This is a genomic window from Streptomyces sp. NPDC017993, from assembly GCF_044328065.1.
Lineage (GTDB): Bacteria > Actinomycetota > Actinomycetes > Streptomycetales > Streptomycetaceae > Streptomyces.
In genome coordinates, this window is sequence record NZ_JBIRGO010000018.1 from 1 (window position 1) to 55,340 (window position 55,340).

55 protein-coding genes and 1 pseudogene (1 of these 56 running past the window's edge) are annotated in these 55,340 nt (G+C 69.6%); 25 read left to right on the forward strand and 31 right to left on the reverse strand.

Annotated elements, in window-relative coordinates; all coding sequences use genetic code 11:
* Positions 1–354: IS200/IS605 family transposase (gene tnpA / locus ACH4FH_RS28585; RefSeq protein WP_398558810.1), on the forward strand; the 354-nt coding region annotated here is incomplete at its 5' end.
* Positions 355–629: 275 nt separating this feature from the next.
* On the opposite strand, the gene ACH4FH_RS28590 is transcribed toward tnpA, so the two are convergent.
* Both ACH4FH_RS28590 and ACH4FH_RS28595 read right to left on the reverse strand, forming a co-directional pair.
* Complete coding sequence (locus tag ACH4FH_RS28590; RefSeq protein WP_398558811.1) at positions 630–1,019, reverse strand: cupin domain-containing protein; 390 nt, start codon at positions 1,017–1,019, stop codon at positions 630–632.
* The gene (locus ACH4FH_RS28595; RefSeq protein WP_398558812.1) at positions 1,016–2,458 is read right to left on the reverse strand and encodes an MFS transporter; all 1,443 of its coding nucleotides are present in this window, start codon (positions 2,456–2,458) and stop codon (positions 1,016–1,018) included. Before ACH4FH_RS28595 ends, ACH4FH_RS28590 begins: the two co-directional genes overlap by 4 nt.
* Positions 2,459–2,515: 57 nt before the next feature.
* Here ACH4FH_RS28595 and ACH4FH_RS28600 point away from each other — a divergent pair, with 57 nt between their 5' ends.
* On the forward strand, positions 2,516–3,196 hold the full coding sequence (locus ACH4FH_RS28600; RefSeq protein WP_398558813.1) for a TetR/AcrR family transcriptional regulator: 681 nt from the start codon (positions 2,516–2,518) through the stop codon (positions 3,194–3,196).
* Between the two features lie 103 nt (positions 3,197–3,299).
* Here the strand turns inward: ACH4FH_RS28600 and rox are convergent, their stop codons facing one another.
* The 3 genes from rox to ACH4FH_RS28615 form a co-directional block, all read right to left on the reverse strand.
* The gene (gene rox / locus ACH4FH_RS28605) at positions 3,300–4,772 is read right to left on the reverse strand and encodes a rifampin monooxygenase (RefSeq protein WP_398558814.1); all 1,473 of its coding nucleotides are present in this window, start codon (positions 4,770–4,772) and stop codon (positions 3,300–3,302) included.
* 409 nt (positions 4,773–5,181) lie between these two features.
* Positions 5,182–5,943: a glyoxalase gene (locus tag ACH4FH_RS28610; protein ID WP_398558815.1), complete on the reverse strand. Its 762-nt coding sequence runs from the start codon at positions 5,941–5,943 to the stop codon at positions 5,182–5,184.
* A 212-nt stretch (positions 5,944–6,155) separates the two neighbouring features.
* Positions 6,156–6,440, reverse strand: a complete 285-nt coding sequence (locus ACH4FH_RS28615; protein WP_398558816.1) for a hypothetical protein — start codon at positions 6,438–6,440, stop codon at positions 6,156–6,158.
* Between the two features lie 177 nt (positions 6,441–6,617).
* Here ACH4FH_RS28615 and ACH4FH_RS28620 point away from each other — a divergent pair, with 177 nt between their 5' ends.
* Positions 6,618–6,782 (forward strand): hypothetical protein, encoded by a 165-nt coding sequence (locus tag ACH4FH_RS28620; RefSeq protein WP_398558817.1) that lies wholly within the window; start codon positions 6,618–6,620, stop codon positions 6,780–6,782.
* Between the two features lie 19 nt (positions 6,783–6,801).
* On the opposite strand, the pseudogene ACH4FH_RS28625 reads toward ACH4FH_RS28620, so the two are convergent.
* A pseudogene (locus ACH4FH_RS28625) lies at positions 6,802–6,915 on the reverse strand (transposase); the annotation flags it as partial.
* Between the two features lie 203 nt (positions 6,916–7,118).
* Complete coding sequence (locus ACH4FH_RS28630; protein WP_398558818.1) at positions 7,119–7,694, reverse strand: CGNR zinc finger domain-containing protein; 576 nt, start codon at positions 7,692–7,694, stop codon at positions 7,119–7,121.
* Positions 7,695–7,797: 103 nt separating this feature from the next.
* Here ACH4FH_RS28630 and ACH4FH_RS28635 point away from each other — a divergent pair, with 103 nt between their 5' ends.
* Complete coding sequence (locus ACH4FH_RS28635) at positions 7,798–8,970, forward strand: epoxide hydrolase family protein (RefSeq protein WP_398558819.1); 1,173 nt, start codon at positions 7,798–7,800, stop codon at positions 8,968–8,970.
* 96 nt (positions 8,971–9,066) lie between these two features.
* On the opposite strand, the gene ACH4FH_RS28640 is transcribed toward ACH4FH_RS28635, so the two are convergent.
* Both ACH4FH_RS28640 and ACH4FH_RS28645 read right to left on the reverse strand, forming a co-directional pair.
* Positions 9,067–9,474 (reverse strand): zeta toxin family protein, encoded by a 408-nt coding sequence (locus ACH4FH_RS28640; RefSeq protein ID WP_398558820.1) that lies wholly within the window; start codon positions 9,472–9,474, stop codon positions 9,067–9,069.
* Between the two features lie 557 nt (positions 9,475–10,031).
* Positions 10,032–11,018 (reverse strand): NADP-dependent oxidoreductase, encoded by a 987-nt coding sequence (locus ACH4FH_RS28645; RefSeq protein WP_398558821.1) that lies wholly within the window; start codon positions 11,016–11,018, stop codon positions 10,032–10,034.
* A 179-nt stretch (positions 11,019–11,197) separates the two neighbouring features.
* On the opposite strand from ACH4FH_RS28645, the gene ACH4FH_RS28650 reads away from it, so the two are divergent.
* Positions 11,198–11,572 carry a winged helix-turn-helix transcriptional regulator gene (locus ACH4FH_RS28650; protein ID WP_398558822.1) on the forward strand — a complete coding sequence of 125 codons (375 nt, stop codon included), beginning with the start codon at positions 11,198–11,200 and terminating at the stop codon, positions 11,570–11,572.
* A gap of 270 nt (positions 11,573–11,842) precedes the next feature.
* Complete coding sequence (locus ACH4FH_RS28655) at positions 11,843–12,736, forward strand: alpha/beta fold hydrolase (protein ID WP_398558823.1); 894 nt, start codon at positions 11,843–11,845, stop codon at positions 12,734–12,736.
* A gap of 54 nt (positions 12,737–12,790) precedes the next feature.
* Here the strand turns inward: ACH4FH_RS28655 and ACH4FH_RS28660 are convergent, their stop codons facing one another.
* Positions 12,791–13,207 (reverse strand): DUF4345 domain-containing protein, encoded by a 417-nt coding sequence (locus ACH4FH_RS28660; protein ID WP_398558824.1) that lies wholly within the window; start codon positions 13,205–13,207, stop codon positions 12,791–12,793.
* An 86-nt stretch (positions 13,208–13,293) separates the two neighbouring features.
* Here ACH4FH_RS28660 and ACH4FH_RS28665 point away from each other — a divergent pair, with 86 nt between their 5' ends.
* Positions 13,294–13,902 carry a TetR/AcrR family transcriptional regulator gene (locus tag ACH4FH_RS28665; RefSeq protein WP_398558825.1) on the forward strand — a complete coding sequence of 203 codons (609 nt, stop codon included), beginning with the start codon at positions 13,294–13,296 and terminating at the stop codon, positions 13,900–13,902.
* Between the two features lie 39 nt (positions 13,903–13,941).
* Here the strand turns inward: ACH4FH_RS28665 and ACH4FH_RS28670 are convergent, their stop codons facing one another.
* Positions 13,942–14,451 carry a hypothetical protein gene (locus ACH4FH_RS28670; RefSeq protein ID WP_398558826.1) on the reverse strand — a complete coding sequence of 170 codons (510 nt, stop codon included), beginning with the start codon at positions 14,449–14,451 and terminating at the stop codon, positions 13,942–13,944.
* A gap of 464 nt (positions 14,452–14,915) precedes the next feature.
* On the opposite strand from ACH4FH_RS28670, the gene ACH4FH_RS28675 reads away from it, so the two are divergent.
* A complete protein-coding gene (locus tag ACH4FH_RS28675; RefSeq protein ID WP_398558827.1) occupies positions 14,916–15,521 on the forward strand; it encodes a hypothetical protein in 606 nt (201 codons plus the stop codon).
* Between the two features lie 314 nt (positions 15,522–15,835).
* Positions 15,836–17,254 (forward strand): ArnT family glycosyltransferase, encoded by a 1,419-nt coding sequence (locus ACH4FH_RS28680; RefSeq protein WP_398558828.1) that lies wholly within the window; start codon positions 15,836–15,838, stop codon positions 17,252–17,254.
* Positions 17,255–17,553: 299 nt separating this feature from the next.
* Here the strand turns inward: ACH4FH_RS28680 and ACH4FH_RS28685 are convergent, their stop codons facing one another.
* The gene (locus ACH4FH_RS28685; protein ID WP_398558829.1) at positions 17,554–18,129 is read right to left on the reverse strand and encodes a TetR/AcrR family transcriptional regulator; all 576 of its coding nucleotides are present in this window, start codon (positions 18,127–18,129) and stop codon (positions 17,554–17,556) included.
* Between the two features lie 68 nt (positions 18,130–18,197).
* Between ACH4FH_RS28685 and ACH4FH_RS28690 the strand changes: the two genes are divergently transcribed.
* The 3 genes from ACH4FH_RS28690 (at position 18,198) to ACH4FH_RS28700 (ending at position 21,612) form a co-directional block, all read left to right on the forward strand.
* Positions 18,198–18,785 carry a dihydrofolate reductase family protein gene (locus tag ACH4FH_RS28690; RefSeq protein WP_398558830.1) on the forward strand — a complete coding sequence of 196 codons (588 nt, stop codon included), beginning with the start codon at positions 18,198–18,200 and terminating at the stop codon, positions 18,783–18,785.
* A 307-nt stretch (positions 18,786–19,092) separates the two neighbouring features.
* Positions 19,093–19,980, forward strand: a complete 888-nt coding sequence (locus ACH4FH_RS28695) for a LysR family transcriptional regulator (protein WP_398558831.1) — start codon at positions 19,093–19,095, stop codon at positions 19,978–19,980.
* 87 nt (positions 19,981–20,067) lie between these two features.
* Positions 20,068–21,612, forward strand: a complete 1,545-nt coding sequence (locus ACH4FH_RS28700) for an AMP-binding protein (RefSeq protein WP_398558832.1) — start codon at positions 20,068–20,070, stop codon at positions 21,610–21,612.
* A gap of 108 nt (positions 21,613–21,720) precedes the next feature.
* Here ACH4FH_RS28700 and ACH4FH_RS28705 read toward each other — a convergent pair whose 3' ends face one another.
* Both ACH4FH_RS28705 and ACH4FH_RS28710 read right to left on the reverse strand, forming a co-directional pair.
* On the reverse strand, positions 21,721–22,458 hold the full coding sequence (locus ACH4FH_RS28705; protein WP_398558833.1) for a VOC family protein: 738 nt from the start codon (positions 22,456–22,458) through the stop codon (positions 21,721–21,723).
* Positions 22,459–22,529: 71 nt separating this feature from the next.
* Entirely contained in the window at positions 22,530–22,781 is a 252-nt protein-coding gene (locus ACH4FH_RS28710) for a hypothetical protein (protein ID WP_398558834.1), read from the reverse strand.
* A 67-nt stretch (positions 22,782–22,848) separates the two neighbouring features.
* Between ACH4FH_RS28710 and ACH4FH_RS28715 the strand changes: the two genes are divergently transcribed.
* Positions 22,849–23,892 (forward strand): TerC family protein, encoded by a 1,044-nt coding sequence (locus ACH4FH_RS28715; RefSeq protein WP_398558835.1) that lies wholly within the window; start codon positions 22,849–22,851, stop codon positions 23,890–23,892.
* 554 nt (positions 23,893–24,446) lie between these two features.
* On the opposite strand, the gene ACH4FH_RS28720 is transcribed toward ACH4FH_RS28715, so the two are convergent.
* Positions 24,447–25,334 carry a SigB/SigF/SigG family RNA polymerase sigma factor gene (locus tag ACH4FH_RS28720; protein ID WP_398558836.1) on the reverse strand — a complete coding sequence of 296 codons (888 nt, stop codon included), beginning with the start codon at positions 25,332–25,334 and terminating at the stop codon, positions 24,447–24,449.
* A gap of 225 nt (positions 25,335–25,559) precedes the next feature.
* The gene (locus tag ACH4FH_RS28725) at positions 25,560–26,168 is read right to left on the reverse strand and encodes a hypothetical protein (protein ID WP_398558837.1); all 609 of its coding nucleotides are present in this window, start codon (positions 26,166–26,168) and stop codon (positions 25,560–25,562) included.
* 329 nt (positions 26,169–26,497) lie between these two features.
* Here ACH4FH_RS28725 and ACH4FH_RS28730 point away from each other — a divergent pair, with 329 nt between their 5' ends.
* A complete protein-coding gene (locus ACH4FH_RS28730; RefSeq protein ID WP_398558838.1) occupies positions 26,498–27,904 on the forward strand; it encodes a WD40 repeat domain-containing protein in 1,407 nt (468 codons plus the stop codon).
* A 36-nt stretch (positions 27,905–27,940) separates the two neighbouring features.
* Here ACH4FH_RS28730 and ACH4FH_RS28735 read toward each other — a convergent pair whose 3' ends face one another.
* Together ACH4FH_RS28735 and ACH4FH_RS28740 are read right to left on the reverse strand one after the other, a co-directional pair.
* On the reverse strand, positions 27,941–28,594 hold the full coding sequence (locus ACH4FH_RS28735) for a response regulator (RefSeq protein ID WP_398558839.1): 654 nt from the start codon (positions 28,592–28,594) through the stop codon (positions 27,941–27,943).
* On the reverse strand, positions 28,591–29,544 hold the full coding sequence (locus ACH4FH_RS28740) for a histidine kinase (RefSeq protein WP_398558840.1): 954 nt from the start codon (positions 29,542–29,544) through the stop codon (positions 28,591–28,593). The genes ACH4FH_RS28735 and ACH4FH_RS28740 overlap by 4 nt, the downstream gene beginning before the upstream one ends.
* A 262-nt stretch (positions 29,545–29,806) precedes the next feature.
* Here ACH4FH_RS28740 and ACH4FH_RS28745 point away from each other — a divergent pair, with 262 nt between their 5' ends.
* The 3 genes from ACH4FH_RS28745 to ACH4FH_RS28755 all read left to right on the forward strand — a co-directional run bounded on the left by ACH4FH_RS28745 (position 29,807) and on the right by ACH4FH_RS28755 (position 32,282).
* On the forward strand, positions 29,807–30,292 hold the full coding sequence (locus tag ACH4FH_RS28745) for a cation:proton antiporter regulatory subunit (RefSeq protein WP_398558841.1): 486 nt from the start codon (positions 29,807–29,809) through the stop codon (positions 30,290–30,292).
* Positions 30,293–30,298: 6 nt separating this feature from the next.
* Positions 30,299–31,543 carry a cation:proton antiporter gene (locus ACH4FH_RS28750; RefSeq protein WP_398558842.1) on the forward strand — a complete coding sequence of 415 codons (1,245 nt, stop codon included), beginning with the start codon at positions 30,299–30,301 and terminating at the stop codon, positions 31,541–31,543.
* Between the two features lie 166 nt (positions 31,544–31,709).
* Positions 31,710–32,282 carry a hypothetical protein gene (locus tag ACH4FH_RS28755; protein WP_398558843.1) on the forward strand — a complete coding sequence of 191 codons (573 nt, stop codon included), beginning with the start codon at positions 31,710–31,712 and terminating at the stop codon, positions 32,280–32,282.
* Positions 32,283–32,312: 30 nt separating this feature from the next.
* Here ACH4FH_RS28755 and ACH4FH_RS28760 read toward each other — a convergent pair whose 3' ends face one another.
* The 10 genes from ACH4FH_RS28760 to ACH4FH_RS28805 form a co-directional block, all read right to left on the reverse strand.
* On the reverse strand, positions 32,313–33,767 hold the full coding sequence (locus ACH4FH_RS28760; RefSeq protein ID WP_398558844.1) for a S41 family peptidase: 1,455 nt from the start codon (positions 33,765–33,767) through the stop codon (positions 32,313–32,315).
* 185 nt (positions 33,768–33,952) lie between these two features.
* Positions 33,953–34,600 (reverse strand): TMEM175 family protein, encoded by a 648-nt coding sequence (locus ACH4FH_RS28765; protein WP_398558845.1) that lies wholly within the window; start codon positions 34,598–34,600, stop codon positions 33,953–33,955.
* Positions 34,601–34,651: 51 nt separating this feature from the next.
* A complete protein-coding gene (locus tag ACH4FH_RS28770) occupies positions 34,652–35,263 on the reverse strand; it encodes a TetR/AcrR family transcriptional regulator (protein WP_398558846.1) in 612 nt (203 codons plus the stop codon).
* A gap of 102 nt (positions 35,264–35,365) precedes the next feature.
* Positions 35,366–36,232, reverse strand: coding sequence for a 3-hydroxybutyryl-CoA dehydrogenase (locus tag ACH4FH_RS28775; RefSeq protein ID WP_398558847.1), 867 nt, complete (start codon positions 36,230–36,232; stop codon positions 35,366–35,368).
* Positions 36,233–36,359: 127 nt separating this feature from the next.
* Entirely contained in the window at positions 36,360–37,532 is a 1,173-nt protein-coding gene (locus ACH4FH_RS28780; protein ID WP_398558848.1) for an acyl-CoA dehydrogenase family protein, read from the reverse strand.
* A 60-nt stretch (positions 37,533–37,592) separates the two neighbouring features.
* Complete coding sequence (locus ACH4FH_RS28785; RefSeq protein WP_398558849.1) at positions 37,593–38,765, reverse strand: acyl-CoA dehydrogenase family protein; 1,173 nt, start codon at positions 38,763–38,765, stop codon at positions 37,593–37,595.
* Between the two features lie 33 nt (positions 38,766–38,798).
* Complete coding sequence (locus tag ACH4FH_RS28790; RefSeq protein WP_398558850.1) at positions 38,799–40,886, reverse strand: acetate--CoA ligase family protein; 2,088 nt, start codon at positions 40,884–40,886, stop codon at positions 38,799–38,801.
* A gap of 2 nt (positions 40,887–40,888) precedes the next feature.
* Complete coding sequence (locus ACH4FH_RS28795) at positions 40,889–41,080, reverse strand: ferredoxin (RefSeq protein ID WP_398558851.1); 192 nt, start codon at positions 41,078–41,080, stop codon at positions 40,889–40,891.
* A gap of 10 nt (positions 41,081–41,090) precedes the next feature.
* The gene (locus tag ACH4FH_RS28800) at positions 41,091–42,377 is read right to left on the reverse strand and encodes an NADH-ubiquinone oxidoreductase-F iron-sulfur binding region domain-containing protein (protein WP_398558852.1); all 1,287 of its coding nucleotides are present in this window, start codon (positions 42,375–42,377) and stop codon (positions 41,091–41,093) included.
* Positions 42,374–42,784 carry a hypothetical protein gene (locus ACH4FH_RS28805; protein ID WP_398558853.1) on the reverse strand — a complete coding sequence of 137 codons (411 nt, stop codon included), beginning with the start codon at positions 42,782–42,784 and terminating at the stop codon, positions 42,374–42,376. The genes ACH4FH_RS28800 and ACH4FH_RS28805 overlap by 4 nt, the downstream gene beginning before the upstream one ends.
* 354 nt (positions 42,785–43,138) lie before the next feature.
* On the opposite strand from ACH4FH_RS28805, the gene ACH4FH_RS28810 reads away from it, so the two are divergent.
* The 7 genes from ACH4FH_RS28810 (at position 43,139) to ACH4FH_RS28840 (ending at position 51,229) form a co-directional block, all read left to right on the forward strand.
* Positions 43,139–44,290 carry an aromatic ring-hydroxylating dioxygenase subunit alpha gene (locus ACH4FH_RS28810; protein WP_398558854.1) on the forward strand — a complete coding sequence of 384 codons (1,152 nt, stop codon included), beginning with the start codon at positions 43,139–43,141 and terminating at the stop codon, positions 44,288–44,290.
* Between the two features lie 146 nt (positions 44,291–44,436).
* Positions 44,437–45,570: a spermidine/putrescine ABC transporter substrate-binding protein gene (locus ACH4FH_RS28815; protein WP_398558855.1), complete on the forward strand. Its 1,134-nt coding sequence runs from the start codon at positions 44,437–44,439 to the stop codon at positions 45,568–45,570.
* Between the two features lie 82 nt (positions 45,571–45,652).
* Positions 45,653–46,474: an ABC transporter permease gene (locus ACH4FH_RS28820; RefSeq protein WP_398558856.1), complete on the forward strand. Its 822-nt coding sequence runs from the start codon at positions 45,653–45,655 to the stop codon at positions 46,472–46,474.
* On the forward strand, positions 46,471–47,316 hold the full coding sequence (locus tag ACH4FH_RS28825) for an ABC transporter permease (protein ID WP_398558857.1): 846 nt from the start codon (positions 46,471–46,473) through the stop codon (positions 47,314–47,316). Before ACH4FH_RS28820 ends, ACH4FH_RS28825 begins: the two co-directional genes overlap by 4 nt.
* 4 nt (positions 47,317–47,320) lie before the next feature.
* On the forward strand, positions 47,321–48,445 hold the full coding sequence (locus ACH4FH_RS28830; protein WP_398558858.1) for an ABC transporter ATP-binding protein: 1,125 nt from the start codon (positions 47,321–47,323) through the stop codon (positions 48,443–48,445).
* A 47-nt stretch (positions 48,446–48,492) separates the two neighbouring features.
* Complete coding sequence (locus ACH4FH_RS28835) at positions 48,493–49,806, forward strand: flavin monoamine oxidase family protein (protein WP_398558859.1); 1,314 nt, start codon at positions 48,493–48,495, stop codon at positions 49,804–49,806.
* Positions 49,799–51,229, forward strand: coding sequence for an aminobutyraldehyde dehydrogenase (locus tag ACH4FH_RS28840; protein WP_398558860.1), 1,431 nt, complete (start codon positions 49,799–49,801; stop codon positions 51,227–51,229). The genes ACH4FH_RS28835 and ACH4FH_RS28840 overlap by 8 nt, the downstream gene beginning before the upstream one ends.
* A 32-nt stretch (positions 51,230–51,261) precedes the next feature.
* On the opposite strand, the gene ACH4FH_RS28845 is transcribed toward ACH4FH_RS28840, so the two are convergent.
* From ACH4FH_RS28845 to ACH4FH_RS28855, 3 genes are all read right to left on the reverse strand, one after another.
* Positions 51,262–51,717 carry a GNAT family N-acetyltransferase gene (locus tag ACH4FH_RS28845; protein WP_398558969.1) on the reverse strand — a complete coding sequence of 152 codons (456 nt, stop codon included), beginning with the start codon at positions 51,715–51,717 and terminating at the stop codon, positions 51,262–51,264.
* 205 nt (positions 51,718–51,922) lie between these two features.
* Entirely contained in the window at positions 51,923–52,900 is a 978-nt protein-coding gene (locus tag ACH4FH_RS28850) for an aldo/keto reductase (RefSeq protein WP_398558861.1), read from the reverse strand.
* Positions 52,901–52,991: 91 nt separating this feature from the next.
* A complete protein-coding gene (locus ACH4FH_RS28855; protein WP_398558862.1) occupies positions 52,992–54,386 on the reverse strand; it encodes an MFS transporter in 1,395 nt (464 codons plus the stop codon).
* 162 nt (positions 54,387–54,548) lie between these two features.
* Between ACH4FH_RS28855 and ACH4FH_RS28860 the strand changes: the two genes are divergently transcribed.
* Positions 54,549–55,340, forward strand: partial view of a helix-turn-helix transcriptional regulator gene (locus ACH4FH_RS28860; RefSeq protein WP_398558863.1) — the 5' portion only. The gene runs 99 nt beyond the window's last position; only the first 792 of its 891 coding nucleotides appear in the window; the start codon lies at positions 54,549–54,551; its stop codon lies off the right edge, out of view.

The window sequence follows — 55,340 nt, forward strand, 5'->3', positions numbered from 1 at the left end:
GTCTTCACGCCCAAGTACCGGCGCGGGCCGTTCACGGACGAGATCCTGCGACGCTGTGAGGAGGTCATGCAGGACGTCTGCGCCGACTTCGAAGCCGAGCTGGTCGAGTTCAACGGTGAACGCGATCACATCCACCTGCTCGTGCACTATCCGCCGAAGGTCGCCCTGTCCAGGCTGGTCGGCTCCCTCAAGGGCGTATCCGCCCGCAGGCTCCGGCAGGAGTTCCCCGCCCATATCCGCAAGCACCTGTGGGGCGATCACTTCTGGTCGCCGTCCTACTTCGCCGCGTCCTGCGGCGGCGCACCGCTCAGCATCATCAAGGAGTACATCGAGAACCAGAAACGCCCCGGCTGAGGTCAACAGTGCAGGCCCGTGCGCCCATGCAGGTCAGAGCAATCCAGCGAAGCGCTTCCTCCCAGGCGTGAACGCCTGGGGTTCCGCGCTAGATCACGCTGAAACGGCATCGTCGGGGTCGCGCGATCGGCGCGAGTCGGCCTGTTGGTCGCCGACTCGCGCGGGCAGCGAGGGCGCTTCCCGCATAGGCGGGCACCGTGTCTTTATCGGAAACGCCGTGAAGGCTGGGCGAACCTTGTGGTGGCCCGGCAGCGAATCTGTCGGGCCACCTCCGGTCAGTCGGTGCGCTTTTCGAGGCGGGTGCCGTGGCGAAGGGTGATCGACATGAGGTCGCTCGGGGCGTTCAGCTCCAGTCGGTGCCAGCGGCCTCGCGGGACGATGACGGCGGTGCCTGCCTGCAGCTGCACTTCGCCCTCGGCTCCGCCGGGCGTGGTGGGACGGAGGTAGAGGCGGACGCCGCCGCTCAGGCAGCACACCGCCTCTTCGGCCTCCGGATGCATCTCCCAGTGGTCGGAGTGGACGTCGGCGTCGGTCTCCACGTGGAAGGTCGTGACTTGCCAGGCGCCGGAGTCACTGCTCGTCATCTGCCGTTCGGTTGCTCGGACATCGCCGTCGGGGCGGAACTGCAGCGCGGAGGCGAACAGGTCGATGGGGGTCGTCGTCATGATGGCGTTCCTTCCAGTCGGTTCTTGGTAGGGGCGGCGGGTTGCGGGTCAGGGGTGACGGCCCGGTGGGGCAACACCCCGATCGCCACGACTGCCGCGAGTACGAAGAGGCCGGCGGCGACGGCAAGGCTCAGGGCATAACCGTCGTTGAGCGCGGCGGGGTCGGTGGCGGTGCCGGTGCGGAGTGCGGCGACCGTGGCCAGGGCGGCCAGGCCGACGCAGCCGCCGAGTTGGCGGGAGCTGTTGAAAAGGCCGGAGGCCATGCCGGTCTCGCGGGAGGCGACGCCGGTGGTCGCGGCGGCTGCGACCGGGGCAATGACCAGTCCGACGCCCACGCCGCTGATGACGCAGGGGCCGAGCACGTCGGTGAGGAAGCCGCCGCCGGGGCTGATGAAGGCGAACCAGGCCAGGCCCGCGGCGGCCAGCATCGCGCCGGGCACCAGGGCAGTTCGGGGGGTGCGTGCCGCGGTGACGCGGGTCGCGATGACGGTGCCCGCGACCAGGCTCACGGAGAAGGGCAGGAACGCGAGCCCGGTTGCCGCGGCACCCATGCCCAGGACCTGCTGCATGTACAGGGACACGAAGTAGAACGCCGCGAACTGCCCCGCCGCGGCCAGGAACACCAGCACGTTGGCGCCGGCCACCCAGCGACTGCGCAGCAGGCCGAGGCGCAGCAGCGGCGCGGGGGTCCTGGATTCGGCGAAGGTAAAGGCGGCCAGGAGCGCGGCCCCTGCGGCGAGGGTTGCCACGGTGTCCAGGGGTCCCCACCCTCGGGCGTCGGCGCGGACGACGCCGAACACCAGCAGCCCGACGCCGCCGGTCGCCAGGACAGCGCCGAGAACGTCCAGCCTCTCGCGTCGGCCGGGCTGCGCTCCGGGCACGCTTGCCGGCACCAGCGCGAGAGCCGCCGCCGCGATGGGCAGGTTGATCAGCATCACCCAGCGCCAACCCGCGTACTCGGTCAGCAGGCCACCTGCCAGTACCCCCAGTGCTCCCCCTGCGGCGTTCACCGCGCTCCACACCCCGAGCGCCCGGACGCGCCGAGGGCCCTCGGGGAAGGTGGTGGTGAGCATCCCCAGCGCGGCCGGGGCGGCCGCGGCAGCACCGAGTCCCTGACCGGCGCGGGCGGCGATCAGTTGCCAGGGCGCCTGGGCCAGCCCGCCTGCCAGCGAGCACAGCCCGAAGACGGCCAGGCCCACCAGGAACAGCCGACGGTGACCGTACAGGTCACAAGCGCGGCCCCCCAGTAGCAGCAGTCCGCCGAAGGTGAGCGCGTAGACATGCACGATCCACGACAGGTCAAGGGGGGCGAATCCCAGCGCGGTGCGGATTGCGGGCAGCGCGACGTTGACCACCGACATGTCCAGGGCGAAGACGAACTGGGCGACGGCCGCCGCCGCCAGCACCATTCCAGGCCGCCCCGTTGTTTTTTTATACATGTATAGAAATTAGCCTCAGGGATCGCCGTTGTCGACACCTGAGGAATGATGGGGGGCATGCCCCAGCCGTCCGCACCGCGCAAATCCCCAGGCCGATCCCCCGGCCGTCCTCCCCGCATCTCCCGCGAGGAGGTCCTCGCGACGGCCCGGCGGATCGTGACCGAGGAAGGCGTGGGTCGGCTGACCATGCGGCGGCTGGCCGCAGAGATCGGCAGCACGCCGATGGCGCTCTACCACCACGTCCGCAACAAGGAAGAACTGCTCGTTCTGCTGCTGGACGACTACGCCGCGCGGGAGCTGCGCCGACCCGAACTCCCCGCTGACCCTAGCGAGCGGGTCGTCGTCGCCGCCGCCGCGATCCACGACGCGCTCGCCGCCTGTCCCTGGATCGTGGAGGTGCTGACCGCCGACGACCTGATGTCCACATCCGCGCTGTGGTTTGTCGAGCAGATCGTCGACGGCCTGGTCGAAAGCGGACTGTCCCCCGAGCGGGCCGTACACGGGTACCGCGCGATCTGGTACTACACCGCTGGAGAGATCGTGGTCCGGGCCACGGCGGCCCGCCGGCGCGCAGACGACGACCGTGTGACCTACCGGGAGCAAGTCTTCGACGATCTCGACCCCGGCGAGCTGCCCCGGTTGGCACAGGTCGCGGACCGCTGGGCACCGCTGACCGGCGAGGACACCTACCTGGACGGGCTCCGAGCCCTGGTGGGTGGCCTCCTCGCCGACCGTTGACGGTCCGCCAACGCCGATGAGGCGCCGGACCGGAGACCCCTCGCCTGGATCTCCCGCGTCGCTGAGCGTCGGCCCTGAATCCTCTCGGGCCTCAAATGATCGCTCAGTTGCCGGCAGCGCCGAACCACTCGGGCAGCCGGCTGACCAGATCCTGCTGCTCCGCACCGACCCACGCCACGTGGCCGTCCGGCCGCAACAGCACCGCGGGCACGTCCAGTTCGTCGCTGACGTCGACGACGTGGTCGACCCGATCCGCCCAGCCCTCCACCGAGAGCCGGCCGGTCCGGTCGAGCAGCAGGCCGCGGCCGCCGCGCATCAGCTCGTAGAGGCGCCCCTGCTTCAGCTTCACGTCCCGCATCCGCCGGCCGAGCAGTTCATGGCCCTCACCGAAGTCGTAGCGGACCCCGACCGCGGTGATCATTTCGGTCACGTACCGGTTCACCTCCTCGAAGTCCATCAGCGTGGAGAACAGCTCCCGCAGCGCCGTCGCACCCGGATCGGCCCCCAGCAGCGTGATCTGCGCGCGGGTGTTGTCCAGCACGCGGGCGCCCACCGGGTGCCGTTCGGCGTGGTAGCTGTCCAACAGTCCTTCCGGCGCCCAGCCGTTGACCGCGGCGGCCAGCTTCCAGCCCAGGTTGAACGCGTCCTGCACACCGAGGTTGAGCCCCTGCCCGCCGGTCGGCGGGTGGATGTGCGCCGCGTCGCCGGCAAGGAACGCCCGGCCGACCCGGTAGCGCTCGGCCTGCCGGGTGGCATCGCCGAAGCGGGAGAGCCAGCGTGGCGAGTGCACACCGAAGTCGGTACCCGCGTGGGCCCGCAGCTGCTGCTTGAAGTCGTCGAGGGTCGGCTCGGTCGCACGGTCCTCGGCCACCCCGTCGGCGGGTACGACAACGCGGCACACCCCGTCCACGGCGGGGGCGACGCCGAACCGCAGTTGGGTCTTGCGGACTTCCTCGACCACGTTGGCAATCGTCGCGGGATCCTCGGTCACCTCCATTTCGCCCAGCAGCGTCTCGACCTTGGCGGGCTCGCCGGGGAAGTCGACCCCGAGCAACTTGCGCACCACACTGCGGCCGCCGTCGCACCCGACGAGGTAGCGCGAGCGCAGGTGCGTGCCTCCCCCTCCCCCGGGCGCTACGCCCCCATTGCCGGGGGTGCCCGCACTGGCCAGCTCGACGGTCACCCCGTCCTCGTCCTGGCTCAGCCCGACCACTTCGCAGCCGCGCCGGACCTCCGCGCCGACTTCGAGGACATACTCGTTGAGCAACCGCTCGGTGATCGGCTGCGGGGTGGCGACGCCGTACGGATGGGCCGTGTCCAACCGCTCCGGCCACGGCTTCACGATGCCGCCGAAAAGACCGCCGACCTGAAACTTCTCACTGACGGCGAGGAACCGGTCAAGCAGGCCGCGCTGGTCCATCACCTCGACGCTGCGCGTGTGCAGGCCCTGCCCGCGGGACTGCTCGGTCTGCTCGGTCAACTTCTCCAGCACGACCACGTGCACGCCGTGCAGCCGCAATTCGCCGGCCAGCATCAGGCCGGTCGGTCCGCCGCCGACCACGATCACGTCAATCATCAATACACCCATTCAACGAAATTGGATTCGGCCGGCTGCTCCGCGCAGTCCGGCGGCGCGCACACCCGCACCTCCGCGCCCAGTCCCCGCAACCGCACCGCGAGTCCTACCGGCGGCTCGACGTTCCCGCGCAACCCATACGTCGAAAAACGCATGCACTTCGCGATTCCGCTATTTCCGCAGGTTCTGGCTTTGGCGGACCATTCTGCGGCACCACCAGGGCCTTGCCACAAGCCCCCCGGTGCGCTATACCTTGAGAGTGGCAAGGAGTGGTCAACTCCTTGCCTTTGCTATTTCTCGTCCGCTCGGGACGGACAAGATCCTCCCGAGGCGGTGACGCGCCGCGTACGGCGATGTCACGTGCTGACGAACGTGTCGGCAGGTCTGGGTGTCCTCCAGCAGCGCCCCGTCAGTCGCCGTCCGACTCGGGCGCCGCGGTGAACCGTCCTCGCTCCAGCGCCGTGATCTGCTCCAGTTCACCCTCCACCCGGCGACGCTCGGCGTCCGTGAGCTCGATGGCGTGAAGCTCCGCGGCCCACGCCTCGATCTGGTCCACCTCACCCAAGGCGGTGGCCAGTCCCATCAGCGTGGCCAGCGCCATGGCCCGGTCCCCCGCCGACGCCGTGGTGCCGTGCCGGCGCAGGCCCGAGGTGACCGCGCGGAACGCGGCCCGGTCGTCGCCTTTGAATTCGCGCAGGATGCGGGCGTTGTCCAGCGCCTTGGCCAGCCCCGTCAGGTTCTTCGACCCGCCGTATTCCCACTCATCCGGCTCGTCACGCTGAATGAAGATGATCGAGTTGCCGGACGGATCGACCAGGGTGAAGCGCGATGCCCCGGGCCGGTAGCGCGTGATGCGCCGCCGCCCGGACGACAGGACCTTGCCGTATCTCTGGCGCATGGCCGCGGTGAAGGCCCCGTGATACGCCGCCACTGCATCCACCATGACGAGACAGCCGGTCACGTCTTCGTTGGCCGGGTCCACGCCCACGGGCGGCCTGCTGAAGTGCAGCGCGAAACCGCTCCACTCCAGGGCCAGATACAGATAGGGCTTGGTCTGCTGGTAGGTGACCTTGAATCCGAGTGCCTGGTAGAACTCCAGGGTCTCCTCCGGCGAGACGCATGCCGGCATCGGCACCAGCGTCTCGTTCGCGCGCACCACGGCCTCGCTCAAGGGCTTCTCACCTTCCGTCAGGACGGGCGCGGGTCGCTCCCACCGGACGATCCTGGCATTCCTGCTCCGTTCGCGCCTATGGGAATTTTTCGTAGTCCTGACGTCAGGGCAGCATGGCGCCTCGCCGCAACATGTCGCGCGTGACAGCCGGGAGAACCAGGGGCCTCTCAGCCGCAGTTGGTCGGTCGTGGAGAGGGTGCTCTCCCCGTACGTCAGACGTGCTCGGCTGCGACGGACGGCTTCCGGTGCGCCGGCTCGCGCGTTGCGGAGGAGACCGCGAGCGTGACCACGGCGTTCAGGAGGAGCGCGATGATGCCGACGTTCAGGTCCTTGACCGACTCGGGCAGGAACGGCAGCAGACTGCCCACGGAGATGCCGGTGAGCGTGACGGCGGCAACGGTCACCACGCCGACGACGATCCCGGCCGCCGCGCCCTGCTTGGTGACCACCGGTCGCGACGACAGACTGCCCAGTACCGCCGGGAAGAGCTGAGTCACCAGGGCGTACCCCACTTCGTCCGGGGACCAGGACCCAGCCAGTGATGATCAGGGCGTACGACAGCCACCGGTGCCCTCCGTGCCGTACGGCACAGGTCGGAGCGGGCGGGCGAGACCGTCGCACGTGAGTACTTCTACGGATGGCCTGCCGCCACCGCGAACAGCAGGATGGCTTTCGTGACTGAACACGAGGGTGGTCCCCATGTCCCTGTGCAACCCGCCCGCGACCACCGGGGCGTAGAGGCCGTGATGAAGGCTGTCCTCATCGTGGCGGCCGTAGCGGGTGCGGCCCTGCTTCTCTACGTGGTCTTCTTCATTGGCATGTTCGCCCTGGCCAGTTGACCGTGATGACACCTGCTTTCTACGAGACCACGCTCCGGGCGATGTAGTTGGTGAGGTCCCGGAAGCCCAGGGCGGAGCCGCGGAGGTGGTCGAGGCGTCCGTTGATCGCTTCGGTCGGGCCGTTTCTGGTACCCATCCCGGAAGACCTCCACGCCTACCCGCCAACACCCCCGACCGCGAAGAGCCGATGAACGTCGCCGATCAGTAGACGTAGACGTACTGATTGAGGACGTTGATCGAAGGCGACGGATGGCTCTTGGTGGTGCCGTTGGGGTGCACCCGACGCGACAGATGTGTCGCAGGCGTGGGGCCCACTTGGAGGTACCGAGGTAACGGTCAATCCGCCGATCTGAGGCTTTTGCGCTGGTTGGCATTGAAGCGCGCCTTCTTCTGACGATTCCCGCACGTGTTCATGTCACACCATTTGCGCGTGCGACTTTGGCTCGTGTCGAAGAAGGCGGCTTGGCAGGTTGGCGATGCGCACAAGGCCAATTTTCCGTCGCGTTCGCCTGCGATGATGCTGACCGCGTCGGCGGCGATCACGCTGAGGGCATCTTCCACGCAGGAAGCCGAGCTGAGCCGCCATCGCCGCTTACCCTCGGGCGTCAGGATGGCCGCGGCCCGCCCCTGAGCGCTGCAGTCATTGATGACTTGGACAGCAGACGCAGGGAGAGCGTCCTGGATCGCGGCCGCTGTCGCGGCGGCGTGAATCGACTCCCTCAGTTCCCGAGCGAGTTCGAGCTGGGCGGTGGTGCAGGCGTCCACGGCAAGGCCGTTCACTGCCAGCCAGTCGACGAGTCGGTGCGGCGTGGGAATGCGCTCCACGGCGTCACCATGACGCTCCGACAGAGTCCCCGTGAAGCTGGTCGCTAGCACGTTGCCGAGGCGGAAATCAGGAAATTCAGGACGCATGGAACCACCTTAGCTGGTTGCACGCAGGCATGGAAGCCTGCTAGAACCGTCTAAGCCAGTTCGCGATAGTTCGCAGCCGGTTCCACGACGGCCAGGAGGTCTCATGCCCCCTCTCACCAGCGACGTTCAAGCATTTGAAGCTCACGCAACTGACGCTGACCTCGACGATCTGCGGGCGCGACTGGCCGCGGCGCGGCTGCCGGAGGCCGAGACGGTCCATCGCGCCGCGCCCGACCCTCGCCGATGGGAACAGGGCGTTCCTCTCGCCGACCTCGTCGATGTCGTGAACTACTGGCGCACCGGGTACAACTGGCGGTCGTTCGAAGAGCGTCTTAACCGGATCGGCCAGTTCCGCACGACGATTGATGATCTGGGAATCCACTTCCTGCACCGCAGATCCGTGCGCGCAGATGCCACTCCTCTGATCTTGACGCACGGCTGGCCGGACAGCATTGCTCGGTTCATCGATGTAGTGGACGAGCTGACAGATCCGAAAGATGCGGACGTGCCGGCGTTCCACGTCGTGGTCCCGTCGCTACCGGGCTTTGGTTACAGCGACAAGCCGGCCACCACCGGGTGGGGAACCGAAAAGATCGCGGCCGCATGGGTGGAGCTGATGGGAAGGCTCGGCTACAGCAAGTTCGCAGCCCACGGCGGCGACTGGGGAGGCAATATCACCACGGTCCTCGGTGGCAGGTTCCCGGCGCACGTTCTCGGCATCCACACAACGTTCGCGGAGGGACCGCCCGGGTTGACAACGGACGGGCTGACGGCGGTCGAGCGCAAGTGGACCGAGGAAACCCGCGATTTCTGGCGCCACCGCGCGGCGTACGCGAAGCAGCAGGCGGCCCGACCGCAGACCATCGGCTACTCGCTCGTCGACTCACCTGTCGGCCTTCTTGCCTGGATCCTTGACAAGTTCGCCGAGTGGTCAGATACCGAGGACAGCCCGTTCGAGACGATTTCCAGAGACCGCATTCTTGATGACGTCACCCTGTATTGGCTGACGCGGACCGGTGCATCGGCGGCCCGCATCTACTACGAAAGCCACAACTCGCTGGACCCCGACCTTCGGGTCGACGTCCCGTCAGCACTCACTATGTATCCCCGCGACGTCGAGAAGTGTCCGCGCCCCTGGGCACAGGAGCGGTACCGACAGATCGTCCGATGGACGTTGCCCGAAAGTGGGGGACATTTCCCGTCGCTGGAGGTTCCCGAGTATTTCGTCAAGGATCTACAAGAGGGCCTCGCGGCAGTGCTGGCCGCTAATCGGTGAACGCGGCTGGGCGCCGACACTCGATCACCGCCTGATCCGGCTCAAGGCGCTGCCCGACGGCTTCCAGACCGAATTTATCGAGACGGCAAAACGTGGTCAGACAGGGGGCCGCGAAGGCGTCGTGTTCCGATCGGGGCGCAGGACGATGTAATGCAGCTCGATCGCTCGTTTGTCACTCACCGATCGGAACACGTCGATGAACCACGGCCCGACGATGCCATCGCAGATGACCTGGTAGCCACCGGCGGCATAACCGAATGCCGCGTGGGCGAGAACGTCGATGCCGGTCTCGTTCTGCCGCTGGGCCTGCGGCAGGTAGGGAGCGATCGCGCCTTGCTTGATGAAATTCCAGAAGTCGTCGCAGTGCAGATGAACGCCGGGCGACAGCTGGTCGGCCATAAGACGGGCCACGGTGCTCTTGCCCGCTCCCGGAGGACCGGTGAGCACGATTACCCTTCCAGGCAGGGAAGTCGAAGTGGCGGCGTCGATGGTGGGCTGATCCATGGGGAAATTCTTTCAAGGAAGCGCTCCGTGTGGACACCGTTTCAGGGCCCGGCCTGCCAGGGCTGGAGCGCCCTGGCCGCACCAGCAGCGCCATCGTGGTCAGCACCAGGAGCCCGAAGGCGCTGAAGCACATCACCATGGTGTTCTCGTACTTGGCGCAGACCGCAAAGTACGTTGTGGGCACCGGCGACAGGGTTCGGCATGACGAGCACGGCGTGCCATCGCTGTTGACGGAACCCGCTCTTCACTCCTCCTGCGGCGGCAGCACAACGGGCTGGTCACACCGCCCTGTTGTCGTACGCGGAGCCAGTCACTAGGAAATCCCTGATAGCCGAGAAGCCGGCGAGCACCGCGCGCTGCAGCCAATGCTCACAGGCATTCCGGCCACATGGGGCAGGACGCGTCAGGCTCACAGCTGGGAAACCCGAGCTGTGAGCCTGTGCGTGGGGCGCAGTGCGCCTACGGCGTCCAGGGCGGTGACTGCCCTCTCAGCGGTCCGTGCAGCTGCCTCGCTCCCGGCGACAACTCCCCTTCTCCGCCTGCCAGATCAAAGAACTTCACTCAGCCGCGACGTTCAACACGATCTTGCCCCGGGTCCGCTGGGTTTCCCCGACGCGATGCGCCTCGGCCGCCTGCTCCAGGGGAAAGACGTCGGCGACCTCCACGGTGAGGGCGCCCTCGGAGAGCAGCTGGGCGATCCGGGCGAGCGCCGCACCGTCCGGCTCGACCAGGAACGGGCTGGTCCGCAGCCCCCGGTCCGCAGCCCGTGCGGCGAGCTCGGGCGCCACCCCGGACGGCACGGCGACCAGCAGTCCGCCGGGGGCCAGGACGTCGAGGGAGCGGGTGCTCGTCTCGTCCGCTTCGTCACCGACGAGGTCGACCACCACGTCGACGTCCTTGACCGCCTCCTCGAAGCGGACGGCGGTGTAGTCGATCAGCTCGTCGGCGCCCAGCTCACGCAGCCACTGGTGCCTGCCCGCCCGGGCCGTCCCGATCACATGGGCTCCCAGGTGCCGGGCGATCTGGACGGCGAAGTGGCCCACCCCGCCGGCGGCCGCGTGCACCAGCACCCGCTGCCCCGGCCGTACCTCCGCCGCGTCGACCAGGATCTGCCAGGCGGTGAGCGCGGCCAGCGGAACCGCCGCCGCTTGCTCATGGCTCAGGGCGGCGGGCTTGCGGACGAACTGCCGGGCCGGCGCCGTGACGTACTCGGCGTAAGCCGACGCGGCACGGGGGAACCAGGGCATGCCGAAGACCTCGTCCCCCACCTCAAGGGTGTGGACCCCGAAGCCGACCTCCTCCACGACTCCGGAGACATCCCAGCCCAGGGTGAACGGCGGGTCGCCGAGCACACCGGCCATCCCTCCCCCGGTCCTGGTCTTCCAGTCGACCGGGTTGACCCCGGCGGAGTGCACCCGCACCAGCACCTCGGTCGGCAGCGGCGCCGGTCGCGCCACCTGCGCGGCACGCAGCACCTCGGGCCCGCCGAAGGTGTCCTGGACGAGGGCTCGCATCGTCGGCGCGGCAGGGTTCGGGCTGGTCATGGGGGATCTCCTGGAAGGACGGAATGTCGGACGCGCCGGGTGACTCGTGTGTACCCGTGATGCGGCGGTGGCGGCACATGTCGCTGCGCAACCGCGATCCGGAAGCTACCCCCCAGGGAGCAGTAACCCGCAAGGGCGTCTACTATCTATTAGGAAGTATCCAGGTGAGGAGATATGCGTTGACCACGACATGCAGCACGGGAAGCCATGACCAGCACGACGTCTACGCCGCCCTGTGCCCCGGACGCGAGGTGTTCGATCTGCTGGCCAACAAGTGGACCGCGCTGGCGATCGGCGCCATGGACGAGGGACCGCAGCGTTTCGGGGCTCTGCAGCGCCGACTCCAGGGCGTCAGCCCGAAGGTGTTGACACAGACCCTGCGGCGGCTGGAGGCCGGCGGTTTCGTCGACCGGACCGTCATCCCGGCCGTGCCGCTGCACGTCGAGTACGCCCTGACCGACCTCGGCCGCAGCGTCGCACATCCGCTCGCGGCCGTGCGGCACTGGGTCGAAGCCCATCTCGACGAGATCGGCAGCCCGGCCACGGCCGGCTGACCGCCCGGCGCGGGCGCCCACGCGCCCGGACCACGCCCGACCCGGCGCGCCGGGCAGCCGGGCAGCTGGGCAGCCGGAGCCACTCGTACCGGTGCCCCGCCCCGACCGCACCTGTCCGCCGTGCCCACGCGTCGTACGCACGACCCACCGCAGCGTGTCGCCCGACAGACCCTGGACACCCGGCCACTCCACGTCGACACCGCGCTCCTCAACCAACGGATAGTGCAGAGGGCCCGCATGACCCACGATTCCGCTTTGTACGGTTAGGCCATGTCGACCGGTCCCACCTCAGCCCACCCCGTGCGTGCTCACCTGACCACCCCCGACGGCCGACGCCTCTCCTATCTCGACTTCGGACCCGCCGAGGGTCGACCCGTGCTCGCGCTGCACGGGCACCTCGGCGAGGGCGCCGACTTCGCGGAGCTGGCCGGGGCCCTCGGCTCCGACGGGTGGCGGGTGTTCGCGCCCGATCAGCGGGGGCACGGCGACTCCGACCGGGCGGAGCGGTACGACCAGGGCGGATACCTCGACGACCTCCTTCTCCTGCTCGCCCACGCGGGCCTTGGCCATCGCCCCCTGCCCGTCCTCGGGCACTCTCTCGGTGCCATCAACGGCTACCACCTGGCCGCGGGCCGGCCCGGCACGGTAAGCGCCCTGATCAACATCGACGGGCCCGCGTATCTGCCCGTCGTCGCCCCCGCCCCGCTGTCCTTCCTGCTCGATCTGCCGTACGTCGCCCCCACGCGCGAGGAACTCCTCGTCGCCTGCGGTCACCTGGCGCCCCTTTTGGAAAACGGCCTGCGGCCGCACCGCAATGGCTGGCGGCTCGGCTCTCACCCCAAGGACATGGTCGACTCGGACACTCGCCTGCTCGGCGACCACTGGCATCAATGGCTGGGCTCCGACTGCCCCGCGCTGCTCCTGCACGGCACCGCCGGCACGGTTCTGCCCACTGCCCAGGCCCACGAGATGGCATCCCGGCGCCCCGGCACCACCCTGGTCGAACTGGACGCCGACCACTGGGTTCACTACGGAGGCCGGAGGAATCAGCGCTGGCGATCCGCCGATTCCTCGATGCCCTTTCGTGAGCGTGCACGACGCCAGATCGTCAGCGATGGGGCGGTGAGGCCATCTCGGCCATTACTCAAGAGCCTGCGCCTGTGAGCCGCCGGTCTTGAGGGTGATGAGTCCCCAGCTCGCCACGGCGCGCTCTCGCCCCTATGCCTGGCCCCGGAGCGCCTCCCCCTCGGAGTCCGCCGGCTTCTCCTCCGAGTCCGCCAGCCAGAAGAACAGCGGCGGCAGCAGTTCGACGACTGTCAGCACCACCTGGAACCAATGCGGCCACCCCTCCACGGCGAGCGACAGCAGCCGCCCGACCGCACCGAGCAGGAACACGCCGGCCAACCACCGCACCACCGTCGCAGGGACCGGTGACTGCCGGGCCGCCCAGAGCCAGGCGAGGCCGTACCCGGCGAAGATCGCACCGAAGAACCGACCGAGACTGTCGACCGTCGCACCGGCCGAGCCCGCGCCCGGGATCGAGGCGTTCCCGAGCAGCACATGAAAGAGCCCGATCGCCACGCACGCGTACCCCATGGCCAGTACGAGACCCCGGAGCGCCTTGACCCTGACCATGACCCTGACCACCCAACCCTGCTAGTAGACACGCGTCTACTAGGTTAGCGGAGGCTAGTAGACATGTGTCAAGTAACATGAGGCCCGTGCCTCCCCGTCAGCGACTTCGTCCCACCGAGCGCCGCGCACAGCTCCTCGCCGTCGCCGCGCAGCTCTTCGCCGCGCGCCCGTATGACGAGGTGCTGATGGAAGACGTCGCCGAACACGCCGGCGTCTCCCGCGCGCTGCTCTACCAGCACTTCGCGAACAAGCGCGATCTCTTCGCGGCGCTCTACCAGCAGGTTGCCGAGCAACTGCTCGCCAGGACCCGACTCGACCCCGCCGAGACCCTGGTCGAGCAGCTCACCGAGGGCTTGGACGCCCATATCGAGTACTTCGCGGAGAACCGCAACACCGTTCTCGCGGCGAACCGCGTACTGGCCGGCGACCGCGTGGTCCAGACGATCATCGCCGGTGAACTCGACGCTCTGCGCGAGCGGTTGCTCGGCGTGCTGCCGCTCGCCGACGACAAGACCCGGGAGGCCGTGTCGGGCGCCCTGAAGAGCTGGCTGGTGTTCGTCCAGGTGCTGTGCGTGGACTGGCTCACCAAGGAGACCTGCACCCGCGCCGAACTGCGCGACGTGTGCATCGGCGCTGTCCTGGGCGCCATCCGGCCCCTTCTCGACGAGGATCCCGCCCCGGACTGGCTCCCCTAGGAACTGCGCGCAGGTCAGGGAGCGCCATGGCGGCGCACGTCAGTCCTCGCCGACCTGGATCAGGATCGCGAAGCGTGCGCCGTCGCTCCCGGCGATCACACCATCGGCCGTGCACGCGGTGACGGCGTACGAGGAGTGCGCGTCGCGGTTGGCCCACCAGGTCGCGTCCTGCCCGAGCAGTTCCACGACGCGGGTCGCGGTGCGGCGGGCTTCGTCGCGGTCCATGTGGGCGGAGCCGGGCCATACGAGGTCATCGACGGCGAGCGTGGTCATCAGGTCGACGGCGGCGCCGGCATCGAACGGCTCCAGTCCGGCCTCGATCTGCGGTACGGATGCCAACCCGGTGCCCCCGGAAGCGTATTGCCGCCAATAGGTGTGCAGCTCGGCGACAAGGGCATGCACCTGGGCCGCGAGGCCACGCAACGCGGTCGAGGGTCCGGCGTCGTCGGGGAACAGGCCGTGCCGGACGTAGACGTGCGGATCGCTCGACAACGTCTCCAGCAGGCCGCCGAGTTCGGACAGGGCCTCCATACGCTCCATGCTGTCCATTCCCGAATCCTCGCACTTCCAGCGTGCGCATCAGGCACGCGGGCAGACCTACCAACGGTCGGCCCGCCTCGGCCACCCCGCGCTCCGCTACGCGCAGAAGCTGCCGCCCCGTCCCGGGACATCTCCCGCTACATGATCCGGCGGAAGTGGTCACGCCCAGCCCAAGGGGCATGAGCCCGAGACGGCTCGGTCCCATCGGCTGCCGGATCCGCCCGGCCGTGGCCACCTTCACCACACCGAGCGCGCAAGCACCTGGGCCCTGGCGCTCGGCCCCCTTCCACACGCCAAGGGCCTCACCAGGCAGATGAGGCCAGCACCCAAACTGGTGCTATTTATGGCGAAGGTGAGATATAGGGCTCTACCGTGTGATCGAGATGGTTTCGGATCCGGTGCGGCGAAGCCCCGGGGCTTCTTGCCCGCCTGGCCTTTACGCGCCGGCCGCGGGGGCCGTGAAAGGAGTGAGGATGCCCGACCGGTCGAGGCTGGTGTCCCAGCTGCGCTACTCCATACGGTCCCCCGGGTTCGTCACGCAGTACGCGCGGCGCTTGACCCACGGTGCCTGGCTGTGGGTGACGTTGGCAGGGCATGTGGCCATGTACCGGGCGGTGATGCGGTCGGACGCCACGCGCGACCCTGATGACGCGGTGGGCAGCAGTAACCGAGACCGGCGGTCGGCGCGACCCAGATGTCCCTACGGGCCAGGGACCGGCTCCCTCCGCCGGCTGGAGACCGCCCGGTACCAGGGCATCGACATCTCCCCCGACACCTTGCGCGCAGCCCAACGCGCGCCGGTCGGATTCGAGTTCCACGACAAGCCGCCCCGACCGGCCCTGGTGCGCGCCCTGTCGTTCGACTGCGTTCCCGATGAGCACCGCAATCATCCACGCGTCCACGCCCACACCGTGTTTACGCGTTCCCCGCCGGCCGTCATCGAGTCGTGCCCGGCGAAGGCGCAGCGGGTGCTGCGCCCCGACGGTCTCCTCTTCGACTTCACGGTGAACTCCACTCGCGGCGCGGAAGCAAAAAAGGCCGCGGGTGCCGCGCGAGGACCTCTCCTCCCCTTCCCCTGACGCCCATCGGCCTCATCGACCTCACCGACCTCATCGACCTGGTTGAGCACCCCCGAGCTTGCCGCGCGCCTTATGGACGACTGGGAATCCCTGCCGCACAGGGCAGACCGAGATCCGCGTCAGAAGGGCGGAGACATGAGCACCCCCGCGGTCCGGCGCCCTCCCCCTTGGAGCCTGTTGTGAGCACCGACGGTCACGCCGCGATACCGCAGGCCGGCGGACCGCCCCAGGAGACATCCACGAGGGGTGACGGCCGCGCGCCGGAGGTGCGAAGGCGGTGGAGCGGAATATCACCGTTGTGGCTGGTGGCGGCGGTGTCCGTCGTCGTTCAGCTGGCCGTTGTGCCGCTCTGGCTACCGTTGGGCTGGGACGAGGGCGTCTACGTGAGCCAGGTCAGTTCGCGTGTGCCGACGGCCTACTTCAGCGCTCCAAGAGCGAGGGGCATCAGCTGGCTCGCCGCTCCTGCAGTGATCCTCAGCGCCTCCACCACCATGCTGCGGGCGTGGATGGTGGCGTTGTCGGCTGCGGGCCTGGTGGCGGCGTTCTGGCCGTGGCGGCGTCTGATGGGCGATGCGGTCACCGCGGTGGCGGCGGCGATGTTCGCCGGTTTGTGGGTCGTGCAGTTCTATGCGGCCGAGGTGATGCCCAATCTCTATGTGGCTTACGGCGTGGTGGCCGCGGCGGGATGGTTCCTCCGGGCGGTATCCAGCCGCGGCCGCAGGGCGCCCGTAGCGCTCGCGGCGGGCATTGCCTTCACCGCTCTGATGCGCCCGGCCGATGCGGTCTTCGTCGCTGCTGTTTTGACGGCCGGAACGGTGGTGGTGCGTTCGTGGCGCAGGTGGGCTGCGGGGGTGGCGGCCCTCACCGGTCTCGGCGTCGGCCTCCTGCCGTGGCTCATCGAGGCTTACGCCAGGTATGGCAGCCCCCTCGCGCGGCTGCGGGAGGGCAGTGACGTCCAGGGCGGCATGCATCCGAGCGTGGCGTTCAGCATGCAGCTGCGTGCCCTGAACGGGCCGCTGCTGTGCCGTCCCTGCCAGGTCCCCTGGCCTTATCCGCCTCTGTCGGGATGGTGGCTCGCCCTGCCGGTGCTGGTCGCCTCCGGCCTGGTGCTCGCCGCCCGCAACCGCCGCGCCGCGCCGACCAGGTTCGCCGGACTCATCCTGGCCACGGTGTGCGCGGCAGCCGTGTCGGTGCAGTACCTGCTCCTGTTGGACTACGCCGCGCCGCGCTTCCTGATCCCCGCCTATGCACTTCTTGCCCTGCCGGTGGCCGCTCTCGCCGTGGGCGCGGTCGGCGCGGTCTCCCGCCGTCGACGTCCCGTTGTGGCGGGGCTGCTGACGGTGGTCTTCGCACTGCACCTGACCGGCCAGTTCCTGGTACTGGACAGTCAGGCGCACTCCCAGGTGCGCAGTCGTACCGCTCTGCAGCACCTCGCTCAGCGCCTCAACCAGGCAGGTCTGCGACCGCCGTGCACCCTGGTCGGGTCGGACGTGGTTCTGCTGGCCTTCCACGTCGGCTGCACCTCCGAGGCGCTGACGGGCAACAATGCCTCCATCACGCTGAAGGAGCTGCTGCGGCGGACGGCCGTGGAGCCGGTGGCCGCCGCCGGAAACACTCCTCATGCCCCGGCGTATGCCCGACGATGGGCGCGCTGTTTGCTGACGTCGGCCGACGGGACGCCCTGGTACGTGTTCATGGCACCGTCTCCCGGGCTCCGGCCTGGGCGCTGCTGACGCGTCCGACACCCGCGTCACGAGGCGAGACGAGACGAGGCGAGGCGAAAAGGTCACCAACTCGTCGGCCTACGCCGGAAGGGCCAGGTCCGGCCTGGTGCGCATGAGGAACGGCAGCCGCTGAGCGAGGGTTGGATCGTCGCGGAGGGATGGGCGCACCCTCGCCGGCCCGCCCCGCGCCGCTGCGCGGCCGTCGTCATACCACCGGCACACGTCGCCATCGGACCTCGCGGCAGGCGCGCCGGACGCCCACCGGGGTGGCCCGAAGGTAACAACGGGAGGCAGCCTTTCCCCGGCTATCACGGCGTCACGATGCGCTCGACCGCGGCTGCAACGAGTTGATCGCGCTCGGCGTCCGAGAACACGTCCGGCAGAGTGAGCTGTTCGACGATGATCCAGTTGAGCGCCAGGTACAGCAGCCGGACCGCGGTCGCGTCGCCCGGCAGGCCGGATTCCTCGTGATAGGCCACATTGGCGTCGATGTCGGCACGGACGCGCTCGGTCAACAGGGCGCGCAACTCAGGGCGCCGGGTGGCCTCCAGTCGTAGTTCGAGCAGGGCCAGATAGCCGGTTCCGAAGGCGCTGATGCGACCGACCATCTCGCGCATCAGCATCGCGTAGGTCTCCCGGTCCGGTGCACTCGCCCGCTGCCGGGCGATGGTCGCCTCGTCGGGCTGAAGCCGCTCGTAGACCCGGACGCCCGCCTGAGTGAGCAGGTGGTCGCGGTTGGCGAAGTAGTTGGACGCCGTGCCGGCGGGCACGGCCGCCTCGCTGTCCACCGCCCGGAAGGTCAGACCTCGCGCACCCTCCTTCGCAAGCACCTCGATGGCGGCGTCAACGAGTGCCCCCCTCCGTTCGTCGTTCCTGCGCACCATTGACACCACTCCATCCGTAGTACTACCTTCAGACCACCTCACTCAGAGTACTACAGATGGAGTTATCTGTGCGAAGGCTCGTGTACTACGTAGGTGTGACCATCGACGGCTACATCGCCGGTCCCGGCGGGGAGTTCGACTTCCTCCCTGTGGGCGACGAGGAGCAGGCCGCCGCCTACGCCGCGTGGATCAACGCGCGCTACCCCGAGACCGTCCCCACCTTCATGCGCCCCGCCCACGGCCTCACGGAGACGCCCAACCTTCACTTCGACACGGTGGTGATGGGCCTGGGCACCTACCGCCCCGCGCTGGATGCGGGCATCACCAGCCCGTATGCACATCTACGTCAGTACGTGGTGTCGACCACGCTCAAGCAAGAACCCGACACGGACGTGACGGTCGTCGACAGCGACCCACTGACCCTGGTCCGCAACCTCAAGCAGGAAGAGGGGCAGGACATCTGGCTGTGCGGCGGCGGTCGGCTCGCCGGCGCGCTACTGCCCGAGATCGATGAATTGATCATCAAGAGCTATCCCGTGGTCATCGGGTCCGGGGTCCCGGTGTTCGACGGGGAGTTCAACCCCACCCTGTTCAAGGTGACTGACCGCAAGTCGTTCGCCAACGACGCCACGACCACTTGGTTCACCCGACGCTGATCTGACGGGAACCGATTCCCGGACCAGGCGACCATGCACCAGGCTGCCGGACCCGACTGCCCGATCCGACTGACTGGCGGAACCTGCTGCCGGAGAAGGCCACTCGCATGCGGAGTGGCCACGACCGGCCGCACCCGCCGAGGCACTCCGGTCGCCGAAGTCGCCGCGCGCCCCGCAAGCTCCGCTGAACTGCGCTGAACCGCGCTGAACCGCGCTGAACCGCACGACGCACACGGCACTGCAATACCCGCACGGCACTGCACTGCACAGCACTCCGCAGAGCGAAAGATCCGGCGACACTACCGTCATGGATCTGCTCTCGCTGCGATACTTCCAAGCCGTGGCCCGCCACCAGCACATCAGCCGGGCCGCGGAGGAACTCCGGGTCGCCCAGCCGTCGGTGAGCCGGAGCATCATCCGGCTTGAGTCAGAACTCGGTATTCCGCTGTTTGACCGCCAGGGGCGCCGGATTCGGCTCAATGAGCACGGTGCGGCCTTCCTGCGCCGGGTCGAGCGAACACTGGCCGAACTCGACGACGCCCGGCGGGAGATGGCCGACGCCGCAGGCCCCGGGCCGGGCCGGATCGCCGTCGCCGCCGAGACCCTGCTCCAGCTGGCCGGGGTGCTGGCCGCCTTCCGTGCGCACCGCCCCGGGGTGAGTGTGCGCCTGTTCCAGGCACCGGTGACCTCGATGCGGCGTCATCTGCGCTCCGCCGAGGTCGACTTCGCGCTCGCCTCCCAGCCGTTGGCCGGGCCCGAATTGTGCTCGGTCGAATTGGCGCGGGAGGAGGTGCTGCTGGCGGTGCCGCCCGGGCATCCGCTGGCCGGGCGGGAGAGCGTGGCCGTAGCCGAGCTTGCGGGCGAGGAATTCGTCAGCACGCGCCCCGGCCACTGGCAACGTACCCTCCTGGACCAGCTTTTCGCCCGCGAGGGACTCACGCCACGGGTGGTCTGCGAGGGCGACGAAGCCGCCGCCACCCCGGAGCTGATCGGCGCCGGGCTCGGCATCGGCCTGATGCCGAGCGTTGCACGGCGGGCCCTCGGCGAGCGCAGCCCGGTTGCCTGGCTCCGTCTGGACGCCGCGGACTGTCATCGGACACTGACCCTGGTATGGCGCCAGGACGCCTATCTCTCCCCCGCCGCGATGGATTTCCGTCGGCTGGCCATGGAACGGCTCATGCTCAGCGAGTCATGAGTACATGGCGAAACTGGTCGTGGAAGGCATGAGCGGACGGCGCTAGCTTCGAGGGAGCCCATCGGGTTCCGACAAGGGAGAACAGCGATGATGCAGCGACCCGCCACCGCGGAAGGCGTTTTCAGCAGTTACGTAGAGGCCGTCCTGGGTGTGCTGTCCGCCGAGCCGGGGCGGCCGGCCATCACCACCGCCGAAGGGCTGGTGATCAGCGCGGCGGAGTTCCGGGACCAGGTCTACCGGCTCGCCGGGGAGCTGGCGGAGCGCGGAGTGAGCCGCGACTCCACCGTCACCCTCCTCACCGGCAATACCGCGGAGGCCCTCGTCGCCCGCTATGCCGCGAATCTGGCCGGCGCCCGGGTGGTCAGCCTTTACGAGGGCACGAGCCCGCCGATCATGGCTCGCATCATGGAGAGCGTGGACTGCACTCTCCTGCTGGTGGATCGCCAACGGCACGCTATTGCAACGGAGTTACTGCCACTCGCCGGCGTTCCCCGGGTGCTCTCCCTGGGGCCGAGCGGCTTCGCCGAGGACGTACTGCTCGTGGCCGCCCGGCGCCCGGCGCGGCCGATGGGTGGCATGGTGGGCCCGGACGACGACTGGTGCATCCGGCACACCGGCGGAACCACCGGTATTCCCAAGGGCATCCGCATGTCCCATGGCTCCTACCGGCAAACCCTGGACCACCGGCTGGCCGACGTCGGGGAACCACCCCGCTATCTGGCCTGCACGTCGCTCGCCCACCTCGCCGGAATCGTCGCCGACATGACGCTCCACCAGGGCGGCCAAGTGGTCCTGCGACACGGATTCGAGCCCGGGGATGTGCTGGCTTCGATCGAGCGCGAGCGCATCACCCACACCTGGCTGTTGCCGCCGCTGCTCTACCAACTGCTGGATCATCCGGACCTGTCCGGCACCGACCTGTCCAGCCTCCGCCGGATCACCTACGGCGGCACCACCGCCTCATCGGCCAGGCTGCGGCAGGCGGCCAAGGCCCTGGGGCCCGTGCTCCACGGCTGGTACGGGCAGGCCGAGGCGCAGTACATCACCGAATCGGGGCCGGACGTACAGGAGTTGACCGGAAGCGGCGGGCAGCCGACGGTCGGCCGTGCCATGCCCGGCGTGGAGATCGCCATCCGGGACGCCGACGGCACGACCCTGCCGCCCGGGGAGCAGGGCGAAGTGCAGGTGCGCTCGCCCTATGTGATGCAGGGCTACTGGAAGCAGCCGGAGCTGACCGACGAGGTGCTGCGGGACGGCTGGGTGCACACCGGTGACGTCGGCTATCTCGACGAGGACGGATACCTCTACATCGTTGACCGGATCAAGGAGATGATCGTGGTCGTCGGGGGCCATGTCTATCCGGCGGAGTTGGAGGAGCTGCTGCTGAGCCATCCCGCCATCGCTCAGTGCGCGGTCTTCGCCAGTCGGGACGAGGAGTCGATGGAACACGTCCACGCCGCCGTGGTCCCCGCCACCGGACAGCGGCCCTCACTGGAGGAAGTCCGGGCCTTCGTCACCACCCGCAAGGGCCGCCTCTACGCTCCCGAAGCGCTGCACGTGGTGCCCGCCATCCCGCTGACTGCGGCGGGCAAGCCGGACAAGCGGCTGCTGCGGTCCGGGCTGTCCGGCTGAGCTGCGGCAGCTCAAGAGGCGGGGCGGGCGACGAGCCGGGCGCTGATACACCGGCCGGTCACCGCATGCGCCAGTAACCCGACATGAGTGAGCGGACGGAGTTCCGCGTCAGCCCCGGCCGAGGACGCAGAACTCGTTGCCCGCCGGGTCGGCCAGGACGACCCAGGAGACGTCCCCCTGACCCACGTCGGCCCGTACCGCGCCGAGGCCTTCGAGCCGGGCGACCTCCTTCGCCTGATCGTCGACGGGGTCGGACATCACGTCGAGATGGACGCGGTTCCATACGACCTCGTCGTCGGGCGTGCGGCGGAACTCCAGGTACGGCCCGACGCCCTTGACGGAGCGCAGCAGGGCGCGGTCGTCGGTCAGCTCGTGGACGGTCCAGTCGATCGCCTCGCCCCAGAACCGGACCATGGCCCGTGGGTCGGCGCACTTGACGACCACGGCGGCTATCGGCCCGGTGTCCCGGTAGAGCTCCCGGGGCTCCAGGACGCTGAACATGTTGCCTTCCGGGTCGGCCATCACCGTCCGCGGCGCGTCGCCCTGGCCCACATCGGCGGACGTCGCCCCGAGCTCCTTCAGACGTGCGACCAACTCCGCCTGATGGGCGTCGGAGGTGGTGGCGAGCTCGATGTGCACGCGGCACTTCACCGTCTCCGGGTCCGGGACGCGGACGAGATCGATGCAGACGGCGGACGGGTCCGGCCAGTCGAAGCCCGTGGGTTCCAGGTTGGTGACGCCGGGCCCTTCGCTGGAAACACCCCAACCGAGCGCCTCCGCCCAGAACTGGCCGAGCGCCGAGTCGTCCCGGGCCTTGAAGTTCACCTGAACAAGCTGCAGCGTCATGCCGCATACCCTAGGCGATCCCCCATAGGGCAGGCGTGCGAATTTGCAGGCTCTCCTGCTGCATGTATGGCTCAGGCGATTGCGAGTTGGCGGCCGAGGGCGGGCTTGTCTCCGGCGAGGGTGAGCATGACGAGGGCGATGATCACGTCGGCGGAGTGGAGGCCGAAGCCGCGTCGGATGATCAGGCGGGCTTTGGTGTTCCCCTTGAGGAGGTTGGCGCGGTGCAGGCCGGGATCGGTGGCCGCGATCCAGGGCCCGGCTTGGCCGCCTGGCGGGCAGTGAGATCCGGCGTTGTGCTCCCATCGCTCGGGTGCGAGCGACAAGCCGGAAACGCTGAGTCAGACTTTCCTCAGAGGCAGGTTTCCGCTACCGCCCGTGTGAGGGATCTTCGTGCTCGATGTGCCGATCTGGCTGTGGGTGGCGTTCGCCGTCACCGTGATCGTGGCGCTTGCCGTGGACCTGCTGGCGCACCGGGAGGCCCATGTCATCGGCTTCAAGGAGGCTGCCGCCTGGAGCGGGGTGTGGGTCGGCCTCGCCCTTGTCTTCGGGGCGGTCGTCTTCCTGGTGCTGGGATCGACGCCCGGGGTGGAGTACACCACCGCGTGGCTGCTGGAAAAGAGCCTGTCGGTCGACAACCTGTTCGTCTTCGCGCTGATCTTCGCCTACTTCAAGGTGCCGCGCGCCTACCAGCACCGCGTGCTGTTCTTCGGTGTCATGGGCGCGCTGGTTTTCCGAGGCGTCTTCCTGGCCGCCGGAGTGGCCGTGGTCAGCCGGTTCACCGCGGTGCTCTTCGCCTTCGCGGCCGTCCTCTTCTACAGCACCTACAAGATCCTCAAGGAGGAAGAGGACAGCTTCGACCCGGGCACGAGCATCGCCGTGCGGCTGTTGCGCAAGGTGGTACCCGTTCGGGACGAGTACGCCGGGATGAAGTTCTTCGTCAAAGAAGCCGGCAAACGGGTCGCCACCCCGCTGCTTGCCGTGGTCGCCGCGATCGAGGCAGCCGACCTGATCTTCGCCGTGGACAGCGTGCCCGCCGTCCTCGCGGTCAGCGACGATGCCTTCATCGTCTACACCAGCAACGCCTTCGCCATCCTTGGCCTGCGTGCCCTGTACTTTCTGCTGGCCGGCCTGCTGGACCGATTCCACTACCTCAGCAAGGGCCTGGCCCTGATCCTCTCCTTCATCGGACTGAAGCTGATCCTTCAGGCGTCCCACAAGCTGTTCAGCAGCAGCATCCCGGAGATCCCGTCACCGATCAGCCTGGCGGTCATCGTCGCGGTCCTGGCGGTGGCCGTCGTGATGAGCATGCGACGCCCCCTCCCGACCGCCCCGGAAGGGACGGCCGCGCGGAGAGGGGACGCTTCCTCGGGCCCGGCCGAAGAACCCCCCTCGCAGAAGGCGCGGGAGACGGACGACCCACCGCAGGACGGATGACCTGCATACGCCTCCCGCCTTACGCCTCCCGTGCGCCGGCCCGAATTTCGCCCGCAGCCGGTCCGACGCTTCCCCGCGCCCCTCTTTGGTAAAGTTTCCGCCATTTTAGTGCAAATTATCCTATTCTGGACACATGAGCAGAAACGAGAGTGCGACAGCACCGCAGGCCGGATATGTCTGCCGCGTCTGCCACGACCCCGTGACCGCAGAGCTCAGGCGATACAAGGCGATGGGAATCTTCGTTCCTTTGTGGAGGCCGGGCGCCTGCCAGAACCCGAGCTGCCCCACCTACAGGCAAGGGGAGCAGAAGCCCAAGGACAGCGAGGCGTACGCGTAACCCCCTGGGCCGCTTCGACTTGGCCGCCGGCCGGAGGATGAGAGTACACGCGACGCAGTGACGTGCGCCTGACGCGCCGCGGGCGCACGAGCCCCGCCTCCGCATGTCTGCGCAAGCATCGGGGCCCTGGTGCCGAACACGCACCAGGGCCCCGATGAAGTACCCGTCCAGGGTGGCGCCTGTTCCGGCGACCGGTCCCGGGCGGCTCGGAGTCGACTCAGGACGTGGCGAGGAGCGCTTCCCGGAGGGTGGCGTACGTGCGGGTGAGGAGCCGGGAGACGTGCATCTGGGACATACCCAGTTCCGCGCCGATCTCGGACTGCGTCATTTCCGCGCCGAAGCGGAGCTGGATGAGGGTGCGCTCACGCTCATCCAGCTGGGCCAGGTGCGGCTTGAGGGCCTGAATGTCCTCGGCCAGGGCGAGCGCCGGATCCTCGTTGCCGACCAGATCGGCGACGAACCCGGTCTGCTGCTTGCCCCCGCCACCTGCTTCGATGGGCCGGTCGATGGAGTCGGCGTCATAGCCGTTGCAGGCCACCAGCCCCTCGATGACCTCCTCCTCCGACAACTCCAGGTGGGCCGCATAGTCGGCGACGGACGGCTCAGGAATTCCGCGCCCCTCCAGCTCCTCGCGGGCGCGTGCGAGATCCACGCGCAGCTCCTGCAGACGCCGCGGGACGTGCACGGACCAGGTCGTGTCGCGGAAGAACCGCTTGATCTCACCAGTGATGTAAGGGATCGAGAAGGTGGTGAACTCGTTCTCCAGCGACACATCGAAGCGGTCGATGGCCTTGATCAGACCGATCGTGCCGACCTGCACGACGTCTTCCATCTCCTGCCCGCGGCTGCGGAAGCGGCGCGCGACATAGCGCACCAGCGACAGGTTCATCTCGATGAGCGTGTTGCGCGCGTACTGGTACTCCGCGGTGCCTTCCTCCAGGACCGACAACCGCTCGAAGAACAGCTTCGACAAGCGGCGCGCATCCAACGGGGCCACGCGCTGCGCGTCCTCCACCAGGGGCAAAGAAGACTGAGCAGAATCAGACACCGTGCCCGCATCCGGGCGGGTCACCGATGTGTCCACCTGCGTCGCTGCCGTCGCCATGACTGCTCCTCTCTGTTTCCTCGTCAGTCCGTCACACCGCCGCCTACCCAAGGTTCACCTACGAAACCTCTTCCATGAGGAAACTATTTCCGTGAGGCAACATAGCGGCGGCCCGCCGGGTGGGGAGCGGCCTTTCGGCAGCCTGTCGATCACGGCGTAGCCGCCCAGGACGAGCCACCTCGGGACCGTGCCGCAAGCACCTGACATCCGGTCGCGGCGGGCAGCTCAGTGCGCCGGTGGGCCGGCTTGGGCGTCCGTGTAGTACCCCCAGAGTCCGAGGCCGATGAGCGCGGCCAGCCCGGCGATGAGGCTGTAGAGGCCGACCGTCCAGGTCAGCCGCTCCATCAGCGTCGGTGACGTCTTGTCGTAGCCGTGTTGCCTGCCGATGTTTGCGACCAGCCGTTCCACAGCGTGTCGGTCCGCGTTGCTCAGGCGGCCGTCGGCAGCACGCATCTGCGACAGTTGCGTGACCCGGCCGACCTCGGCGGCGGAGAATGCCCCGCGGGCGCGGGGGCTCTGGCGGGCGCCGATCGGAGGCAGAACCGTGCAATAGAGCACTTCGCCTGTCTTCTGGTCGAGGATGAGGTCCGAGTCACCCTCTTCGTCCGACCCATCCGAATTGTCGGAGTCGCCCCTGTTGCATGCCGTTCCGGGTGCCGAGAACGCCACCTGGTAGGGCGAGGTGGGTGTCGTGATCGCGTAGTGCACCAGGAGACTCCCGATCCCGAGAAGCACGGCCAGTACGGGGAGGCAGCACCCGATGACGGCGCGCATGTTGGAGCCCGGTCCGGCATCGCCGGACCGGGCGTCGGTCCTTTCGGAACTGCCCGGCACACATCCCCCTCAACTGTCCTGCTGGGCAGCAAGAAGGCCGCCCCCACGCATCATCCACCCCTCCAACCCGCACGGGAAGGCAGACCTTGAGCAGCAACCGGGGCAGGCGGGTGGCGACGCGGTCCGCACGGGCGAAAACGCGTCCTAGACGATCTAACTGGGCTCAGGGGAACGTCAGTTGGACCACTTCGGTGGTCAAAGCCCGTGAGTGGCACGAGGGATGACGAGAATTGTCAGACCCCTCTGCAAGGATCGTTCGTGTCTGAGAGGAAGCGGGCGGCCGGCCTTTGCCGGTTGCCTCTGCGAGTCACTTCTTGAGGGGGACGACGATGTCGACCGACATGTACGGCGTGCGGGTTCTGGAAGTCGATCCGGACCGGCTCCGTGTGAGATTCCAGGTGCTCGTCGTCTACTACGACACCGGGTCGCGCACGCACATCCCCCTGCCGGGTGAGGAGCCGGGCGTCTTCCTGCACTTCCTCTGGGAGAGCGCGGCAGGGTATCTGAGCGGCGACGACGAACGCCAGGGGCCCCTGGGCAGGGTGTTGAGCACGAACGACATCCTGGACTTCGAATGGGTCGACACCAACGCACGCCGCTTCATCTCAGAGGTCCGGCGCACCAACACGCTCAACGACCCGCCCACCGAGGAACAGTGGGAAGTCCTTCACGACTTCTACTACGAACGCGGCGGCACCTGGCAGGACGAGGATCTGCTGATCCAGGGCGAGTACGAGATACGGGTCACGGACCGCAAGTGGCTGGAGCACCTGAGCACGGGGCAGGCATGGGGCTCGGCCGCCTTCCCCCTGAACGGCGACAGCTGGACGGCCGAGGACGCGCCGCACATACCCGCCCTGGCCCAACCGAAGGTCAACCTACGGCCGTTCGAGACGACGACGGGCAGCGTCGAGCACGACTGCGTCGAGCATATGGAGTTCTCGGACGACGGTAAGTACCTGGCTGTGTGCAGCGACCAGGGTCGGGTGTGGGTGTACGACACCGCGGACTGGAGCGAGACCGTGCACACCCACGCCGGTGACTGGATCTTGCCGCTGATGATGTGGGTGCCCGGCGGGCACGTCCTCGTGGTGAAGCGCTACAGCAGCAGGGGCAAGCCCGAGCGGGAATCGCAGTGGGCCTATGACGTGGACCAGGGCACGACGGTGGAGGTGCCCTTCCAGCGCGGGCACCTGCGCTCGGTCGACGGCGCCCACCGGATCAGCCCGAACGCCGCGGGCGAGGGCGGTTTCGACCTGCACGGGGAGCAGGGGGCGCCCTGCCGGCAGCTGTCCCACGCCGGTCGCTGGGACCCGATCCAGTGCCGCGCCTTCGCCGGCGACTCCTCGCGACTGTTCCTCGGTGCGCAGGAGAACCTGTACGTGGTCGACCCGGTGAAGGGCGAGGTGGTCGACAAGGTCATGGACGCATCGGAGCGGTTGTTCGAACTCGCCTCCAACCCGGACGGGAGTTACCTGGCGATCGGCAGCTTCAGCCGGAAGCTGAGCTATCTGGAGTTCGGCAAGGACCGGCCGCACGAGTTGTGCATCTGGCGGATGGCCGACAAGAAGATCATCCTGGGCCACCAGTTCCGGACGTACATCAACGAACTCGCCTGGTCACCGAACGACGGTCGCTGGCTCGCGGTCGCCCTGGAGCCCATGGGAGACGGCCGGTTCCGCCATGGCACGACGGAAATCGCGGTCTTCCGCATGGGGCCGGGCGAGAGTCACTGAGGGGGCGACGCGGATGCGAGGGCGTGACGTCGTTCGTTACGGCTCGATGAGGCCGACGCGGATGGCGTAGCGGGTGAGTTCGAGGCGGTCGCGAAGCCCGAGTTTCTGGAGCAGGTTGGCACGGTGGCGTTCGACGGTCTTGACGCTGATGACCAGGAGGTCGCCGATCTCCTTGGAAGTGTGGCCTTCGGCGACGAGTTTGAGGATCTCTTCTTCGCGTTCGGTGATCGGGCGAGCGGGCAGGGGGTCGCCGCTGCGGGCGTGGTCGAGGTAATTGCGGATGAGGGTGGTTTCGACGCCGGGGTAGATGAAGGGCTCGTCGCGTAGGGCGGCACGGCAGGCTTCGACGAGGTCGCGGTCGGCGACGGACTTCAGGACGTATCCGGAGGCCCCGGCCTTGAGGGCTTCGAAGAAGTACTGCTCGTTGTCGTACATCGTCAGCATCAGGGTGCGCAGCTCGGGGCGGAGGCGGGCAATCTCGCGGACGGCCTGGAGGCCGGTTCGGCGGGGCATGGCGATGTCGAGGATGGCCAGGTCGATGTCCAGGTCACGGGCGTGGGCGACGGCCTCGGCGCCGTCAGCGGCCTCGGCGACCACGGTCAGGTCCGGCTCGGCGTCGAGGATGAGGCGCACGCCGCGGCGGACGAGGGCGTGGTCGTCAGCGAGCAGGATGCGGGCCGGCTTGGTCATCTGACGCTGTCCTTGGGGTCGGTGACGTTCAAACGGACTTCGGTTCCGCCCTTTTTTCCTGCGTCGACGATGAGTTCGGCGCCGATGAGCAGGGCGCGTTCGCGCATGCCGCGGATGCCGGCTCCTTCCGGTGCCGATCCGATTCCTCGGCCGTTGTCGCGGACCAGCAGTCCCACGCCACCGCTCGACAGGGCGTACAGGTGGAGTTCGGCCTCGTCGGCTGCCGAGTGGCGCGCGGTGTTGGTGAGCCCTTCCTGCGCGATGCGGTAGAGGACGAGCTCGGTGGCGTGGTCCAGGGCGGGCAGACCGGGGGTGATGACGGGGCGCACGGTCAGGGACGGCGTAGTGAACTCCGAAGCCAGGGACCGCAGTGCGCTGTGGAGGCCGAGTTCTTCCAGCACACCGGGGCGCAGGCGGCGGGCGATGCGGCGGATCTCGTCCAGGCTCGCACGGGTGGTCTCCTGGGCCTGGTGGAGATCCTCGCGTACCGGGGCGGGGACGCGGTCGGCTGCGTGTTTGAGCTGGAGGAGGACGGCGGTGAGGGTCTGGCCGACTTCGTCGTGGAGTTCCTGGGCGATGCGCCGGCGCTCGGCTTCCTGCGCGGACAGGACGCGGCCGGAGCTGGCGGCCCGTTCGGCTTCGAGACGTCCGAGCATCGCGTTGAACGCCTTCGTCAGTTCGGCGATCTCGCCGGGCCCGGTGACCGTGGTGCGGTGGCCGGGCTGGAGGAGGTCTGCCGTGGCCATGGCCCGGGCCAGGCGTTGCAGCGGGGCGAGCCCGATCCGCACCAGGACGGCGTTGGCGAACAGCATCGCCACCAGCCCGGCGATCAGAACCAGGGCCTCACCGAACAGCACGGGGGTGGAGACGGTGACGGGGCCGAGGAGGAGCAGGACCGCGACGACGAGGACGGCTGCGTTGAGGAGGAAGATCCGCCAGTACAGCGACATGGTCCCGTGCCTTTCCCCGGTTGGTTCCCACTTGCACCGTCGCCGCCTTGCGTCCGACGTCATCTGGGGTCTGACCTGCGGTTGGTCTACTGCCCCGCCTCAGCTTTGCCGGTTGCGGCACCGCTTGTCCATCCGTGGCGACACCCATATCCCGGCCCCGTTCGCACCTGGCAACATGAGCCCTTGCCGCGCCGGATCACCTGCCCGATCCCGCCGCGTGCCGTAGCCGCTATCGCAAACATCGAACAGAGGGGGATGGGTTGTGCCTGCTCCACGGATGCGTACGACACCACTGCCCGGCATCGGGGTCCAGTACGACCTCAGCACCCGCCAACACCGGCACCTGTCGGTGATCGCCCACCGGGACGGAACCCGGACGGTGAACGTCTACCGGGCCGACGATCCCGATGCCTGCGCACAGTCCCTGCACCTTACGGGTGCCGAGACGGCATCGTTGATCGACGCGCTGATGCCTGCCCACCACAGCCCGAGCCTGCTCCACACCACCGATCTGGGCCTGGTGGCCGAGCGGATCGAACTGTCCGCGCACTCGTACTGGAACGGCCGGGTGCTGGGCGAGACCCGGATGCGTACCGAGACCGGTGTGTCGGTGGTCGCGGTGCTGCGACGGGCGGAGGCCCGGCCGTCCCCGGCTCCGGACTTTCGACTCGCCGGTGGGGACACCCTCATCGTGATCGGCACCCGCGAGGGCGTCGACGCGGCCGCCGCGATACTGGGACGGAAGTGATCGCCGGTGCACTCCGCCGTCTTCCTCATTGAATTCGGAGCGATCATCCTCGGCCTGGGCCTCCTCGGGCGCGTCGCGGGCAGACTCAAGTTCTCCCCCATACCCCTGTACCTGCTGGCCGGACTCGCGTTTGGAACCGGCGGCCTGCTGCCGCTCGGCGCGAGCGAAGAGTTCGTCGCGATCGGCGCGGAGATCGGTGTCATCCTCCTGTTGCTGATGCTCGGGCTGGAGTACACCGCCAGCGACCTGGTCTCCAACCTGAAGACGCAGTACCCGGCGGGTCTGGTCGACTTCGCTCTGAACGCCGTACCCGGCGCCGTCGCCGCGCTGCTGATGGGCTGGGGCCCGGTCGCCGCGGTCGTGCTCGCCGGAGTGACCTGGATTTCGTCCTCCGGGGTCATCGCCAAGGTGATGGGCGACCTGGGCCGGCTCGGTAATCGCGAGACCCCGGTGATCCTCAGCATCCTGGTCCTCGAGGACCTGGCCATGGCCGTCTACTTGCCCATCATCACCGCCCTGCTGGCCGGAGTGAGCCTGGCCGCCGGCAGTGCGACGCTGGCCATCGCCCTGGGCGTCGCCGGTGCGGTGCTGTTCGTCGCGGTCCGATACGGCCGGCTGATCTCGCGCTTCGTCTCCAGCAACGACCCCGAGAAGCTGCTTCTCGTTGTCCTCGGCCTGACCCTGCTGGTCGCCGGGATCGCCCAGCAACTCCAGGTGTCGGCCGCCGTCGGCGCGTTCCTGGTCGGTATCGCCCTGTCCGGCGAGGTCGCCGAGGGCACCCACACGCTGCTCAGCCCGCTGCGGGACCTGTTCGCGGCGGTGTTCTTCGTCTTCTTCGGCCTGCACACCGATCCCGCGAGCATCCCGCCCGTGCTGCTGCCGGCTCTGGCTCTCGCCGTCGTCACCACGTGCACGAAGATCGCCACCGGCTACTTCGCCGCGAAGCGCGCCGGCGTCGGCATCAAGGGCCGCTGGCGCGCCGGCGGCACCCTCGTCGCCCGCGGCGAGTTCTCCATCGTCATCGCCGGCCTTGCCGTCACCGCGGGCATCGAACCGGCGCTGGGCCCGCTGGCCACCGCGTACGTCCTCATCCTGGTCGTGATCGGGCCGCTCACCGCTCGCTACACCGAACCCGTGGCCGCCTGGATCAGCAGGCGCCGCAGCCCGAAGGGGAGCGGCTCGGACGCCGTGGCTCGTCCGGCGCATTCGCCGGAGGCGATCCCGGACCACGACCCGGCCGGCCGCACATGAGCCCCGCTCCCGTGGCGCCAACGAGGCGAAAGGGCTTGCGATACTGAATGTGGCCCCGGCGGGCTGCGCCGCTTGACCACTGGCTAGCCATTCACCACTTCGCGCCGATGGCGGGGCCCTGCACCATGGGCCCGGCCATCGGCAACACCCACACTCCGGGGGCCACATGCGTCTGCACCACTTACTCCCGCTCAGCGCGATCGCTCTGCTGCTCCTCACCGGCTGCGCCGACGACGCAGAACACGGGACTCCGGACCAGGGTGCCTCTTCGGTCCGGCCCTCCAAGACGCGTCAGGAACAGTCGGCATCACCACCGGACACGGGCCGAGCATGGGAGCCGGACGACGCGATGCAACGTGCTGACCGGGCCTTGGACGCGTACGAAGGCGACGGCAGCCACCCCGAACTCATTGACTCCGGAACCGCATACATCACCGGCGGAACACACAAGAAATTTCAGGCGCCGGGCAAACGGTGGTATCGCCTCGACATCACCTGCAATACACGAGGCGTCGACGAACTCACCCTCACACTCTCGCGCGGCAGCGATGAGCAGGCCTATGCCATCGGCTGCGGCGACGCCGAAGCGGATCAGTTCAACATCCCACCGGGCGACACCTTCATTGCCCATGTCGACCCGGTCAAGGACGGCACCGGACTCTTCAAGTGGCGCCTGAACACCGTCGCAGAGGACAACGTGGACGGATGCGACGACGACATCGACGGCTGCGACGGCTGAATCAGCAACTGATCGGCCTGGTACGGGAATTCAGCCGCTTTCCGTCAGCACCGCGAGCGCCCGCCGGAACGCCGAGTCACGGCCCCGGGCGAACTCCTCCTTCGTAAAGACCGGTTCCTTCACGTGGGGCGGGATACCGGAGCCGTCGAAGGTGGAGCCCGACCGGGTCACGAACTCCTCGTTGGGAAGACCGAATTCCCAGCCGTTGGGCATCACCCGCTCCAACACATCGGAGAACACCCCTTGCGTCGACTGTCCGATGCGCACGGTCTTGGCGGGACGATTGATGAGCGCCTGGACGAAGCTTTCCCCCGCGCTCATGGTCGACCCGCCGGTCAGCACGGTGACCGGGCCGGTGAAGCGGGGCGCCTCGGCGGGCCGCACCCGCTGCGGCTGCGGGCGCGTGAAGCGGGCCGCGTCACGGGGGTCGTTGCGGGTCCGCTTGGCGTAGGCGGTGTAGCCGCGGTCCGTGAGTCGCCCGGCCAGGCGCAGCCCCAGTTCGTCGGATCCCCCTCCGTTGATGCGTACATCGATGACGAGGCCCCGCAGCCGGGTGGTGCGTTCTTTGGTGAAGACCGCGCCCAGAGCCTTGTCGAACGCGGCACTGTTGGCGGTGAAGCTGTTCTCTCCGGAGAAGCCGCTGAAGCCCGACAGTCGTAGGTAGCCGAGGTCGCCGGGCAGGTCGGCGTACCCGATACGGCCATTGGCATGGGGGGTGAGCTTCCGGCCTCCCAGATCGTGGCGCTCGACGTGCGCGCGCACCCGCGCGTCCAGATCCGGTGAGGGAAGGACGGTGCCCGGCCGGATACGGGCGAACCGGCCCGCGTCGGAGTCGAGGGTGACATGGGCGTCGGCGAGCGGGGCGACCATGGTGCGCAGGGTGTCGAAGAAGTCGGCGTCGGACATGCCCTCGTGCACGGTCGGACGGTAACGGTCATGCATGGCACGCCAGTTGATGCCCTTGGCGGCGAAGAACGGGTAATTCTCCTCCAGGGTCTGCCAGAAGACATCGAATGCGGCGACGCGTCCCCGGGGCGGGTCCGGATCCTGGCACCGCGGCGGCAGCCGGTCGATGCGCTGCAGATGACGCACGCCGGGAGAGCCGTCCCAGTGCCCGGACGCCCGCCCTCGGTGCCCGCTCGCCCGCACGGTGAAGCCGTCGCCGTCGACGTCGACGTAGCGCACCCCCGAGCCGCCCGCGGTGTCCGAGCGATGAGCCGTCAGCCCCTTGAGGCAGCTGACGGACGTGGTCTGGTACTCCTGCATACCGTCCTCGTCGAGGACCAGGACCGTCCCGTAGCCGTCGGTGCGCCAGACTCCGGTCGTCGGCAGAGCGGCTTCGGCAGGCGCGGGTAAGGCGGATAGCGACGCCAGCGCCAGTGACGCGACGAGCGCGAGCCGCCCCGCCGATGCCGCCGAGCGGGTCGAGAACCATCGGCCCGCGTGCTTGTCGCGCCCGTCGGGCCCGCTTCGAGTGGTCCGCATGCCGGTGCTCCCTCTCCTTCGTTCCTGTGAAGCTCCAGCATGATCAAGCGGACAGCCGAACGGCATCCGAGAAGCATCAGTCCGGCAGTAGGGAAAACCCCCGGCCGAAGCCCGGAGCGCCGGTCACACCCGCTCCGGGCAGGGGCGCCCCAGGGGGATCTGACGGAGGATCCGCTGCCGCGTCGCTATACGTCGGACCGCTGGGCGGCCATGCGCAGGCGCTTGCCGCGCAGTCCCGTCATCGCCTTGAGCGGGATCAGCACCACCCACCACAGCTTCGCGCCCGTCGGGGAGACGAAGGCGAGCGGTACGGCGACGACGAAGACCAGCACCGTCCATGCCATGTCGGCCACATCGTTGCGTGCGACGGGATCGGGCAGCGCCTCGCTGCCCAGCCACGGGCGCTTCCACACCACGACCGTCAAGGCGAGCTGCGCGGCTCCCATGGCCGCGACGGCGCCGGAGTAGACGGCCACCGACGCCGGCTGGTCCCCGTACTCGGCCAAAAGGGTGGTGGGAAACGGCATCAGGGCGATCAGGCCCAGGTTCAGCAGCCCGATCCTGATGACGGCCCCGTCCACCTCCCGTGCGTACCGGAAGATCTGGTGGTGGCCCCGCCAGAACGCCGAGATGACCACGAAGCTGAGGCCGTACGCCCAGAGGTTGGGCATCACGTCCGCCAGTGCCTGCTCGAATCCGGCAGTGCCCAGGCCGGAAGGCAGCGTGATGTCCAGCGCCAGCAGCGTCATCGCGATGGCGAACACTCCGTCGGACAGCGCGAGGAGCCGGCTCCCGCTGCCCTCGTCGTCCCGCACTCGCTGGTGGCCGTTCACGGCGACACCCTAGGGCCAGATGCCCCGAAAAGTTCCGATTGACCTCTGCCGTCAGATCTCGGGGAAGGCCTCGGGCACGCCCAGTGTCCCCGCCACGGCGCGCCAGATCGCTGCTTGGGCGGTCGGCAGGTCGATGCGCGGGTCGCCCAGCATCAGGCGGATGCCGAAGCCGTCGCTCAGCGCGAGCAGCAGCGTGCTGGTCGCCTCCACGTCACAGTCGGCGAACTCGCCGGCGTCGATGCCTCTGCGCAGCGCCTGACCGATCCAGGCGTGCAGCTGGTCGTAGAGGTCGACGGCGAGGTGCTGGGCCGTCTCGTCCCGCAGCGCCCTGACCCACAGCTCCTGCCACAGCCGCCAGTCCTGCCGGAGCTCGGCGTCCGTGGGCAGCATGTTGTGCAGAATGCGGGCCAGGACCACCGCGGCGGGCACCGTGTCGGCGTCCCGTTCGAGTTCCGTGCCGGTCTGTCCGAAGGAGTGGGTCATCGCCTCGGCGAAGAGCCGCTCACGGTTTTCGAAGTGGTAGTGCAGCAGGGCCGTCGAGACCTTGGCGCGCTCGGCGACCATGCGCATCCGGATCTTTTCGAAGCCGACCTCGGCGATCACTTCGCACGCGGCGGAGAGAATCCGCTCCCGCGTTTCGAGAGTGCGTTCGTCCTTGGTCACGTGAATGCTCCCCGGATATTCGGTACAGGTCCTGCGGGCCGCCCGGCCCGTCTCGTTCCATCTTCCCGCATCACCTTCCGCGGCCCCCCGCCGCAGGGCCGGTCAGCGATAGGTGTGGAAGCCGCGGCCGGACTTGCGGCCGAGCAGGCCCGCGTCGACCATCCGGCCCAGCAGCGGCGGCGGCGCGTAGCGCGGCTCGCGGAACTCCTCGTAAAGCGACTCGGCGATGGCCTGTGTGGTGTCGAGACCGATCAGGTCGGCCAGAGCGAGCGGCCCCAGCGGGTGTGCGCAGCCCAGGCGCATGCCCCGGTCGATGTCGGCCGCCGAGGCCACACCGGACTCGGCCATCCGCACCGCGTCCAACAGATACGGGACGAGCAGGGCGTTGACGATGAACCCGGCGCGGTCCGCGGCCTGTACGACCTCCTTGCCGAGCACGTCGGCGGCGAAGGACCGGGCCCTGCGGGTGGTGTCCTCACCGGTCAGCAGGGAGGGCACCAGCTCGACGAGCGGCAGCACCGGCACGGGGTTGAAGAAGTGCAGGCCGATGACCTGCTGGGGGCGTGCGGTGGCGGCGGCGAGCCGGATGACCGGCAGGGACGAGGTGTTGGTCGCCAGGATCGCGTCCGGGCGCCGTACCGTCGCATCCAGTCGTTCGAACACAGCCGTCTTCGCCGCCTCGTCCTCCGCGACGGCCTCGATGACCAGATCGCGGTCGGCAAGCGCCTCAAGGTCCGTGGTGACGGTGATTCTGGCGAGCGCGGCGTCGCGGTCGGGGGCGGAGAGCTTGTCGGCGGCCGTGGCGCGGTCGAGGGAGCCGGTGAGCCGGCGCAGCCCGGCGTCCGCTGCGGCCCGGCCGGTCTCGACGACGATCACGTCCCGGCCCGCCCGGGCGCACACCTCGGCGATCCCGGAGCCCATCAGGCCGCAGCCCACGACCCCGATCCGTTCGACTGCGCTGGTGGGCATCGGTCCTCCTTGATCGGTGTGCCGGGCGGCCGAGGGGTCTCGGCCGCCGCCCCGTGACGCCGGGTGGTGCGCTGCGGGGAGGGTCCGGCGTGTCCCGGTCCGACGACCGGGACACGCCGGGCGGGGGTCAGCTGGCGGTGGGCATCTGGAGTACGCCCGTGCCCCGCTTGACCAGTTCGCCGGCGATGATCAGGCGCTGGATCTCGGAGGTGCCCTCCCAGATCCGGTCCACCCGCAGCTCCCGGTAGAGCCGCTCGACGGGGTAGGAGCGGTCGTAGCCCCGGCCGCCGAAGATCTGCACACAGCGGTCGATGACCCGGCCCGCCGCCTCGCTCGCCGCGAGCTTGGCGATGGCCGCCTTGGCGTGCAGGGTCTTGCGATCGACGGTGCCCTCGGTCACCTCCCAGGCGACCTGGTGGGTGTAGGCACGGTTGACCGCGATGTCGACCGCGCAGTCCGCCAGCATGCCCTGCACCAGCTGGAAGTCGGCGATCGGGGAGCCGAACTGCCTGCGCTCCACAGCCCAGTCGCGGGCCAGCCGCAGGGCTCGCTCCGCGGCGCCCGTCGTGCGGGCCGCGATCATCAGCCGCTCCTCGGTGAACCAGGACCGGGTGATGTCGTAGCCCTTGCCGATCCCGCCCAGCACCGCGTCGTCGGGCACCGCGACGTCGGTGAAGGTGAACTCGGGGTGCTCGTAGACGAAGGTGTGCATGAACCGCGGCACCCGGGTCATCTCGATGCCCGGCGTGTCCTTGTCGACGAGGAAGAGCGTCGGCTCTCGGTCCGGGCCGGCCGCGGCGAGGACGATCATGAAGTCGGCGTGGTCGCCGACGGTGACGAACCACTTCTCGCCGTTGAGCGTCCAGCCGTCGGCGGTCCGGGTCGCGGTCGTCGCCAGGTTCTGCGGGTCGGAGCCGGCGCCGGGCTCGGTCACCGCGTAGCAGTCGCGGCGCTCGCCGCGGATGACGGGTTCGAGGTAGCGCTCGCGCTGTGCGGGGGTGCAGAAGCGCAGGGCGTTGGCGGGGCGCCACACGGTGTCCCACAGGGCGCCGGTGAGCTGTCCCAACTCCTCCTGGACGATGGCCTGTTCCATGATGGTGAGCCCTGCGCCGCCCCACTCCTGCGGCATGTTGACGGCCTGCAGACCGCTGGCGAGCACGGCGTCGCGGATCTCGGCGTGTGCCTGCGGCGGGAGGCCGTTGTTCTCCTCGCAGTCGACTTCGTACGCGGTGAGGGTTTCGGTGAGCTCGCGCGCGGTGCGCTTGAGGCCCGCCTGGCGGGGGGTGAGACGGAAGTCCATGTCAGTCCTCAAAGGTGGGGTGCCGGACCGTGGTCCGGGTGGTCCGGTGGTCGGGCGGGGTCAGGCCTGCGGCAGGTTGAGGGCGCGGGTGCCGCGCTTGATGAGCTCGTTGGCGATGATCAGGCGCTGGATCTCGGAGGTGCCCTCCCAGATCCGGTCGACGCGCAGTTCCCGGTAGAGCCGCTCGACGGGGTAGGAGCGGTCGTAGCCCCGGCCGCCGAAGATCTGCACACAGCGGTCGATGACCCGGCCCGCCGCCTCGCTCGCCGCGAGCTTCGCCGTCGAGGCCTTGGCATGCAGTGCCTTGGGGTCGACGCCCGGCTGGTCGGCCTCCCAGGCGACCTGGTGGGTGTAGGCACGGTTGACCGCGATGTCCACCGCACAGTCCGCCAGCATCCCCTGCACCAGCTGGAAGTCCGCGATGGCGGAGCCGAACTGCCTGCGCTCCACGGCCCAGTCGCGGGCCAGTTGAAGCGCCCGCTCGGCGGCGCCCGTCGTGCGGGCCGCGATCATCAGCCGTTCGTCGGTGAACCATTCCTTGGTCAGTTCGTATCCGTTGCCGACGCCGCCGAGGACGTCCTCATCGGGGACGAACACATCGGTGAAGGTGAACTCGGGGTGCCCGTTCACCGCGGAGTGCATGAACCGCGGCACCCGGGTCATCCGCACGCCCGGCGCCTGCTTGTCGACGAAGAAGAGGGTGGCCGCCCGCTCCGGACCCGCGTCGGCCTGCACGAGCAGGAAGTCGGCGATGTCGCCGCAGGTCACGAACCACTTCTCGCCGTTGAGCAGCCAACCGCCCTCGGTGCGGGTGGCGGTGCTGGTACCCGACGAGGGGTCGGAGCCGGCGCCCGGCTCGGTCACCGCGAAGGCGTCGAAGCGCTCACCGCGGATGACGGGGAGCAGATACTTCTCCCGCTGCGCCTCGGTGCCGTAGGCCAGCACGTTGGCCGGCCGCCAGGGAATGTCCCACAGGCAGTTGGTGACCTTGCCGAATTCCTCCTCGACGATGACCTGATCGAGCAGGGAGAGGCCGGGGCCGCCCCACTTCTCGGGCATGTTGATGGCGTAGACCCCGGCGTCGATCGCGGCCCGGGTCAGCTCGCGGACGGTTTCGGCGGGCAGCGGTCCCCCGGCCTCCTCGGACTGGTTCTCGTACGGATACAGCAGCTCGGTGTAGGCGGCGGCGCGGGCCTTGAGATCGGCCTGTCGGGGGGTGTAGCGGAAGTCCATGGTGTCCTCCGGGACGGCGGGCGGGGCGGGGTGTCAGGCCAGTAGGGCGCGGGCGTCGAGGGCGATGGCGCCGTCCGGGCGGACGAGCAGCGGATTGACCTCGATCTCCGTGATCTCGGGGTGGGCGGCGGCGAATGTGGTGATGCGTTCGACGGCGGCTGCCGCGGCCGCGATGTCGACGGCGGGCCGGCCCCGAACACCCTTGAGGAGAGCCGCGGTTCGCAGCCCGGCCAGCAGTTGTGCGGCGCGCTCCGCCGGGACTGGCGCCAGCGCGAACGCGACATCGTGCAGGGCCTCGGTGAGCACTCCCCCCAGGCCGACCATGGCGACCGGGCCGAACCGGGGATCGTGGTTGACTCCCACGATCAGTTCGACGCCGTCCGTCGTATCGGCCATCGCCTCCACCGAGTAGGAGCCCGCCCCGAGCCGGGCGTGCATCTCCCGGTAGGCCGTGACAAGGGAGGGCCGGTCCGGCAACCCCAGGGCGACCCCGCCGGCGTCGGACTTGTGCAGGAGGTGCAGGGCCTTGAGGACGTACGGGCCGGGGAACGCGTCGGCGGCTGCGAGCAGTTGTGCCTCGTCGGTGATCTCCCGGGCCTCCGGGAAGGCCACTCCGGCGGCGCTCAGCAGCCCGCGCACTCCGTGGTATCCGACTTCGACGACCGGCGGCGCCGCCGGTGGCAGCAGCCGCACGCCGGGTGGGCCGACGGCCTCGGGCACGGTCATGGCCGCCAGCGCCCTGGCCGCGTCCTCGGTCGACGCGAAGACCGGTATGCCTGCCTCGACGAGCGTCCGGCAGCTGGGAGCGTCCGGGAACATCGACTGCACCACGAGGGGCTTGGCCGCGCTCGTCGCCTGCCCCGCCATCTGGTGTGCCGTCTCCAGCTCACCGGCGGCGAGGGCGCTCCCGCCACCGGTGGTGCCGCTGTCGGCCGCCGGGCCGCCCAGGCCACCGGTCGCCGCGGAGTAGCCACCGAAGTAGCCGGTCAGGAGCACGGAGTCGACCTCGTCCATGCCCAGCAGGGCGGTCACGGTGTCGCCGTAGGAGTGCGGGTTCTGCTCCCCCATCCCGGCCAGATCGACCGGGTTGCCGACCGCGGACTGCTCCCACAGCAGCCTGCTGAGCTGTTCCTGTGCGTCGCCGCCGAGTTCCTGTACGTCCAGTCCGGCCGCCTCGACGGCATCCGCGGCGATCGCTCCGTGACCGCCGCCGTCGGTGCACACCGCGGTGCGGCGCCCGGTGGCGCGCCGTCCCGCGTGCAGCGCGGCGAGGACCACGGTCATCTCGTGTGGGGTGGCGACCAGGTGGACGCCCGCGTCCCGGCAGGCCGCGGCCACGACATCGGCCGAGGTGGTCAGGGCGCCGGTGTGCGACCGGGCGCTGCGGGCGGAGGCGGTGCCCCGCCCCGCGGTGAGCAGGACCACCGGCTTCCCCGCCGAGGCCGCCGCCTCCGCGAAGGCGCGGCCGTCGCCGAAGTCCTCCGCGTAGACGGCGATGGCCCGGGTGTCGTCGTGCCGTGCGGCGTCCTCGACGAGGTCGACGAGGGTGACGTCGGCCTGGTTGCCCAGGGAGACGAAGCGGGAGAATCCCAGGCCGTGCGGGGCGCACCGGAGTTGGAGTTCGAGGGCGAGGTTGCCGCTCTGGCTCAGCAGCGCGATGCCACCGGGCGCGAAACGGTCCGAGGCGAGATACAGCTCGGTGGTGTTGTCGGCGATGCCGAGGCAGTTCGGTCCGACGAGCACCGCTCCGGCGGCGCGTACGCGTGCGGCGATCGCCTCTTGTCGGGCCAGCCCCAGCGGGCCGGTCTCGGCGAAGCCGGCGGTGATACCGACGAGGGCGCGTGCCCCGCAGGCCAGGGCGTCGTCGACGGCGGCCTCGAAGCCGGGGCCGGGCACGGAGATCACCACGAGGTCGACGGGTTCGCCGATCGCGGCGAGCGAGGGGGTGGTGGTGCGCCCGAGGACCGTGCCGCCACGGCGGTTCACCAGGTGGACGGGCCGGCGGTCGGGTGCTCGCAGCGCCTGCGCGGCGACCGCGTGACCGTACTTCGCCGGGTCGTCACTGGCACCGACCACCGCGACCGACTTGGGGTCGAACAGGGCCGACAGATCACGTCCCATGGTTACCTCTCCAACTTGAGCGCGGAGTTGGGGCAGGACTCGGCGGCGGCACGGGCGGCGTCCTCGGTGGCGCCCGGCGCGGGGTCGGCGACGACGGCGGCATAGCCCCACTCGTCGAGGTCGATGAGGTCCGGGGCGGGTTCCTGGCAGAGGCCGTAGCCCTGGCAGCGGGTGGAGTCGAGGAGAAGTTTCACGGTGTTCCTTTCAGCGCGGGCAGGGGGCGGAGGTTCGCTGGTGGGGCACGGCACGGCGGGCCACACCGGGGACGGCCACGGTGAGCCGGTCGCCGGATCCGGCGGCTGCGTCGCAGGCCGGGCAGGGGGCGTCGAGATGGGAGCGGACGAGGTGGGGAAAGGACCGCAGCAGGCTGCCGGCGGTGCCTGCCGCGGCATCGAGCAGCCCGCAGGCGCCGCGGCCGGGCAGCGAGGTGGACCAGCGCTCCAGCCGTCCGGCGATATCGGGGGTCGCGGTGCCGGTGGTGAGGGTGGCGAGGGCATCGCGGATCGCGCCGGTGCCCGCCACGCAGACGCCGCACTGCCGGGCGCTCTCGGCCGCGAGATGGCTGAGTGCGGCGGAGGCGAGGGAGACCGGGCACTCGTCGGGGCCGAGGAACCGGATCGCTCCGCAGCCCAGTGCCGTGCCCGCGGCCGCCAGGGCGTCGGGGTCGAGGACGAGGTCGAGGGAGCCGGGCCCGATCAGCCCGCCGAACAGCCCGCCCAGGAGCGCTCCGGCGGGCTCGGGGGTGCCCTGGGCACGCGCCAGTGACCGCAGAGTGTGGCCGTAGGGCACCTCGGCGAGCACTGGGTCAGCGTCGCCGCCGGCGAGCGTCAGCAGCGTGGTGCGCGCCGTGCGGTATCCGTGGTCCGGTCGTGCGGCGAGGAGGGCGATACGGGCCAGGGTCTCCACGTTGGTGACGAGGGTGGGAGCGCCGCCGACGCCCTGCTCGTACGGCCGGGGCGGCTTGGCGGTCGGAAGGGCCGGGCCGCCGTCGATCCGTCGCACCACCGCGGTCTCCTCCCCCGCGACGTAGGTGTGCGGGGTGTGGACGATCTCCACCGGCAGGTGCGGTGCCCGCTCCGCGAGTGCGCGGCGGACCCGTTCGGCTGCCGTGGTGTCGGAGAGGTAGACATAGCCGCGTTCCGCGCCGGTGATCTCCGCGGCCCGTGCCAGCCCGTCGAGGACCAGGTGGGGCCGGGCCCGGAGCAGCCAGCGGTCCTTGACCGAACCGGGCTCGCCCTCCTCGCCGTTCGCGACGACGACGGGCCGGCGGCCGGCGTCGCGGACGGCGCGGAGCTTGGCGGCGGTGGGATAGCAGGCGCCGCCCCGCCCGCGCAGTCCGGCGTCGGCGATCCGGTCGAGAAGTTCGGCCGCGCTCAGGGTGTCGCCGTAGCCGCCGGTGGCCGCGTAGTCCTCGGCGTGTTCCGTCACGCCCGGTGTGACACCGAGCGCGGAAGGGGTGCCCTGTCGTATCAGGGAGGCGATCCCGGTCATCCTCGGTCTCCGTCCGGTGGGGCGGCGCGCAGGGCGCGTACCGCGCTTTCGAGGGCTGTACGGTCCGCTGCCGTCCGGCCGTACCCCGGTCCGGGGAGGCCGATCAGCATGCGGTGGTGGTCGAGCACGACCTCCGCCGCGAGGAGGGCGGCCTGCCGGTCGCCGGGTCGGGTGCCGCCGGCGACCGCCGTGACGAGGTCGGTCACCTCGGCGAGGTAGCGGAGCCAGCCGCGCTGGGTGCCGTGCATGACCAGCCGCTCGACGCGGCACTGCTCGGCTCTCGTGGCCGCCACCGGCACGTCGACCGCGTGCCGCACAGCGGTGCGCAGTGCCGCGACGGTGGCGGGCAGTTCCCGTTCGGGTTCGGGGGTGAGCCCGAGCCAGACGAGGCTCCGACGACCGCTCATGCGTGCCTCCGGGAGAGGAGTGGGGGTGGCCGGCACGGCGCGGATCGGGGGTTCGGGTTGGGGCATTGCCCGTGGCTCGGTGCCGGAAGGGTGGTGCCGTTGCGGGTGGCCGGCGGACCGGGGCGCACCGCGCCCGCTCGCTGCCGGCGTTCACCGTGGCGGAGCGCCAGGAGCAGCGAGAGCACTAAACTAACTAATCAATTAGTCAGGACACAAGTCTTGACTTCCCCGAAACCCGCCAGCAATCTGACTGACCAATTAGTCAGCACGGGATCCGATACGTCGGCAACGGGCCGGACACCTCGCCCCGGCCGCCTCAATCCCCTCGCCCCGTGCGGCAGGAGGAGCCACCCGATGCACCCCGAAGCCACCACCGCACCGCCGAAGCAGGACACCCCCGGCCAGGGACTGCCCGGCCGCTACTACACCGACCCGGCCACCGCCACCGCCGAGACCCGGCACATCTTTGCCAAGTCCTGGCAGCTGGTCTGTCATGAATCCGATCTCCCCGACCCCGGGGCGCGGCTCGCCGCCACCGTCGCCGACCGTGAGGTGCTGGTCGTACGCACCGAGGACGGCGCCCTCGCCGCCCACCTCAATGTGTGCAGGCACCGTGGAACCCGCCTGGTCACGGCCCCCGAGCCGGCCGGCAAGGCTATCCGGTGCCCGTACCACGGCTGGACCTACAAGCTCGACGGGCGCCTGGTCGGCGCGCCGGAGGCACGGCAGATCCCCTGCCTGGACAAGCCGGCGCTCGGCCTCTTCCCGGTCCGCGTCGAGTCGTTCCTCGGGTTCGTCTTCTGCAACCTCGACCCGGACGCCGTGCCGCTCGCCGAGCAGTGCGCCGGGCTGGCGGAGGCCGTCGGCCACTACGCGGGGACCGATCTGGTGCCGGTGGGCCGAAGCCGGATCCACGACCTGGCCGGCGCCGAGGTCCAGGAAGCCAACTGGAAGGTCGCGGTCGACAACTACCTGGAGGGCTATCACGTCCCGGTCGCCCACCCCGGGCTGATGCGGCTGCTCGACTACCAGGGCTACACCAGCGAGGTCGCCGAGTCCTACGTACTCTTCGCCTCGCCACTGCGCGACAAGCCGTCCTCGAACTGGGCCGAGCGGCTCTACCAGCGCGTCGCCTCCCCCATGCCGGGCCTGACCGAGGCCGACCGGCGGATCTGGCGGTACGCGGTGATCTACCCCAACACACTCATCGACTTCTACCCCGACCATGTGCTTGCCTGGACCGCCATCCCGACGGCCGTCGACCGGGTGGCCGTCCCCGGCGCTTTCTACACCCGCCGCGGGACCGGCCCACGGACCCGGCTCGCCCGTCGCCTCAACATCCACATCGGCTGGATCACCAATGACGAAGACGCCGAACTGGTGGCCCGTGTGCAGAAGGGCCTCGGTACGCCGGGCTTCGAGCCGGGCCCCCTGTCCCGCCGGGAGGCCGCCGTCGGCTGGTTCGCCGACCGGGTACGCGCCGACCTGGGCGACGCGGTGCGCTGAACCGCCCCGGTGAGGCGACTGCCCGAGCATCCCCGGCGCGCACCGCACCGCGCCGCGGCCGTCTGGTTCCGCGCGAAGGACAGGGCCTTCCGCGCCCCCGCGACCACCCCCTGAAGCAGCGCTGACCCCCTACGGAGAGGACACCGATGTCCCCCGAGGCACACCCACCACCGTCCCGACGCGGCTTTCTGCGCTCAGGCGCCGCCGCGGCACTCGGCCTCGGCGTCGCCGGCTGCGGCTTCCTGCCGGAGAGCCGGAACGCCTTCGGAGATCCGGACGAGCCGATCGACGTCAAGGCCGACGGCGATCTGGTGTATTTCAACTGGGCCGACTTCGTCGCCCCGGCCGTCTTCGACGGATTCGAGAAGGAGTACGGCGTCAAGGTCATCCAGTCGAACTTCGACTCGATGGAGGGCATGACCGCCAAGCTCAACGCCGGGAACCGCTACGACATCATCTTTCCCACCGCGAAGTGGGCGCAGCGGCTGGCCGACGGCGGACGGCTGCGCCGTATCGACCACTCCCGGCTGCGCCATGCCGATGCCGTCTTCGGGAAGTACGACTACTTCGCGGACCCCTGGTACGACCGGCGCTCCGCGCACACCGTCCCGTTCACCATGTACAAGACGGGCATCGGCTGGCGCAAGGACAAGATCGGCGACGGCCTCACCGGATCCTGGGGCGACCTGTGGAACGACCGGGCCAAGGGCCATGTCTTCGTCCTCGACGACCGCGACGAGGTGCTCGGCATGGCCGCACTCAAGCTCGGCCTGGACATCGACACGTCCGACGCGCACGATCTCGGCCGTATCACCAGCACGCTCCAGAGCCTCCGCCCCCGGCTGCGCGGCTTCTCCAGCGACAGCTACAACAACCTGCTCAACGGCAACGCGACGATGACGCAGGCGTGGAGCGGTGACATGGCCGCCATGCTCGGCCAGGCCAAGGACCCGTCCGTCCTGGGCTTCGAGGTGGCACGGGAGGGCGCGCCGATCAACTCGGACTGCTACGCGATACCCACCAACGCCCGCCACCCCGGGACGGCGATGCTCTTCATCGACTACATGCTCAGACCCGAGAACGTACGCAAGAACATCCGGTACATCGGCTACCCCATGCCGGTCGGCGGCAGTGAGGATGTCTACGCCACCCTCGTGAAGCCGTTCCCGCAGTGCCTGGTCGCCCCCGACGATCTCAAGGCCGACCTCTTCTTCCGCAATGCCTCCTCGAAGGGCGAACAGGCCCGCGATACCGCCTGGACCCACGTGAAAGCGGGCTGACATGGCACAGCGCTCCCCCTCCGGGTCTCCCCGGCCGCCACGCGGGCCCTCGGCCTCCGGCACGCGGCTGTGGACCTGGCTCATGCTCCCCGGCACCCTGTGGATGACCGGTTTCCTGATCGCCTCCCTGATCCTGGTGGCCACCCTTGCCCTGGGTACCACCGACCCCCTCGGCAACCCGCGCTTCGGGCTCAACTTCGACAACCTCGCGGCGATGGCCGATCCCACGTACCGCATCGTGCTGCTGCGCTCCCTGGGCTTCTCGCTGATCGCCTGCGCCGTCTGCCTGGTCGTGGCCTACCCCGTCGCCTACTCCATCGCCCTGCACGGCGGGCGGTTCAAAAATCTCCTGATCGCCGCGATCGTCGTGCCGTTCTTCGCCAATTACCTGGTGCGGATGTACGGCTGGTCGGTGGTGCTGTCCGACGGCGGGCCCGTGCTGAAGGTGTTGCGCGCCGTCGGCCTGGCCGACGACGGCACCAGGATTCTGCAGAGCGGTGTCGGTGTCATCGCCGGACTCGTCTACGGCTTCATCGTCTTCATGATCATCCCGTTGTACGCGGCACTGGAACGGATGGACCTCTCGCTGATCGAAGCGGGTCGCGACCTCTACGGAGGACCTTTGCGGACGTTCTTCTTCGTCACCCTCCCCGCGACCCGGCAGGGCGCGGCCGCGGGCGCCGTCCTGGTCTTCCTGCCCGCCATGGGGGACTTCGTGAGCGCCCAACTGATGGGCGGCCCGGACCAGATCATGATCGGCAACCTGATCCAGGACAAGTTCTTCCAGGGCCAGAACTGGCCCCTGGGCTCCGCCCTCACCATGCTCATGATGGCGGTGCTGTTCCTCGGGATGCTCGGCTACCTGCGGCGCACCCGCAAGGACGAGGCGGAGGCCACCCGATGACGCTGCGCTCCCCGCACCTGCGGCACCGCCGCGGCACCGACCGCAGGCCCCGCCTGGCCCTCGCGATCACCGCCGCCTTCTTCCTCCTCCTCTACCTCCCCATCGGGGTGGTCGTCCTCTTCTCCTTCAACGCCCAGAAGTCCCTCACCGTCTTCAAGGGCTTCAGCTTCCGCTGGTACACGGCGTTCTTCCAGGACAACGTGCTGATCGAATCGCTCGGGATGAGCCTGCGGGTCTCCCTCGTGGCCATGGCGGGTTCGGTGATCCTCGGGGTCGCGCTGGCCCTGGGCCTGGTGCGCAGCCGTACCCGGCTCGGGTCCCTGGCCGGCCTGATCATGCTGGTCCCGCTGATCACCCCGGAGATCGTCACCGGCGTCGCCGCCATGCTCCTCTTCAAGGGCATGGACATCACCCTCTCCTCGGGCACGGTGATGCTCGCGGAGATCACCTTCTCCATCTCCTACGTGACGGTGATCCTGCGCTCGCGGATCGCCGCCCTCAACCCGGAGGTCGAGGAGGCCGCGATGGACCTGGGGGCCACGCGCTGGCAGGCCCTGCGCCTGGTCACGCTGCCCGCTCTGCTGCCCACCATCCTGGCCGCGGCGGTGCTCGTCTTCGCCCTCGTCTTCGACGACTTCGTGCTGGCCTACTTCACCACCGGAGTGGACCCGCAGCCGCTGTCCGTCCGCATCTACTCCGCGATCCGGTTCGGTGTGCAGCCCACCATCAACGCCGTCGGCACGCTGATGCTGGCCGGCTCCATCGGCCTGATCGCTCTCGCGCTGGCCATCCCGCGTCTGTTCGGCCGCCGCGGTGGCCTCGACCTGCTCTCCGGGAAGTGACGCCATGACCTCCTCCGAATCCCCCTCCCCCGGCACCCCCTCCGCCGGGGCGGCCCCGGCCGACGCGCCCCCCGCCGTCCGGCTCGACAACGTCAGCAAGAACTACGGCGGCTCCTTCGCGGTCAAGGACCTCTCCCTGGACATCGCACCCGGCGAATTCTTCTCCCTGCTGGGCCCGTCCGGCTGCGGCAAGACCACCTCGCTGCGGATGATCGGCGGCTTCACCGACCCCACCGCCGGCACCGTCCTGCTGGGCGGTGAGGACGTGACCGCGCTGCCGCCCGACAAGCGCAACGTCAATACCGTCTTCCAGAGCTACGCCCTCTTCGACCACCTGTCGGTGGCCGACAACGTGGCCTTCGGCCTCAAGCGCAAGGGCATACCCCGGGCCGAGATCCGCGAGCGGGTCGCCACCATGCTGGAGCGGGTGCAGCTCGGCGACCTCGGCAGCCGGAAGCCGGGAACGCTCTCCGGCGGGCAGCGACAGCGGGTCGCCCTGGCGCGCGCCCTCGTCAACCGCCCCCAGGTCCTGCTGCTCGACGAGCCGCTGGCCGCGCTCGACCTCAAGCTGCGGCGGCGCATGCAGGTCGAGCTGAAGCAGATCCAGCGCGAGGTCGGCATCACGTTCGTCTTCGTCACGCACGACCAGGACGAGGCGCTCACCATGTCGGACCGGGTGGCGGTGATGAACCAGGGCCGCGTCGAGCAGTGCGGCCCCCCGGAGGATGTCTACGAACGTCCCGCCAACCAGTTCGTGGCGTCCTTCATGGGCACCTCCAACCTCGTGCCCGGTACCTACCGCTCCGGCGAGGTGGTCCTCGACTGCGGCCCCTCGCTGCCGGTCGGCGTCCGCAAGGGCGTCCCCGACGGCAGCAGCGTCAGCCTGTCGATCCGGCCCGAGAAGATCTGGCTCTCCGACTTCGAACCGGGCATGGCCCTGGTGAACGGCGTGGTGCGGGAGACCGTCTACTCCGGCCCGACCACCACCTATCTCATCGAACTCGCCCCCGGCGTCACGGTGTCCGTACTGGAGCAGAACACCTACCGCTCCCGCATGGAGGACCGCTGGAGCGGCGGCGAAAGCGTGGAGATCGGCTGGAAGCCCGAGCACTGTCTGGTCCTGGACTGACCGGCGCCCACCCGCAGCCGCCCACCCACAGCGAAGGAACACCCTTGATGAATCACGATGTCATCGTGCTGGGCGCCGGCCTCGCCGGTCTCGCCGCGGCACGGGACCTGAACGCGGCCGGCGCCGACGTCCTCGTGCTCGAAGCCCGCGACCGGGTAGGCGGACGTGTCGAGCAGACCGTGCTGCCCGACGGGCGCTTGGTCCAGCTCGGCGGGGAAGTGGTCGGCCAGGCCCACACCGCCTACCTCGCGCTTGCGGCGGAACTCGGCCTCACCCTCATCCCCAGCTACGTCGCCGAACCCGGCCGGATGGCCAGGGCCACCGCGGAAGGGGTGTCGGCCGGGGACCCGCCGCACTGGTTCGGCCCGGGCGACGAAGCCTGCCATCGCAACGCCGCCGCCGCGTTCGTGGCCCTGGCGCGGACCGTCGACCCGCACGACCCCTGGTCCCACCCGCACGCGGACACCCTCGACCGCATGTCGGTCGGTGCCTGGCTGCGCTCCGAAGGAGCGAGCCCGGCCGTCGTACGCCTCTGGGAGATCGGCCAGCTCGCCCTGGCCAGCGGTTCCTGCGAACGCACCTCCCTGCTGGCCGCGCTCCGCAAGCACGCCGCCGTCCCCGGCGATGACGCCTATGCCTACGAGGACTGGGAGGGGCTGCGCGTGGCCGAGGGGTCGGCGACCGTGGCCCTGCGCATGGCCGAGCAACTGGGCCGGCGCATCCGGCTCGAAGCGGCCGTCGACGAGGTGACGGTGCGTCCCGGAGGCTGCCGGGTCCGCCTCGCCGACGGGTCGACGCTGACCGCGAATGCCGTGGTCAGCGCCCTGCCGGTCGGCCCGCTCCGCTCGGTCGCCGTCACCGGCGTATCCGACGCCCGCCTCGCCTCGCTGCACCGCCAACGGCAAGCCGTCGCCGCCAAGTTCGCGGTGGCCTACGACAAGCCCTTCTGGCGCAGCCTGGACCTCAACGGTCTGTCCGAATGCGAGGGCGTGCTCGGCAGCACCTGGCCGCAGAGCGAGGGCATCCTCTCCGCCCTGATACCTCCCGAGCGCTACGGGGTGCTGCTGGGCATGCCGGCCGAACTGCGCGACCACGAGCTGCTCTGCGACATCGCCCGTCTCTACGGCGACGAGGCCCACCAGCCGTTCATGTCCGCTCTGCGGATGTGGGGCACCGACCCGTGGACCCAGGGCTACGTCACGCACTGGAACCCCGGCGACGTGATGGCCGTCGGGCCCCTGCACGGCACCCATGAACCGCCCTTCTACGTCTGCGGGTCCGACCAATGGGTGGCCGGCTACATGGAAGGCGCGGTACGCACCGGCCGGGAAGCGGCACAGGCGGTGCTGCGCCATGGCTGAGACCAGCCCCCTCCCCCCGGTCCTCAACCACATCGCGGGAGAGGACCGCCCGGCCGACTCCGGCGCCGCGATGGACCTCGTCAACCCCGCCACCGGCGCCGTGCACCGCAGCGCTCCCCGCTCCGGGCCCTCCGACACGGACGCCGCCTGCAGGGCGGCGGAGACCGCCTTCGCCCGCTGGTCGCTCACCACCCCCGCGGAGCGGCAGCAGGCCCTGCTGCGGATCGCCGACGCGCTTGAGGAACACGCCGACGCCCTCGTGGCCGCCGAGGTCGGGGACACCGGCAAGCAGCCGGAGCAGTTCCGCACCGAGGAACTGCCCGCGGTCATCGACACCTTCCGTTTCTTCGCGGGGGCGGCACGCAACCTGCCGGGCGCGGTGGCCGCCGAATACACCGAGGGCCGCACCTCGCTGCTGCGGCGCGAACCCGTCGGTGTCTGCGCACAGATCACGCCCTGGAACTATCCACTGATGATGGCGGCGTGGAAGGTCGCACCGGCTCTCGCGGCGGGCAACACCACTGTCCTCAAGCCCGCCGACACCACTCCGTCGTCGTCCGCGGCATTGGCCCGGGTAGCCGCGGAGTTCCTGCCGCCCGGCGTGCTCAATGTGGTCTGCGGCGACCGCGACACCGGCCGGTCTCTGACCGCGCACCCGGTGCCCCGTCTCCTGGCCGTCACCGGCAGTGTCCGGGCCGGCCAGGAGATCGCCGCCGCGGCCGCGGCGGACCTCAAGCGGGTGCACCTGGAACTGGGCGGCAACGCCCCGGTCATCGTCCATGACGACGTGGACGTCGAGGCCACCGCGGCGGAACTCGCGGCCGTCGCCTACTACAACGCCGGCCAGGACTGCACCGCCCCCACCCGGTACCTGGTGCACCGGCGCGTGCACGACGCGTTCGTGGTCGCGTTCGCCGCCTGCGCGCAGGCTCTGCGCACCGGGGCACCCGAGGAGCCCGCAGATTACGGCCCGGTCAACAGCGCGACCCAACTCGCCTCCGTGACAGGGATGTTGGCTCGTCTGCCGAGCCACGCCGAGATAGTGACGGGAGGTACGGCGCCGGAGCGGCCGGGCTGGTTCCACTCCCCCACCGTGGTGGTCGGGCTGCGCCAGAGCGACGAACTCGTCCAGGAGGAGATCTTCGGCCCGGTGGTCACCGTGCAGTCCTTCAGCGACGAGGACGAGGCACTGCGGCTGGCCAACGGTGTCCGGTTCGGTCTGGCGGCGAGCGTGTGGACCACGCGCCACGACCGGGCGATGCGGGCCACCCGGGCGCTGCATACCGGAATCGTGTGGGTGAACACCCACGGCACGACGGTGTCGGAGATGCCACACGGCGGAGTCAAACACTCCGGCTACGGCAGCGATCTGTCCCTGGCGGGCCTGCTGGACTACACCCAGGCCAAGCACGTGATGCTCTGACGCCGAACCCGGCGCCTGCTCGGGCGGCCCGTTCAGAGGGTCCTGGTCATGAACGTGCTGTTCGGGTCGGGCCGGTAGACAGCGAACGGTTCACAGCGCCGGAAACCGAACTTCTCGTACAGCCTTCTGGCAGGAAGGAAGAACTCGGCGGAACCGGTCTCCAGGCTCAGTCGAGTGAACCCCATGCGGGTCGCTTCGGTGATGATGTGTTCCAGCAGTTGGGAGGCGACCCCGCTTCTCTGCCGCGTGGGCCTGGTACGCATCGACTTCAGCTCCGCGTGGCTCGTGTCCAGCCTCTTGATCGCACCGCACCCCACCAGGCTGTCACCCTCCAGGACCGACCAGAACGTCACGTCGGGGGCTCGGAGGCCGTCGAGGTCGAGGGCGTGTTTGCTCTCCAACGGTGTGAGGGAGCGCATCTGCTGAACGTGTTCGGTGAGGAACCCGGCGATCTCCGGGCCGGAGAGGTCAGCTGTCACGATCTTCAACATGCTCATCCCTCTCCGGCTCCCGGTGCCCCAGGCATGGCGCCGACTGACGCATCCGCGTGGTGAGTTGATCCGGATCGAAACGCTATCGATCTCGACGACTGAACAGTCCGGCCAGGAGAACGAACTGGGAGGTCACGGCGGACAGTTCGCGACCGGTGGTCTCGGTGCGGCCGGTCGCAGCCGCAGGTGGGTGCTTCCTCGGTCAGCGTTCGAGCAGTCGCATGCCCGCCTCTTCGTGGGTGGCGCCGGCTGCCGGGGTGAGGTTGTTCAGCGTGTCGATCTGGGCGGCGGTCAGCTCGATGCCGTCGGCGGCAGTGTTCTCCTCGACGCGTGAGACGCACCGGGTGCCGGGGATGGGAGCGATGTCCTCGCCCTGGGCGAGCAGCCAGGCGAGCGCGGTCTGTGCGGGAGTGGCCCCCACCTCGCGGGCCACCGTCTGGACCTCGTCGGCGATGCGCAGGTTGTGCCGGAAGTTCTCCCCGGTGAAGCGGGGATTGTTCTTGCGCCAGTCGGTGTCCTCGAAGTCGTCGGTGGAGCGGATCTGCCCGGTGAGGAAGCCGTGGCCCAGCGGCGAGTAGGGCACGAACCCGATGTTCAGTTCCCGCAGCAGTGGCAGCACCTGGGCCTCGGGGTCCCGGGTCCACAGGGAGTACTCCGACTGCACCGCGGTGATCGGGTGGACCGCGTGGGCGCGGCGGATCGTGTCGGGTCCGGCTTCGGACAGGCCGATCGCGCGGATCTTGCCCTCGGCGACCAGTTCGGCGAGCGCGCCGACGGTGTCCTCGATCGGGGTGGTCGGGTCGACGCGGTGCTGGTAGTAGAGATCGATGTGGTCGGTGCCGAGCCGCTTCAGCGAGCCCTCGACAGCCGTGCGGAGGTTCTCCGGGCTGCTGTCGAGGTGCCCGGGACCACCGCCGGTGTGGGAGATGAAGCCGAACTTCGTCGCCAGGACGACCTCGTCACGACGCCCCTTCAGGGCACGCCCGACGAGTTCCTCATTGGTGTACGGGCCGTAGACCTCGGCGGTGTCGAGGAAGGTGACGCCCAGTTCCAGGGCTCGGTGAAGGGTGCGCACCGACTCGGCGTCGTCCGACCCGGCACCGCCGTAGGCGTGGGACATTCCCATCGCGCCCAGTCCGATGCGGGCGATGTCGAGGTTCCTCAGCTTGATGTGCTGCACAGCAACTACTCCTTCTTACGACTCTTTTTGGTGGTGGGTACGGGTCCGGCTCCGGGGCGGCACCCCAGGGCTCACGGGGCGGGCGAGTGGTTCACGACAGGGGGGCGGGCTTGAGCCGCAGGCCGGCGAGGCCCGTTGCTGCCACCGTGAGGGCGGCGATCACGAGGCTGATACGCAGGCCGTCCACGAAACCGCCCGGAGTGGCGACGAAGCCACCGAACACCGCGACGGCCAGGGCGCCGCCGAGCTGGCGGGAAGTGTTCAGCACCCCGCCGGCCGTGCCCGCGCGTTCAGCGGGCACGCTCTCCAGGAGCAGGGCCACCAGCGCGGTCACCGCAAGGGCGCCGCCCGCACCGACCGGCACCATCAGCGCCACCAACAGCCCGGTGGGTGCCGAGGCCGGTGCGGCCGCCATCAGCAGCAGGCCCGTCACGATGAGGCACTGCCCGGCGATCACCGGGACCCGTGCACCGAAACGCGCCATCATGCGGGCCGACACCGGCCCCATGAAGGACGTGAGCAGGGTCATCGGCAAGAACGCCGCACCGGCGGCGAGTGCGCTCAGGCCGCGGATCTGCTGCAGGTACAGGCCGAGCAGGAAGATCATCCCGTAGAAGCCGACGTTCAGGGCGAAGCCGATCAGCGCCGAGAGCCTCATCGCCGGGGTGCGCAGCAGCGGCAGTGGCGTCATCGGGTGCCTGCCACGGGCCTGCGCCAGCGCGTACACAACAGCGGCCACCACGGCCACCGCCAGAGCGATCAGGACGGGCGGGGCGCCGAAGCCGTCGGCGCCGGCCTCGATGGCCGCATACGTGAGCGCGCCCATCGCGATCACCGCGGTCACCTGCCCCACCTGGTCGAACGGCACCTCCCGCGTCGGGGAGCGGTCCGCACGCCGGAGCATCATCAGGGCCGGCAGCCCGACGGGAAGATTGACGAAGAAGATCATTCGCCAGTCGACGACGGTGAGCAGCCCTCCGGCCACGGGCCCGGCGGCGGCCCCGACCGAGCCGCCGACGCCCCACAGGGCGATCGCACGCGCCCGCTTGCCGGAATCGGGGAACGCCTCACGCAGCAGGGCCAGCGAGGAGGGCACCACCATCGCCGCGCCCACTCCCTGCACCAGCCGGGCACCGACAAGCACCCCCAGGTTCGGCGCCAGACCGCACACCGCGGAGGCCAGAACGAACAGGGCGAGACCGGCGGCGAACGCCTGCCGGGCGCCGACGCGGTCACTGACCGCTCCGGCCGTCAGCAGGAACGCGGCGAAGGCCAGCGTGTAGCCGTCCACCACCCACTGCAGCCCCGTCATCCCGCCGCCGAACCCGTCCCCGATCGCGGGCAGAGCCACATTCACGACCATCGCGTCCAGCATGATCACGAAAAAGCCGAGCAGCACGGCGGCCAGCGCCCAGCGAGAACCCGCGTCGCGCCGTGCGGGCAGATCACCGGTGGCGATCGGCGTGGATGCCTGTGAGGTGGCCAAGGGAAAATCTCCAGCGGGAGGACGGAAGGCTTGCGACATCCACCGTCGCTCCCGGCACCGTCATGCGGCAGGCCGAGCCATTCCGGGGCGCGGCGTGCCGGGGTGCGACAGGGCCCCCCTGGCACCGTGTCCCCTCCGCAGGGAGCTGCGAGCATGGGATACATGGCTGAGCAGCACAAGGACACCGGTGGCAGCGAGCTGGGACGCTTCCTGCGCGCCCGCCGCACGCAGATCACCCCCGCCGATGTCGGCCTCACCATCGGCCCCGGCGTGCGCCGCACTCCCGGCCTGCGCCGCGAGGAACTCGCCACCCTGGCAGGCGTGAGCATCGACTACTACACCCGCCTGGAGCGCGGCAAGGAGACCCGCCCCGGGCCCGGAGTCGTCGACGCCCTCGCCCGCGCCCTCCGTCTCGACGACGAGGAACACCAGCACCTGCGCGAGCTCGCCATCCGCGCGGCTCGCTATGCCCCCGAGCCCGCACCCACACCCAGCCGCACCGTGCGCCCACACCTCAAACTACTGCTGGAGACGCTCCGCCCCAGTCCCGCCTACATCGTCGGCCGCAGCATGGACGTCCTCGCCTGGAACCCCGGCGGACTCGCCCTGTACGCGGGCCTCGAAGACTGGCCGCTCAAACAGCGCAACCTCGCCCGCTATCTCTTCCTCCACCCCGCCGCCCGCGACCTGTTCCCCGACTGGGACAACTCCGTCCGCGGCTGCGTCGCCCGCCTGCGCGCCCAGGCCGGCACCGACCCCGACGCCCCCGACCTCACCAACCTCGTCGGCGAACTCCTCCTCAAGAGCGCGGACTTCGCCAAGCTCTGGGAGCGGTACGAGGTCAGGGGCCGCAGACACATCCACAAGACGATCAACCACCCCACCGTCGGCACCCTCACCCTCAGCGCGCAGTCCATGCCCCTGGAAGGAACCCCGGGCCAGCGCATGAGCGTC

Excerpts from the sequence above, each read along its gene's own strand:
- ACH4FH_RS28590 (WP_398558811.1), bottom strand. The coding sequence starts at position 1,019 with ATGACGACGACCCCCATCGACCTGTTCGCCTCCGCGCTGCAGTTCCGC.
- ACH4FH_RS28595 (WP_398558812.1), bottom strand. The coding sequence starts at position 2,458 with ATGTATAAAAAAACAACGGGGCGGCCTGGAATGGTGCTGGCGGCGGCG.
- ACH4FH_RS28600 (WP_398558813.1), top strand. The coding sequence starts at position 2,516 with ATGCCCCAGCCGTCCGCACCGCGCAAATCCCCAGGCCGATCCCCCGGC.
- rox (WP_398558814.1), bottom strand. The coding sequence starts at position 4,772 with ATGATTGACGTGATCGTGGTCGGCGGCGGACCGACCGGCCTGATGCTG.
- ACH4FH_RS28630 (WP_398558818.1), bottom strand. The coding sequence starts at position 7,694 with ATGCGTCCTGAATTTCCTGATTTCCGCCTCGGCAACGTGCTAGCGACC.
- ACH4FH_RS28635 (WP_398558819.1), top strand. The coding sequence starts at position 7,798 with ATGCCCCCTCTCACCAGCGACGTTCAAGCATTTGAAGCTCACGCAACT.
- ACH4FH_RS28640 (WP_398558820.1), bottom strand. The coding sequence starts at position 9,474 with ATGGATCAGCCCACCATCGACGCCGCCACTTCGACTTCCCTGCCTGGA.
- ACH4FH_RS28645 (WP_398558821.1), bottom strand. The coding sequence starts at position 11,018 with ATGACCAGCCCGAACCCTGCCGCGCCGACGATGCGAGCCCTCGTCCAG.
- ACH4FH_RS28655 (WP_398558823.1), top strand. The coding sequence starts at position 11,843 with ATGTCGACCGGTCCCACCTCAGCCCACCCCGTGCGTGCTCACCTGACC.
- ACH4FH_RS28660 (WP_398558824.1), bottom strand. The coding sequence starts at position 13,207 with ATGGTCAGGGTCAAGGCGCTCCGGGGTCTCGTACTGGCCATGGGGTAC.
- ACH4FH_RS28670 (WP_398558826.1), bottom strand. The coding sequence starts at position 14,451 with ATGGACAGCATGGAGCGTATGGAGGCCCTGTCCGAACTCGGCGGCCTG.
- ACH4FH_RS28675 (WP_398558827.1), top strand. The coding sequence starts at position 14,916 with ATGCCCGACCGGTCGAGGCTGGTGTCCCAGCTGCGCTACTCCATACGG.
- ACH4FH_RS28685 (WP_398558829.1), bottom strand. The coding sequence starts at position 18,129 with ATGGTGCGCAGGAACGACGAACGGAGGGGGGCACTCGTTGACGCCGCC.
- ACH4FH_RS28695 (WP_398558831.1), top strand. The coding sequence starts at position 19,093 with ATGGATCTGCTCTCGCTGCGATACTTCCAAGCCGTGGCCCGCCACCAG.
- ACH4FH_RS28700 (WP_398558832.1), top strand. The coding sequence starts at position 20,068 with ATGATGCAGCGACCCGCCACCGCGGAAGGCGTTTTCAGCAGTTACGTA.
- ACH4FH_RS28705 (WP_398558833.1), bottom strand. The coding sequence starts at position 22,458 with ATGACGCTGCAGCTTGTTCAGGTGAACTTCAAGGCCCGGGACGACTCG.
- ACH4FH_RS28720 (WP_398558836.1), bottom strand. The coding sequence starts at position 25,334 with ATGGCGACGGCAGCGACGCAGGTGGACACATCGGTGACCCGCCCGGAT.
- ACH4FH_RS28730 (WP_398558838.1), top strand. The coding sequence starts at position 26,498 with ATGTCGACCGACATGTACGGCGTGCGGGTTCTGGAAGTCGATCCGGAC.
- ACH4FH_RS28735 (WP_398558839.1), bottom strand. The coding sequence starts at position 28,594 with ATGACCAAGCCGGCCCGCATCCTGCTCGCTGACGACCACGCCCTCGTC.
- ACH4FH_RS28740 (WP_398558840.1), bottom strand. The coding sequence starts at position 29,544 with ATGTCGCTGTACTGGCGGATCTTCCTCCTCAACGCAGCCGTCCTCGTC.
- ACH4FH_RS28755 (WP_398558843.1), top strand. The coding sequence starts at position 31,710 with ATGCGTCTGCACCACTTACTCCCGCTCAGCGCGATCGCTCTGCTGCTC.
- ACH4FH_RS28760 (WP_398558844.1), bottom strand. The coding sequence starts at position 33,767 with ATGCGGACCACTCGAAGCGGGCCCGACGGGCGCGACAAGCACGCGGGC.
- ACH4FH_RS28775 (WP_398558847.1), bottom strand. The coding sequence starts at position 36,232 with ATGCCCACCAGCGCAGTCGAACGGATCGGGGTCGTGGGCTGCGGCCTG.
- ACH4FH_RS28780 (WP_398558848.1), bottom strand. The coding sequence starts at position 37,532 with ATGGACTTCCGTCTCACCCCCCGCCAGGCGGGCCTCAAGCGCACCGCG.
- ACH4FH_RS28785 (WP_398558849.1), bottom strand. The coding sequence starts at position 38,765 with ATGGACTTCCGCTACACCCCCCGACAGGCCGATCTCAAGGCCCGCGCC.
- ACH4FH_RS28790 (WP_398558850.1), bottom strand. The coding sequence starts at position 40,886 with ATGGGACGTGATCTGTCGGCCCTGTTCGACCCCAAGTCGGTCGCGGTG.
- ACH4FH_RS28800 (WP_398558852.1), bottom strand. The coding sequence starts at position 42,377 with ATGACCGGGATCGCCTCCCTGATACGACAGGGCACCCCTTCCGCGCTC.
- ACH4FH_RS28805 (WP_398558853.1), bottom strand. The coding sequence starts at position 42,784 with ATGAGCGGTCGTCGGAGCCTCGTCTGGCTCGGGCTCACCCCCGAACCC.
- ACH4FH_RS28810 (WP_398558854.1), top strand. The coding sequence starts at position 43,139 with ATGCACCCCGAAGCCACCACCGCACCGCCGAAGCAGGACACCCCCGGC.
- ACH4FH_RS28815 (WP_398558855.1), top strand. The coding sequence starts at position 44,437 with ATGTCCCCCGAGGCACACCCACCACCGTCCCGACGCGGCTTTCTGCGC.
- ACH4FH_RS28820 (WP_398558856.1), top strand. The coding sequence starts at position 45,653 with ATGCTCCCCGGCACCCTGTGGATGACCGGTTTCCTGATCGCCTCCCTG.
- ACH4FH_RS28825 (WP_398558857.1), top strand. The coding sequence starts at position 46,471 with ATGACGCTGCGCTCCCCGCACCTGCGGCACCGCCGCGGCACCGACCGC.
- ACH4FH_RS28830 (WP_398558858.1), top strand. The coding sequence starts at position 47,321 with ATGACCTCCTCCGAATCCCCCTCCCCCGGCACCCCCTCCGCCGGGGCG.
- ACH4FH_RS28835 (WP_398558859.1), top strand. The coding sequence starts at position 48,493 with ATGAATCACGATGTCATCGTGCTGGGCGCCGGCCTCGCCGGTCTCGCC.
- ACH4FH_RS28840 (WP_398558860.1), top strand. The coding sequence starts at position 49,799 with ATGGCTGAGACCAGCCCCCTCCCCCCGGTCCTCAACCACATCGCGGGA.